The 56,577-nt window shown below is 70.6% G+C and carries 48 protein-coding genes and 5 pseudogenes (2 of these 53 running past the window's edge); 29 read left to right on the forward strand and 24 right to left on the reverse strand.

Features of this window, described 5'->3' with window-relative positions; translation table 11 throughout:
* Both tpg and tap read right to left on the reverse strand, forming a co-directional pair.
* Positions 1–336: the 5' portion of a telomere-protecting terminal protein Tpg gene (gene tpg, locus ACH4U7_RS40425; protein WP_398532767.1), read on the reverse strand. 222 nt of this gene lie to the left of the window's left edge; only the first 336 of its 558 coding nucleotides appear in the window; the start codon lies at positions 334–336; the stop codon falls past the left edge of the window.
* A 13-nt stretch (positions 337–349) separates the two neighbouring features.
* On the reverse strand, positions 350–2,599 hold the full coding sequence (tap, locus tag ACH4U7_RS40430; protein WP_398532768.1) for a telomere-associated protein Tap: 2,250 nt from the start codon (positions 2,597–2,599) through the stop codon (positions 350–352).
* A 185-nt stretch (positions 2,600–2,784) separates the two neighbouring features.
* Here tap and ACH4U7_RS40435 point away from each other — a divergent pair, with 185 nt between their 5' ends.
* Positions 2,785–5,478 carry a Helicase associated domain protein gene (locus tag ACH4U7_RS40435; RefSeq protein ID WP_398532769.1) on the forward strand — a complete coding sequence of 898 codons (2,694 nt, stop codon included), beginning with the start codon at positions 2,785–2,787 and terminating at the stop codon, positions 5,476–5,478.
* 429 nt (positions 5,479–5,907) lie between these two features.
* Positions 5,908–7,827 (forward strand): pentapeptide repeat-containing protein, encoded by a 1,920-nt coding sequence (locus ACH4U7_RS40440; RefSeq protein ID WP_398532770.1) that lies wholly within the window; start codon positions 5,908–5,910, stop codon positions 7,825–7,827.
* A gap of 28 nt (positions 7,828–7,855) precedes the next feature.
* On the opposite strand, the gene ACH4U7_RS40445 is transcribed toward ACH4U7_RS40440, so the two are convergent.
* Complete coding sequence (locus ACH4U7_RS40445) at positions 7,856–8,266, reverse strand: VOC family protein (RefSeq protein ID WP_398532771.1); 411 nt, start codon at positions 8,264–8,266, stop codon at positions 7,856–7,858.
* 75 nt (positions 8,267–8,341) lie between these two features.
* Positions 8,342–8,659 (reverse strand): pyridoxamine 5'-phosphate oxidase family protein, encoded by a 318-nt coding sequence (locus tag ACH4U7_RS40450; protein WP_398532772.1) that lies wholly within the window; start codon positions 8,657–8,659, stop codon positions 8,342–8,344.
* A 108-nt stretch (positions 8,660–8,767) separates the two neighbouring features.
* Here ACH4U7_RS40450 and ACH4U7_RS40455 point away from each other — a divergent pair.
* From ACH4U7_RS40455 to ACH4U7_RS40465, 3 genes and pseudogenes are all read left to right on the forward strand, one after another.
* A pseudogene (locus ACH4U7_RS40455) lies at positions 8,768–8,998 on the forward strand (cupin domain-containing protein); the annotation flags it as partial.
* Positions 8,968–9,420, forward strand: coding sequence for a cupin domain-containing protein (locus tag ACH4U7_RS40460; protein ID WP_398532773.1), 453 nt, complete (start codon positions 8,968–8,970; stop codon positions 9,418–9,420). The pseudogene ACH4U7_RS40455 and the gene ACH4U7_RS40460, both read left to right, overlap by 31 nt.
* Positions 9,338–9,760: pseudogene (locus ACH4U7_RS40465) on the forward strand (helix-turn-helix domain-containing protein); the annotation flags it as partial. The gene ACH4U7_RS40460 and the pseudogene ACH4U7_RS40465, both read left to right, overlap by 83 nt.
* 282 nt (positions 9,761–10,042) lie before the next feature.
* Here ACH4U7_RS40465 and ACH4U7_RS40470 read toward each other — a convergent pair.
* The 3 genes from ACH4U7_RS40470 to ACH4U7_RS40480 all read right to left on the reverse strand — a co-directional run bounded on the left by ACH4U7_RS40470 (position 10,043) and on the right by ACH4U7_RS40480 (position 13,212).
* Entirely contained in the window at positions 10,043–11,689 is a 1,647-nt protein-coding gene (locus ACH4U7_RS40470; RefSeq protein ID WP_398532774.1) for a VWA domain-containing protein, read from the reverse strand.
* A 19-nt stretch (positions 11,690–11,708) separates the two neighbouring features.
* On the reverse strand, positions 11,709–12,917 hold the full coding sequence (locus ACH4U7_RS40475) for an AAA family ATPase (protein WP_398532873.1): 1,209 nt from the start codon (positions 12,915–12,917) through the stop codon (positions 11,709–11,711).
* An 82-nt stretch (positions 12,918–12,999) separates the two neighbouring features.
* Positions 13,000–13,212, reverse strand: coding sequence for a hypothetical protein (locus ACH4U7_RS40480; protein ID WP_398532775.1), 213 nt, complete (start codon positions 13,210–13,212; stop codon positions 13,000–13,002).
* 48 nt (positions 13,213–13,260) lie between these two features.
* Here ACH4U7_RS40480 and ACH4U7_RS40485 point away from each other — a divergent pair, with 48 nt between their 5' ends.
* On the forward strand, positions 13,261–14,679 hold the full coding sequence (locus ACH4U7_RS40485) for a pyridoxal phosphate-dependent decarboxylase family protein (protein ID WP_398532776.1): 1,419 nt from the start codon (positions 13,261–13,263) through the stop codon (positions 14,677–14,679).
* A gap of 60 nt (positions 14,680–14,739) precedes the next feature.
* Here ACH4U7_RS40485 and ACH4U7_RS40490 read toward each other — a convergent pair whose 3' ends face one another.
* The 4 genes from ACH4U7_RS40490 to ACH4U7_RS40505 all read right to left on the reverse strand — a co-directional run bounded on the left by ACH4U7_RS40490 (position 14,740) and on the right by ACH4U7_RS40505 (position 20,342).
* Complete coding sequence (locus ACH4U7_RS40490) at positions 14,740–15,294, reverse strand: copper chaperone PCu(A)C (RefSeq protein ID WP_398532777.1); 555 nt, start codon at positions 15,292–15,294, stop codon at positions 14,740–14,742.
* Positions 15,276–17,732: a heavy metal translocating P-type ATPase gene (locus ACH4U7_RS40495; RefSeq protein ID WP_398532778.1), complete on the reverse strand. Its 2,457-nt coding sequence runs from the start codon at positions 17,730–17,732 to the stop codon at positions 15,276–15,278. Before ACH4U7_RS40495 ends, ACH4U7_RS40490 begins: the two co-directional genes overlap by 19 nt.
* Positions 17,732–18,043: a hypothetical protein gene (locus tag ACH4U7_RS40500; protein ID WP_398532779.1), complete on the reverse strand. Its 312-nt coding sequence runs from the start codon at positions 18,041–18,043 to the stop codon at positions 17,732–17,734. Before ACH4U7_RS40500 ends, ACH4U7_RS40495 begins: the two co-directional genes overlap by 1 nt.
* 337 nt (positions 18,044–18,380) lie before the next feature.
* Positions 18,381–20,342 (reverse strand): beta-N-acetylglucosaminidase domain-containing protein, encoded by a 1,962-nt coding sequence (locus tag ACH4U7_RS40505; protein ID WP_398532780.1) that lies wholly within the window; start codon positions 20,340–20,342, stop codon positions 18,381–18,383.
* A 259-nt stretch (positions 20,343–20,601) separates the two neighbouring features.
* Here ACH4U7_RS40505 and ACH4U7_RS40510 point away from each other — a divergent pair, with 259 nt between their 5' ends.
* Positions 20,602–21,024: a hypothetical protein gene (locus ACH4U7_RS40510; RefSeq protein ID WP_398532781.1), complete on the forward strand. Its 423-nt coding sequence runs from the start codon at positions 20,602–20,604 to the stop codon at positions 21,022–21,024.
* Here ACH4U7_RS40510 and ACH4U7_RS40515 read toward each other — a convergent pair.
* Complete coding sequence (locus tag ACH4U7_RS40515; RefSeq protein ID WP_398532782.1) at positions 21,003–21,782, reverse strand: helix-turn-helix domain-containing protein; 780 nt, start codon at positions 21,780–21,782, stop codon at positions 21,003–21,005. The two genes, ACH4U7_RS40510 and ACH4U7_RS40515, sit on opposite strands and share 22 nt — an antisense overlap.
* 167 nt (positions 21,783–21,949) lie before the next feature.
* Here ACH4U7_RS40515 and ACH4U7_RS40520 point away from each other — a divergent pair, with 167 nt between their 5' ends.
* The 3 genes from ACH4U7_RS40520 (at position 21,950) to ACH4U7_RS40530 (ending at position 25,162) form a co-directional block, all read left to right on the forward strand.
* Positions 21,950–23,032: an ornithine cyclodeaminase family protein gene (locus ACH4U7_RS40520; protein WP_398532783.1), complete on the forward strand. Its 1,083-nt coding sequence runs from the start codon at positions 21,950–21,952 to the stop codon at positions 23,030–23,032.
* 23 nt (positions 23,033–23,055) lie between these two features.
* The gene (locus ACH4U7_RS40525; RefSeq protein ID WP_398532784.1) at positions 23,056–23,310 is read left to right on the forward strand and encodes an alpha-L-rhamnosidase C-terminal domain-containing protein; all 255 of its coding nucleotides are present in this window, start codon (positions 23,056–23,058) and stop codon (positions 23,308–23,310) included.
* Positions 23,311–23,518: 208 nt separating this feature from the next.
* Entirely contained in the window at positions 23,519–25,162 is a 1,644-nt protein-coding gene (locus ACH4U7_RS40530; RefSeq protein WP_398532785.1) for an MFS transporter, read from the forward strand.
* Positions 25,163–25,180: 18 nt separating this feature from the next.
* Here the strand turns inward: ACH4U7_RS40530 and ACH4U7_RS40535 are convergent, their stop codons facing one another.
* Entirely contained in the window at positions 25,181–26,923 is a 1,743-nt protein-coding gene (locus tag ACH4U7_RS40535) for a pyruvate dehydrogenase (protein ID WP_398532786.1), read from the reverse strand.
* Positions 26,924–27,215: 292 nt separating this feature from the next.
* Between ACH4U7_RS40535 and ACH4U7_RS40540 the strand changes: the two genes are divergently transcribed.
* The 5 genes from ACH4U7_RS40540 to ACH4U7_RS40560 are packed head-to-tail and all read left to right on the forward strand — an operon-like array spanning position 27,216 to position 33,916.
* Entirely contained in the window at positions 27,216–27,791 is a 576-nt protein-coding gene (locus tag ACH4U7_RS40540) for a DNA starvation/stationary phase protection protein (RefSeq protein ID WP_358637151.1), read from the forward strand.
* Between the two features lie 48 nt (positions 27,792–27,839).
* Positions 27,840–29,207 (forward strand): cytochrome ubiquinol oxidase subunit I, encoded by a 1,368-nt coding sequence (locus tag ACH4U7_RS40545; protein ID WP_398532787.1) that lies wholly within the window; start codon positions 27,840–27,842, stop codon positions 29,205–29,207.
* Positions 29,200–30,492: a cytochrome d ubiquinol oxidase subunit II gene (locus ACH4U7_RS40550; RefSeq protein ID WP_398532788.1), complete on the forward strand. Its 1,293-nt coding sequence runs from the start codon at positions 29,200–29,202 to the stop codon at positions 30,490–30,492. Before ACH4U7_RS40545 ends, ACH4U7_RS40550 begins: the two co-directional genes overlap by 8 nt.
* A complete protein-coding gene (locus tag ACH4U7_RS40555) occupies positions 30,489–32,237 on the forward strand; it encodes an ABC transporter ATP-binding protein/permease (protein WP_398532789.1) in 1,749 nt (582 codons plus the stop codon). The genes ACH4U7_RS40550 and ACH4U7_RS40555 overlap by 4 nt, the downstream gene beginning before the upstream one ends.
* Positions 32,234–33,916, forward strand: a complete 1,683-nt coding sequence (locus tag ACH4U7_RS40560) for an ATP-binding cassette domain-containing protein (protein WP_398532790.1) — start codon at positions 32,234–32,236, stop codon at positions 33,914–33,916. Before ACH4U7_RS40555 ends, ACH4U7_RS40560 begins: the two co-directional genes overlap by 4 nt.
* Here ACH4U7_RS40560 and ACH4U7_RS40565 read toward each other — a convergent pair.
* The 4 genes from ACH4U7_RS40565 to ACH4U7_RS40580 all read right to left on the reverse strand — a co-directional run bounded on the left by ACH4U7_RS40565 (position 33,873) and on the right by ACH4U7_RS40580 (position 37,085).
* Positions 33,873–34,487, reverse strand: a complete 615-nt coding sequence (locus ACH4U7_RS40565; RefSeq protein ID WP_398532791.1) for an FMN reductase — start codon at positions 34,485–34,487, stop codon at positions 33,873–33,875. The genes ACH4U7_RS40560 and ACH4U7_RS40565 overlap by 44 nt on opposite strands.
* Positions 34,484–35,617, reverse strand: a complete 1,134-nt coding sequence (locus ACH4U7_RS40570; RefSeq protein WP_398532792.1) for an LLM class flavin-dependent oxidoreductase — start codon at positions 35,615–35,617, stop codon at positions 34,484–34,486. Before ACH4U7_RS40570 ends, ACH4U7_RS40565 begins: the two co-directional genes overlap by 4 nt.
* A 93-nt stretch (positions 35,618–35,710) precedes the next feature.
* A complete protein-coding gene (locus ACH4U7_RS40575; protein WP_398532793.1) occupies positions 35,711–35,878 on the reverse strand; it encodes a hypothetical protein in 168 nt (55 codons plus the stop codon).
* 268 nt (positions 35,879–36,146) lie between these two features.
* On the reverse strand, positions 36,147–37,085 hold the full coding sequence (locus ACH4U7_RS40580) for a LysR family transcriptional regulator (RefSeq protein WP_398532794.1): 939 nt from the start codon (positions 37,083–37,085) through the stop codon (positions 36,147–36,149).
* A 73-nt stretch (positions 37,086–37,158) separates the two neighbouring features.
* On the opposite strand from ACH4U7_RS40580, the gene ACH4U7_RS40585 reads away from it, so the two are divergent.
* Positions 37,159–37,362 (forward strand): hypothetical protein, encoded by a 204-nt coding sequence (locus ACH4U7_RS40585; RefSeq protein ID WP_398532795.1) that lies wholly within the window; start codon positions 37,159–37,161, stop codon positions 37,360–37,362.
* A 64-nt stretch (positions 37,363–37,426) separates the two neighbouring features.
* Here ACH4U7_RS40585 and ACH4U7_RS40590 read toward each other — a convergent pair whose 3' ends face one another.
* Positions 37,427–38,728, reverse strand: coding sequence for a WD40 repeat domain-containing protein (locus ACH4U7_RS40590; protein ID WP_398532796.1), 1,302 nt, complete (start codon positions 38,726–38,728; stop codon positions 37,427–37,429).
* A 131-nt stretch (positions 38,729–38,859) separates the two neighbouring features.
* Positions 38,860–39,237 (reverse strand): annotated as a pseudogene (locus tag ACH4U7_RS40595) (3-oxoacyl-[acyl-carrier-protein] synthase III C-terminal domain-containing protein); the annotation flags it as partial.
* A gap of 6 nt (positions 39,238–39,243) precedes the next feature.
* Between ACH4U7_RS40595 and ACH4U7_RS40600 the strand changes: the two are divergent.
* From ACH4U7_RS40600 to ACH4U7_RS40610, 3 genes and pseudogenes are all read left to right on the forward strand, one after another.
* A pseudogene (locus ACH4U7_RS40600) lies at positions 39,244–39,630 on the forward strand (acyl-CoA dehydrogenase family protein); the annotation flags it as partial.
* A gap of 3 nt (positions 39,631–39,633) precedes the next feature.
* Positions 39,634–40,410, forward strand: a complete 777-nt coding sequence (locus ACH4U7_RS40605) for an SDR family NAD(P)-dependent oxidoreductase (protein WP_398532797.1) — start codon at positions 39,634–39,636, stop codon at positions 40,408–40,410.
* A gap of 263 nt (positions 40,411–40,673) precedes the next feature.
* Entirely contained in the window at positions 40,674–41,228 is a 555-nt protein-coding gene (locus tag ACH4U7_RS40610; protein ID WP_398532874.1) for an enoyl-CoA hydratase/isomerase family protein, read from the forward strand.
* Here the strand turns inward: ACH4U7_RS40610 and ACH4U7_RS40615 are convergent.
* Positions 41,211–41,864, reverse strand: a complete 654-nt coding sequence (locus ACH4U7_RS40615) for a TetR/AcrR family transcriptional regulator (RefSeq protein ID WP_398532875.1) — start codon at positions 41,862–41,864, stop codon at positions 41,211–41,213. The genes ACH4U7_RS40610 and ACH4U7_RS40615 overlap by 18 nt on opposite strands.
* Positions 41,865–42,020: 156 nt before the next feature.
* Between ACH4U7_RS40615 and abc-f the strand changes: the two genes are divergently transcribed.
* The 4 genes and pseudogenes from abc-f (at position 42,021) to ACH4U7_RS40635 (ending at position 46,900) form a co-directional block, all read left to right on the forward strand.
* Positions 42,021–43,640: a ribosomal protection-like ABC-F family protein gene (abc-f, locus tag ACH4U7_RS40620; RefSeq protein WP_398532798.1), complete on the forward strand. Its 1,620-nt coding sequence runs from the start codon at positions 42,021–42,023 to the stop codon at positions 43,638–43,640.
* Positions 43,641–43,686: 46 nt separating this feature from the next.
* Positions 43,687–44,358 (forward strand): annotated as a pseudogene (locus tag ACH4U7_RS40625) (CatB-related O-acetyltransferase).
* A 90-nt stretch (positions 44,359–44,448) separates the two neighbouring features.
* Complete coding sequence (locus tag ACH4U7_RS40630) at positions 44,449–45,747, forward strand: erythromycin esterase family protein (RefSeq protein WP_398532799.1); 1,299 nt, start codon at positions 44,449–44,451, stop codon at positions 45,745–45,747.
* Positions 45,748–45,910: 163 nt separating this feature from the next.
* Positions 45,911–46,900, forward strand: a complete 990-nt coding sequence (locus tag ACH4U7_RS40635) for a BtrH N-terminal domain-containing protein (RefSeq protein WP_398532800.1) — start codon at positions 45,911–45,913, stop codon at positions 46,898–46,900.
* 351 nt (positions 46,901–47,251) lie between these two features.
* On the opposite strand, the gene ACH4U7_RS40640 is transcribed toward ACH4U7_RS40635, so the two are convergent.
* Positions 47,252–47,776 carry a CGNR zinc finger domain-containing protein gene (locus tag ACH4U7_RS40640; protein ID WP_398532801.1) on the reverse strand — a complete coding sequence of 175 codons (525 nt, stop codon included), beginning with the start codon at positions 47,774–47,776 and terminating at the stop codon, positions 47,252–47,254.
* A 26-nt stretch (positions 47,777–47,802) separates the two neighbouring features.
* On the opposite strand from ACH4U7_RS40640, the gene ACH4U7_RS40645 reads away from it, so the two are divergent.
* The gene (locus tag ACH4U7_RS40645) at positions 47,803–49,104 is read left to right on the forward strand and encodes an MFS transporter (protein ID WP_398532802.1); all 1,302 of its coding nucleotides are present in this window, start codon (positions 47,803–47,805) and stop codon (positions 49,102–49,104) included.
* A 126-nt stretch (positions 49,105–49,230) separates the two neighbouring features.
* Here the strand turns inward: ACH4U7_RS40645 and ACH4U7_RS40650 are convergent, their stop codons facing one another.
* Entirely contained in the window at positions 49,231–50,097 is an 867-nt protein-coding gene (locus ACH4U7_RS40650; RefSeq protein WP_398532803.1) for an SDR family oxidoreductase, read from the reverse strand.
* Positions 50,098–50,179: 82 nt separating this feature from the next.
* On the opposite strand from ACH4U7_RS40650, the gene ACH4U7_RS40655 reads away from it, so the two are divergent.
* Both ACH4U7_RS40655 and ACH4U7_RS40660 read left to right on the forward strand, forming a co-directional pair.
* On the forward strand, positions 50,180–51,181 hold the full coding sequence (locus ACH4U7_RS40655; RefSeq protein WP_398532804.1) for an AraC family transcriptional regulator: 1,002 nt from the start codon (positions 50,180–50,182) through the stop codon (positions 51,179–51,181).
* Positions 51,182–51,445: 264 nt separating this feature from the next.
* Positions 51,446–52,966, forward strand: a complete 1,521-nt coding sequence (locus ACH4U7_RS40660; RefSeq protein ID WP_398532805.1) for a PQQ-binding-like beta-propeller repeat protein — start codon at positions 51,446–51,448, stop codon at positions 52,964–52,966.
* A gap of 103 nt (positions 52,967–53,069) precedes the next feature.
* On the opposite strand, the gene ACH4U7_RS40665 is transcribed toward ACH4U7_RS40660, so the two are convergent.
* Positions 53,070–54,044 carry a phosphotransferase family protein gene (locus ACH4U7_RS40665; protein ID WP_398532876.1) on the reverse strand — a complete coding sequence of 325 codons (975 nt, stop codon included), beginning with the start codon at positions 54,042–54,044 and terminating at the stop codon, positions 53,070–53,072.
* A 262-nt stretch (positions 54,045–54,306) separates the two neighbouring features.
* On the opposite strand from ACH4U7_RS40665, the gene ACH4U7_RS40670 reads away from it, so the two are divergent.
* A complete protein-coding gene (locus ACH4U7_RS40670) occupies positions 54,307–54,750 on the forward strand; it encodes a hypothetical protein (protein ID WP_398532806.1) in 444 nt (147 codons plus the stop codon).
* An 8-nt stretch (positions 54,751–54,758) separates the two neighbouring features.
* On the forward strand, positions 54,759–55,286 hold the full coding sequence (locus ACH4U7_RS40675; RefSeq protein WP_398532807.1) for a proline dehydrogenase family protein: 528 nt from the start codon (positions 54,759–54,761) through the stop codon (positions 55,284–55,286).
* A gap of 20 nt (positions 55,287–55,306) precedes the next feature.
* On the opposite strand, the gene ACH4U7_RS40680 is transcribed toward ACH4U7_RS40675, so the two are convergent.
* The gene (locus ACH4U7_RS40680; RefSeq protein WP_398532808.1) at positions 55,307–56,044 is read right to left on the reverse strand and encodes an NIPSNAP family protein; all 738 of its coding nucleotides are present in this window, start codon (positions 56,042–56,044) and stop codon (positions 55,307–55,309) included.
* A 140-nt stretch (positions 56,045–56,184) separates the two neighbouring features.
* Here ACH4U7_RS40680 and ACH4U7_RS40685 point away from each other — a divergent pair, with 140 nt between their 5' ends.
* A protein-coding gene (locus ACH4U7_RS40685; protein WP_398532809.1) for a helix-turn-helix transcriptional regulator crosses the window boundary here: on the forward strand, positions 56,185–56,577 show its beginning. Its footprint extends 588 nt past the window's final position; 393 of the gene's 981 nt are visible here — the first part of the coding sequence; the start codon lies at positions 56,185–56,187; its stop codon lies off the right edge, out of view.

Genomic DNA, 56,577 nt, shown 5'->3' on the forward strand with positions numbered 1-56,577 from the left:
ACCGGGGGCGGCGGTGAAGCCGAAGCGGGCGCGGACGTCGATGACGATGCCGGTGGTGGTGGCCGCGGTCTGTTTGGCCTTGGCGCGGATCTGGGGCTGCCAGCGCTTTTTGACCTCGTGCTCTATCCGCTTGGCGAGGTCCTTGCGGGGCTTTTTGATCTGGTCCTTTACATAGCGTTCGACGGTGCGCTGGGTGATCCCGAGCAGCTGGGCGACCGCCCTGGTGCCCTTGAGTTGCTTGACCAGGTAGCGCATCTGGGCGCCGGCGGACTTGGGGATGGGGCGGGTGAACGCGCCCTGGACCGCCTTGTCGAGCCCTTCCCCGACCGTGACCATCGGCTCGCTCTCCCTATTCTCCGTCGTCCTTGGCGGTGACTTCGCCTGTCTTGATGTACCGGGCCAGGTTCAGGTTCGGGCTGTACTGCTCGCGGACTTCCTCGCCCCACAGGGTCGTCTGGGTGCCCTCGTGCTTGACCATTCCCGGCGACACCCCGATCCGGAACGAGCCGGGCACCGTCTTGCCGTCGGCGTCGTACGGGAGGACGTCCAGCGGGGAGGGTCCGTCGGCGGCGTATACGGCGCAGTCCGACAGGATCGCCACTGGATACTGGCCGGTGGCGGCGGCCAGGCTGATCATCTTGCGGTGCATGTTGACCCGGGCTCGGGAGATCACGACGGCGCGGATGTCGGGCCGCCATGTCGGCCGGGACAGGGCCGGCCACGCCTCCCCGGGCTTGCCGCCCCGGGCCCGCTCGCGGAGCTTGCCGATGCCGCCCTTCACGGTGGACTTGATGGCATCCAGGACGATCGCCATGTCCGGGTCGCGCTGCTTGTAGCCGTCCATCGCCGCCAGGAACTCCTGGGGCGGAAGCTTCTCGGCCACACCCAGGTCGCCCATGGTGTGGACGTACGCATCCCGGAGCCGCTTGTACCAGCCGTCCAGGAACTTGCCCTTCTCCCGCCGCACCCAGGCCTCGATCGGCGCGACGTCATAGCCGAGCTCCACCGCGTACGCCACGGTCGGCGTCGCGTACCAGGCCGGGCCCGCCGGGCGCTCGCCGGTCGGCGTGAACGGGCTGGGCAGCAACTCGCCGTCCAGCTGCCGCCACTGCTTGCCCACCAGGACACGAGAGAGGTCGACATGGGAAAGGTCGACCAGCCACGCCCCGGGCAGCGCCGGGTCGAACTCGGGGTTGGTGACATGCTCGGGCGGTGTGGCGAGGCCGACGACCGCGCCGTGGGCGGCGGCGCCGAAGGCGAGGTTGATGTCGATGCCGACCAGGAACCGCTTCATGCACTCGGTATCGGTCAGCTCCCGCGCCCAGTCGTACGCCTCTTCGAACAGCATCTCGGCCGGCCCCCGCTGGTGGAAGCGGGGCAGGTCGGCGAGCAGCGGGTGCCCGTCGGGTGCCTCGCACGGCGCGCAGTCCATCGGCTGCTCGCCCAACGACCCGGGCCGGTGCTCCTTGTGCCGCTGACCATTCTCGTCCGGCGCGCTCGCCCTCGTAGGCGGGTTGAGGGCGGTCATGAGCTCAAGGCCGGTGACGGCGGTGGAGCCGCGCGGCGTCATCACCCGCCGCGCATAGGTGCCCAGCAGGAGGGCGAGCTCCGCCGGCGGCAGCTGGGCGGCGTCGCCCCAGGAACGGGCATCGAGCGCGTTCCACGACGGGATGCACAGCTGTACGCACTGCCGCTGCCGCCCCTGGGCGGGACGGTAGATCCACGCCCACGGACCGAACCCGCGCTTCGTCAGCTGCCAGTTGGCGCGGTCGAGCTGCCCCAGGATCTTGTGTCCTTCCGGCAACCGTCCCTCCAGCCGCTCGGACTCCGACAGCGTCACCGGCAGCCCGTACCGCTCCAGCGCGGCCTCGGTGAGCACGAGCACCGGGTCGGCGTCCCTGCCCGACCCGTTCAGCTTCGGCGCGCCGAGCCGCGCCTCCGCCAGCGTCCACTCCACCAGCGCCGGGAGGGATTTGGCGGGTACGTCCAGGAGCAGGCCGTCGACGCAGTACGCCACAACCTGATGGCCCTCGTCGGCGTCCACGACGGCAAGCGGCCCATGAGCGAACCGCGGATCGGCCGCGGCCGCCGCGGCGGCCTTCCCTGGGACGGCCTTCTTCGCGCCCGGGCGGCGCGACGACGACACCGACCTGGCGGTGGCCGCCGGACGCGGCGGGGCAACGGAGGTGCGACGCTGCGGGGCATTCTCCATGGTCACGGCCGCAGCCTCCGGGGCCGGCCCTGTGGCCGCGGCCCGCCCGTCCGGCGACTCATCCGTCAAGGGGGCGGGACCGGTGAACGCCTCGGGCGCCGCCGCCGTCTCCTGCGAGGGCTCGGCAGCCGGGGCGGGAAAGCGGGCGGCGAGTTTTTCCAGGAGTCGGGCGTACGCAGCGCGCTTCGGCGGCCGCGGTTCGGCCCGGCCGGTCTCCCAATTCCCCACCGACTCACGCCGGGTGTCCAGCGCCTCCGCGATCTGCGCCTGACTCAGCCCTGCCGCCTCTCGCAGGCGCTTGCGCTCGGCGGGCGGTGGCAGAGGGTCGGCGACCTGTTCGAGCAGGGCATCGACCGCACTGAACAGTGCGTCTTGATCGTTGGGCACAGGGGCTCACCTCCACCCTTCAATGGTACATGAAACGCACATCAACATGCAATCAATACGCACGTCGATCGCATGTTGTTCGCTCGTTGATTTCACATATGTGGTAGGTTGCGGGGCCGACGGCTGCCAGCCGCACCGGCCGGAATACGTCCGCTTGGGAAGAAGTCGATGGGAGAGGTCGCACAATGCCTGTGGTTCGGCTTCGCGAACATCAGGTGGACGCGAAATCGCGTATCCGCAGGTGGGTTGGTTTCCCGGCGCGGTCATCCGTACCTGCTCAAGGAGCGCGGGCCACGGTGGTGTCCGCGACCGGGTCCGGGAAGACGATCACGGCTGCTTCCGCCGCGCTGGACTGTTTCCGGGGCGGCCGGATCCTTGTCATGGTGCCCACGCTGGATCTGCTGGTGCAGACCGCGCAGGAGTGGCGCCGGGTCGGCCACGACGGGCCGATGGTCGCGGTGTGCTCGCTGGAGAAGGACGAGGTCCTGGGGCGGCTGGGGGTACGGACGACCACGAACCCGATCCGGCTCGCACTGTGGGCCGGGAAGGGGCCGGTCGTCGTCCTCGCCACCTACGCCTCCCTCGTCGACCGGGAAGACCCGGACGCCCCGGACGCCCCGGACGCCCCGGACGCCCCGGACGCCCCGACGGCGAAGGTACGTGGGCCGCTGGAGGCCGCACTGGCAGGCGGAGAGCGGCTGTACGGCCAGACCATGGAGCCGTTCGACTTCGCGGTCGTGGACGAAGCTCATGGCACCGCCGGAGACATCGGCCGACCCTGGGCCGCCATCCACGACAACACCCGCCTCCCCATCGACTTTCGGCTGTACCTGACCGCGACCCCGCGCATCCTCGCCTCGCCACGCCCGCTGAAGGGCAAGGACGGTCGGGAGCTGGAGATCGCGTCGATGCACAGCGACTCCGCGGGCAGCTACGGCGAGTGGATTTTCGAGCTCGGGCTGTCAGAAGCGATCGAGAAAGGGATCCTTGCCGGCTTTGAGATCGATGTGCTGGAGATCGAGGACCCGGACTTCTTCGTGGGTCTGTCCGACGAGGCGCGGCGGGGCCGGCGCCTGGCTCTGCTCCAGGCCGCGCTCCTGGAGCACGCCGCCGCGCACAACATCAAGACAGTGATGACCTTTCACCAGCGCGTGGAGGAAGCCGAAGCCTTCGCGGCCAAGCTTCCTGAGACCGCGGCCGATCTGCACACATCTGAGGTGTCGGCATCCGCGGTGACGGAGGCGGCCGGGCGTCCGGCTTCCCCGATCGGGGCGAGCGCCGGTGAGCTGGAGCCTTTCCGGCACGTCCCCGTGGATCGGGTGTGGGCGGCGTGGCTGTGCGGCGACCACCTCGTCAGTGAGCGGCGAGAGGTGATCCGGCAGTTCGCCAACGGCATCGACGACAAGGGGCGCCGGGTGCACCGGGCCTTCCTCGCCTCGGTACGGGTCCTCGGCGAGGGTGTCGACATCACCGGCGAGCGCGGCGTGGAAGCGATCTGCTTCGCCGACACCCGCACCTCCCAGGTCGAGATCGTCCAGAACATCGGCAGGGCACTGCGCCCCAACACGGACGGCACCACCAAGGTGGCCCGCATCATCGTGCCGATCTTCCTTCAACCTGGCGAAGACCCGGCTGACATGCTCGCCTCTGCCAGCTACCAGCCTCTCGTCGACATCCTTCAAGGCTTGCGCTCGCACGACGAAAGCCTCGTCGAACAGCTCGCCTCCCGCGCCCTGACCCGGCAGCGTGAATCCGGCCGACGCACGCACGTGAAACGCGATGCCAAGGGCCGGATCATCGATGCCGGCGGCAAGAACGTGGAAGAAGAGGGCGAGGAGGAGCACCACGAGTCCGCGCTCGAGTCAGCGCTGCTGAACTTCGCCGCGCCGCGCGACCCCGCCACGATCGCCGCCTTCGTACGCACCCGCATCATCCGGCCCGACAGCACCGTATGGCTCCAGGGCTACCAGGCCCTCCGCAGCTGGCGGGCAGAGAACAACATCACCGGGCTCCACGCGGTGCCGTACGACACCGAGGTCCAGCTTGGCGTGACCACCTTTCCGCTGGGCCGGTGGGTGCACCAGCAGCGGCGCGCCCACCGCGGCGGCGAACTCGAGGCACACCGCAAGGAGCAGCTGGACGAGGAGGGGATGGTGTGGGAGCCCGGGGAGGAGGCGTGGGAGACCAAGCTGGCCGCACTTCGCTCCTACCGGCGCGCGCACGGCCACCTGGCGCCCCGCCAGGACGCCGTCTGGGGCGAAGGGGAGAGCGGGGAGCCGGTGCCGATCGGGCAGCACATGGCCAACCTGAGGCGGAAAGGCGGCCTGGGCAAGGACTCCGAGCGGGCCGAGCAGCGGGCGAAGCAACTCACGGCGATCGACTCCGACTGGGACTGTACGTGGCCGCTGAACTGGCAGCGGCACTACCGCGTGCTCGCCGACCTGGTCGACGCCGACGGCATCCTGCCCAAGATCGAACCAGGTGTCTTCTTCGAGGGCGATGACATCGGTAAATGGCTGGCCAAGCAGCGCCGTGGCTGGGCGGAGCTGGCAGCGGAACAGCAGCGGCGGCTGTCCGAACTGGGCGTGACGCCCGCTGAGCGGCCCACCCCGGCTCCGGCGGCGAAGGGCAGCGGGAAGGTGTCAGCGGCCTTCCAACGAGGTGTTGAGGCCCTCGCGCAGTACATCGCCCGCGAGGGCCACCACCACGTACCCAGGGCCCACGCCGAGGAGATCACGGTGGAAGGCGAGGCCGCGCCGGTGATCGTGAAGCTGGGGGTGTTCATGAGCAACACCAAGAGCCGCCGCGACAAGCTCACGGACGTGCAGCGTGCCGTGCTCGTGGAGCTGGGAATTGAGTGGGCATACGGGACGTCTTGATGTCGTCGGCCCGCCTGTGAAGGTAACGGTGGCGGCTCGCGCGGCGGTTCGGCGCGCCAGTTGACGATGGCTGTGCGGCCCATCTCGGCCAGCGAGGACGCCGCCCGGACAGCCCGGCTGTCCGTGGACAACGCGTTGTCCACCGCTCACCCCTCCCCTGCCCTGCGATGCGGCAACCGACATCGGCGTGCCCAATCCCTCGGGCGCGCACAGGAGCCTCGCGGGGGCACCGCCGACATGGCCCACACACGCTTGCCCCATGGACGTGTGCCGGACCCGCCGTATCGAAGAGCCACCACCGCCGCGACACCGATGAGAGCCCTTACCCGGGGTACAACCCTTCCACCGCGGGAAGAACTCACCGACCCCACCGCCCGTCCTGCCTGCACGAGACCCGGAACCGGCACATGACAGCGGAGCCGCCACGCCATGAGCACACCCCCGGACCACATAGCGCCGTCTTGGCCGTACTGCGCACACGGCGCAGACGCTGCGGTCGATCCCGTCGGCTGCCGCGGCAGCCGCGTGCCCGGCCACACCGCATGCCTTGCCCACCTGTCCTATACGGACCGCGACGCCTACCTGGTGGGACTCGCCCCCGGCGCCGACACCGACCACCGCGGCACCCCTTTCACCGAAGACCTGCTTCGACAGCTTCTGAGGGCGCTCAGCGACCCCATCACAAGAAAACCCCAGATGGGCACTGCCAAGTTCAGTGAGGCGCGGTTCACCGGCAATGCCGAATTCGATAAGGCACAGTTCTCCGGCAACGCGGAATTCAACGAGGCGCAGTTCACCGGGAACGCCATATTCCATGGTGCGCAGTTCTCCGGAAACGCCCAGTTTCACAGGGCGAAGTTCTCCGTCTACGCCGGTTTCCGCATGGTGCAGTTCACCGGCAACGCCGAATTCGGCAGGGCAGAGTTCTACGACAACGCCGAATTCGATGAGGCGCGGTTCTCCGGCGGCGCCGTATTCGACGGGGCGCAGTTCTCCGGCCACATCCGGTTCGGCTCAGCGCGGTTCTCCGGCAACGCCGGATTCGACGGGGCGCAGTTCTCCGGCGGCGCCGTATTCGGCGGGGCGCAGTTCTCCGGCCGTGCCCGGTTCCGCAGGGCACAGTTCTCCGGCCACGCAGGGTTCGACGAGGCACAGTTCTGCGGCGACACCGAATTCGGCGGGGCGCAGTTCTCCAGCGGCGCCGGGTTCGGCAGGGCGCGGTTCGTGGTGGCTTCGGAGTTAGGGCCATTCGTGTGCGCGGGAGTGGTGGACCTGTCCAGGGCCGTGTTCGAGGACCCGGTGACGCTGGAGGTCGCGGCGCGTGAGGTGCTCTGCAAGCGGACGCGGTGGGAGTCGACGGCGACGGTGCGCCTGCGCTACGCCACGGCAGACTTCGAGGATGCGGTGCTGTCGGCGCCGGTGGCGGTCACGGCGCACCCCACCTGTTTCACTGCCGGGGATGACGCCGTGGAAGAGAGTTTGCTGCCACACGGCGGCGACTGCGACGGGGTGCGGGTGACCTCGGTACAGGGGGTGGATGCCGCCCATCTGGTACTGATCGATACCGACCTGACCGACTGCCTGTTCTTCGGGGCCTTCCACCTCGACCAGATCCATCTGGAAGGCCACACCGTCTTCGCGCCCACGCCCACCGGCTGGCACCGCCGCGGAATCCGCCCGACGCGGTGGACACGCCGACGCACCCTGGCCGAGGAACACCACTGCCGCCCAGCGATCACCGCCCGAGACGACCCCCGCAAGTGGCATCCGCGCCCGCAGCACGCCCGCGGCTCCACCCCCAAGCCCCAGGACGTCGCCGCCCTCTACCGGCAACTCCGCAAAGCCCTCGAAGACGGCAAGAACGAACCCGGCGCCGCCGACTTCTACTACGGCGAATGCGAGATGCGCCGCCACGACGACACCGCCACCCCGAAGGGCGAACGCCGCATTCTGTGGGGTTACTGGCTGCTGTCCGGCTACGGACTGCGCGCCTCCCGCGCCTTCACCTGGCTGTTCGCCGCGATGTCGCTGACCGTACTGCTCCTCATGGGCGTCGGCCTGCCCACCCATGACCCCGACCCCGCCACCACCGGAACCCTCCACGGCAACCGGATCAGCCTCAGCACCAGCACCCCCGACCCCGCCGCGCTGCACGGCACATGGTCACAGCGCATGACCTGGGCCCGCGCGGAGAAAGCCACCCGTGCTGCCGTGAACTCGGTGATCTTCCGCTCCTCCGGACAGAACCTCACCTCCGCCGGCACCTACATCGAGATGGTCTCCCGCCTCCTCGAACCCACCCTCATCGCCCTCGGCGCCCTCGCCGTCCGCGGCCGCATCAAACGCTGACCCGGCCCGCCCAAGCCCGCTCAGGCCGTCACGAGTTGGACCAAGAGCGGGTGGACAGCACCAGCAAGTAGCCATCCGGGTCCTGAATGGTCACGCCCCAGGTGTCCCAGTAGGGGTTGTGCGCCGGTACTCGCTTGCCGCCGTGTCGTTCGAGCCTCTCGACCAGGGAATCCGGCACCGGTTCGCCGAGATAGATCACCAAAAGGTCCTCGGGCGTCGGCCGCGGGGCCACCGGGGCGTGGGGGTCGCGGGTGAGTTCGAGGTGCCAGGCGGCCTGCGGCCAGCCGACCATCAGGAGCGAATGGTCACCGGGGGTGCCATCCGACACATGCCGGTACAGGACGTCGAGGCCGAGGCCGGAGACCCAGAACCTCTCCGCCGCTTGTAGATCATGTGACGGGCGGGCGATGCGCACATGCGCGGTGGCGTTGGCCGACATCCTGTCGTCTCCTGTTGGGGCTGCTCTGTGGTGAGAAGAGTACGGGCAGCGCACCTGAATAAGTCCTCGCGGAGGTCAATACACATAGCGACTCACGGTCTCCGGGTGGATGACAAGACGAACCTGGTCTGCGGCCAGGATCCCGGCGAGGTCGTCGGCTCGGGCCGGGTCGTCGAGGTCCCAGTAGCGGGCGGCCAGGCGGGCGCACAGGTCGTGTGCTCCGTCAGGTTCCACCGTGGTGCGGCCGGCGACCGACAGCCAGCGCTCGCGTTCACCCACTGGGGCGGCGACGACGATCGAGGCGCGGGGGTCGCGGCGCAGGCGACGCACTTTGAGCGAGTCCGGGGCCGTGAACAGTTGGATCGTGCCCTCGGCCGTGGCCTCGAACCACACTGGCCGGGGCTGTGGCGGGAGTGGCCCCAGGCCACGGACAGAAACCCGTGCAGGGGGCGTCGGAGGAACTCGAGATCCTGGGTGGTCAGCGAACTGGCGTCGGTGCTCATGACGCCGATTGAACACGGCCGACTCGGACGAGCCCATAGGCGAGAAGCCGGATCGCCTGCGTATTCGTCTAACCTCACTGAGGTGGACGCGTTCAGTGACCTGATCCGCGGGGTGCGAGCCCACGGCTCGTTGTTCGGCAGCTCGACCCTGTCCCCGCCCAGGGCACTGCACTTCGTGGACGGCGCGCCGCTGACCCTGTGCACCGTCCTCACCGGGGCGGGCTGGATCGTGCCGGAGCACCGTCCGCCCGAGCCGCTTCGCGCCCGCGAGACGGTCGTCGTGCGCGGCCCTGCGACGTTCACCTTCGTCGACGAGGTCGACACCCGGGCCGAACCCATCGCGTGCGGCGAGCACTGCGCGACACCCGAGCAGGGCGGGACCCGGCACCGCGCGGCTGGAACGACCGCGGCGGGGACGCCGACGACGGCCGCGGTGCGACGACCCTGATCGTCGGCGCCTGTCCGGTGCGCGGCGAGATCAGCCGCCGGCTGCTGGACGCGCTGCCCGTCGTGCTGCGCGTGGACACCGGGGGCACGGCTCCGTACTGGACCACCCGCCGCCGAGGTCGCCGTCGACACGCCGGGCCAGCAGGTGGTACTCGACCGGCTGCTGGACTGGATGCTGGTCTGCACGCTGCGCGAGTGGTTTGACCGGCCCGGCGGCGAGCCCCCGGCCTGGTGGGCCGCCCAGTGGGACCCGGTGGTCGGCCATGCGCTGCGCCTGCTGCACGCTGAACCAGCGGCACCATGGACGGTCGCCGCACTGGCCGAGCAGACCGGGGTGTCGCGTTCGACGCTGGCCAAGCGGTTCGCCGACCTGGTCGGCGAACCGCCGCTGACCTACCTCACCCACTGGCGCATGACGCTCGCGGCAGACCTACTGGTCGAGCGGGAGGCCGCAACCGTCGCGGACATTGCCCGCGCCGTGGGTTACTCCGACCCGTTCGGGTTCAGCGCAGCGTTCAAACGGGTCCGAGGCGTCAACCCGAGCGAGTTCCGGCGAACCTCGACCGCCGCCTCCCCGGCGGCCGAGCGGCCCCTTCCAACCCGTACCACCCCGGCTGGCTCGAACGCCGACCAGGCGTCTGGCCAGTGCGGCATCGATCGCGGGGCGCGGGTCCGCGGTTCTCCCGATGGCCAAGAGCGACTCCTGCGATGGGCCCGCTCCATACAGCGGCGGGCAGTCGGAGCCATCACAGCGCCCCGCGGACTCGTCTGTCGACCGGCTTTCTCGACTGGCCGTCCGCCGCGACTCCAACTCCACGCGGTGTCCTCAGATCACGCGGAAGAGGTCGGCGGCGGCGTGGACGTCGGTGAGGTCCTCGATGGAGCGGAGGTTGTCGCACAGGGCCTCCAGGACCGAGCCGGCTTCGGCGGCGCGCGGGGCGCCGATGGCCACGCCGAAGACCCGGAAGCCCAACCGGTGCTTGGCGTCGTTCCAGCCGCGCATCCATTCCTCCGTGACACCGCACTCGTCGTCGGTGATCATCACGATGTCGCCGCGCGTACGGGCGGCGTCGTTGAACTCCTCCTCCAGCAGTGCGCCGGCCGCTGTCAGCGGCGCCTGGTAGCTGGTGCCACCGCCGAGGAAGGTCTCCGCGAAGTCGAGGATCCGGTCGATGCCGGCGGGCCGGCCCGCCGGGAAGCGGAAGACCTGGATCTTGTCGGCGGCGGAGAACAGGATGCCGACGAAGTCACGCCCCGCGTGGCGGGCCTGATCCAGCAGCGCCAGGGCGCACGCCTTGGCCCACGCCTCCCGGGTGACTCCGCCGGGCCCTGCCTCGTACATGGAGTGCGAGGTGTCCACGCACGCGATGATGGCACCCTGGCCGGTGGTCTGCTCCCCCTGGCTGTCGTAGAGCATCAGCTCCCCGGCGGCATAGCGCACGGCGAACACCGCACGCAGTTCAGGCAGGCCGAGGTTGGCCAGCTCGGAGGGGATGACGCGGGAGAGGTCATTACCGAGCGTGACACCGACGAGCTCCCCGGGGGCGCTCTCCACCTTGCGGGCGCGCTCACCGCCGGCCATCTGCCGGAAGCGGCCGATCAGCTCGGCCCACTGTGCGAGACGGCCGGTGCGCAGCCGCTCGGCGAGCCGGGCGCGCTGGTCGAACGGCATCCGCTCCAGCTCGCCGGGGCCGACGCCCCATGCCCGCATCAGCGCGGCCTCCTCCCGTACGGCCTCGGCGGCCTTCGCCGCCGCCTTCCGCGCGGCCGCACGCATACCGGGGGCCGCCGCCGCGAGAGCCTGCGCGACGTCCTGGGCGGCCCGCCGCGCGGCGGACGCAGCAGCCTGGGCGGCCTCGATCGCCTGTTGTACGGCGTCGACGGCCGGGGCGGGCACGGTGCCGGCCCCTTCGGACCGGCCTGCCTCGTCGGGCCGGCCCGCCTCGTCGGCGGGCTGCTGAAGCGCCTCGCTCACGGCGGTCGCCGTGTCATCGGCGTCCTGCTGGGACGCCTTCGCCCGCTCGGCCTGTTCCTGGGCCTGCCGGGAGCGCTCCAGCATTCCGCGCAGCGCGGCGGCCTGGGCGAGTACGGCCATGGCGGCGGCGTAGGGGTCGCCGGCCGTCTCCCGGCGCAGCTCGGCGAACTCCGGTGACTCCATGAGCGCGGTGATGACCTGGTGGTTGACCAGCCTGGAGGGGTCCATCGCCGCGCGCTCGCGCACCCGCGGGCTGACCTTGTAGGCGGCCAGGAACACGTCGGTCAGGAGATCGGTGGCGCAGTCGTATCGCTCGTTCAGCTCCTCGGCCAGTTCGCGCAGGCCCGCCGACTGCTCGTAGGTGTCGCGCCATGTGATCTGGTCGAACCGGTCCGCGACCACGGCCGCGGTGTGCCGCTCGGAAGCGGCGGCGGGCAGGCCCAGCCACTTCCCGGCCCGGCTCGCCGACTCGCCCCGCGTGCTCGGTGTCCTGTCCATGGTCCTGTCCCGCCGGTGTTCAGAGCTGGGCCTGCACCATGCTCGCGTCCATGCCGAGGGCCTCGGTGAGGACGCGGGCGCGGACGGCGCGCTGGCGGCCGGTGACTCGGTCGATGGCGGCGGTGGAGCGTCCGGCGCTCGCCGCCTCCTCGCGCAGCTTCTCCAGCCGCTTCCCCGCCATGGCAAGCTTGTTGTGGGCCTTCTTGATGACCCATTCGCTCAGCGCCTCGCGGGACTGTCCGGCCATGGCGTCGAGTTGGGCCTCCAGTTCCTCGATGGCGTCGGCCAGGTCGAGCGCCTCCCCGGCGTCGGGGTTGACGAGTTGCAGCACCTCGCGCTCGACGGTCGGGCGTTCGGCGGGCGAGTCCCACAGCACGTGAGTCAGCACCGACAGGTCGGTCTCGGCGACCGCCGGGCGGCCGTCGAGGTACGCGGACGCCTGGAGCAGGCCCACCGCCTGCCGCCAGCGGCGGTCGGAAGCGACGAGTTCCTTGCGGCGCAGGGCCGCCCGCAGCGTACACACCGCATCCACGATCGCATCGGGAACGTCCACGGCCGGGACGGCTTCGGTCACGGCGTGCTGCAACGCGGCCAGCTCGACCGTGGTCCGTGTCGGTGCTGCCGGGCGGCTGATTGCGGAGCGGACCAGCGCGGCGAAGTTCGAGGGGTCTTCCAGGTACCCGACCTCGATCCGCACCAGCAGCCGGTCGTAGATCGCGGCCGCGTCCTCTTCGCCGGGCAGTTCGTTGCTCGCCGTGATGGCCCCGATCAGGGGGCAGCGGATCGGCTCGCCGCCGCTCTCGGGGTGGTAGATCCGCTCGTTGAGGTAGCCCAACGTCTCGTTCAGCGCCGCCGTGGAGCATTTGAAGATCTCGTCGATGAACGCGACATGCGCGGTCGTGGCGCGGCCGTCGTAGACCTGGCGGTACTCACCCCGGGCCAGCGCGGCGACGTCGATGGGACCGAACATCCGCGTCGGCGCGGTGAACTTCGACAGAAGGATCTCCCAGTAGGCCGCGCCCTCGACCCTGCCCGTGAGTTCCCGGGCCATCTCGGACTTCGCCGTTCCGGGCGGGCCGAGCACCAGCGAGTGCTGCCCGGCCAACAGCGTCACCACCAGCGTCCGCACCACGTCAGCCCGCTCGTAGAAACGGTCCGACAGCTCGTCGCTGATCGCCCGCAGCCTCTTGGCCGTGTCCTGCGCGTCCTGCGCGTCCTGTGTGCCCACAGTCAACTCCGTTCCTTCCGAAGCCCGTTGGGCTGACGAGACGGCCCTGAGCTGAGGGTGATAGAGGTTACCTGGACTGTTCTCACCGGATGTCCGCGCGAAGTGCCTTGTCGATGCGGTCGATCAGGCGGGTGGTGCCGCTGCTGGTCAAGGTGAGGTCGTCGGCCAGTTGCCGCTGGGAGATCTCCTCGCCGGGCCGACGGCAGAGCCGTCTGATCCCGCACTCCCGCCGTAGCGCGCTGTCGATCCGCTGCTCCAGGCGGGTGGCGCTCTTGATCAGCAGACCGAAATCCAAATTCTAGAGTGGGGTGCAGACCCGCGAGCGAGAGGGAGAGGGAGATCAGTGGATCTGCAGCACTGGCTCGGCCGAGCCACCCACGCGATACAGGACTGGGCCGACACCTTCGGCCCCTACCAGCCCCACCCGTCCCTCCAGGTGGACGACGACCGCTTCGCGTCGGCCTTCGAAGAGTTCACCGGGAGGCTGAAGGACAACTACCCCTTCTTCCATCCGCACTACGCGGGCCAGATGCTCAAGCCCCCGCACCCCGCCGCAGTGGTCGGCTACCTCACCGCCATGCTGATCAACCCCAACAACCACGCCCTGGACGGCGGCCCCGCCACCGCGGCGATGGAGCGCGAAGTCATCGCCCGGCTCGCCGCCATGTTCGGCTATGACACCCTCCTCCGCAGCCCTTCGGGCCCGGGCGGTGCCCCCCTTCGCTCCGACCACGCTCCGCTCGGCCACCTCACCACCAGCGGCACGATCGCCAACCTCGAAGCCCTCTTCGTCGCCCGCGAACTCCACCCCGGCCGGGGCATCGCCCACAGCGCGGATGCCCACTACACCCACGGCCGCATGTGCCACGTCCTGGGCGTGACGAGCCATCCCGTCCGCACCGACAGCCAGGGCCGCATGGACCTCGACGCGCTGGAGGACGTACTCCGCACCGGGGAGGTGGGCACCGTCGTCCTCACGACCGGCACCACCGGACTGGGCGCCGTCGACCCCGTCCACGAGGCCCTGCCCCTGGCCGAGCGCTACGGCGTCCGGATCCACATCGACGCCGCGTACGGCGGCTTCTTCACGCTGCTGGCCGGTGCCGACGGGCCCGAGGGGCTGCCGCCCGAGCCCTGGCGGGCGATCGCGCGGTGCGACTCGGTCGTGGTCGACCCGCACAAGCACGGGCTCCAGCCCTACGGCTGCGGCGCCGTTCTCTTCCGCGATCCCGAGGTGGGCCGCTTCTACCTCCACGACTCGCCCTACACCTACTTCACCTCCGCCGAGCTCCACCTCGGCGAGATCAGCCTGGAATGCTCCCGCGCCGGCGCCTCCGCGGCCGCCCTGTGGCTCACCTTCCAGCTCCTCCCGCCCACCCCCGACGGCCTCGGCCAGGTCCTGGCGGCCGGTCGGCGAGCCGCGCTGACATGGGCGGACCTGATCGAGGCATCCGACCTCCTGGAGCTCTACCAGCCACCCCAGCTGGACATCGTCACCTGCTTCCCCGCCGTCGCCCCCGCGACCCTCACCGGCATCGACGCGGCCTCGGCGCGTATCCTGGCGGAGGGCATGTCCAGCCCCGACCCCGTCTTCCTCAGCACGCTCAGAGCCGGCCGTGAGGCGTTCACCGCCCGCCACCCCAGGATCGCCGCGGACGCCGACGGCGCCCGGATCCTCCGCAGCGTCCTCATGAAGCCGGAGTCCGAACACCACGTCGAGCATCTGCACCACCGGGTCGAGCAGCTGGCCCAGGCCCGCTGACCCCGCCACACCGGACAACGCCACACCGGACGACCCCGGCGCTGTGGCGGTACGCCCCGGTTACCGGCCGGGGCGTACCGCCAGGGCCCGGGTGGTGACCGGGGGGCCGTCGCGGAAGTGGAGCGTGAAGGTGAGCCGGTCGCCCGGAGCGATCCGGGGCGGCGGTTTGATCATCACATCCACGGTGTTCGCGGTCATCCGGAGGGTCCCGCCCGCCGGCACGGTGACGGCGGAGACCATTTGCATACCGTGCATGCCTTCGCTGGTCACGACCCGTCGGCTCAGCATGGCGCGCCCTCCGGCCGCTGCCGTGACGCCGATCAGCCGGTCGTCGCTGCCTCCGCTGTTGACGATGGTGAAGAAGGCCGCCGTGGCCTCGGGGTTCTGCGGTACGAAGACGCGTCCGTCGCGGAAGCTCAGCACGGCGGGGGTGCCCGCACTGCCTGTGATGGTCCACGCGACGAGCGTGCCGAGGGTCAGCAGGCAGGCCAGCAGCGGGACCGCCGCCGCGCGCAGCGGCCACCAAGGGGTACGCCACCAGGGAGTACGGTCCGTGCCGGGCGCGGGGACCCGTATGCCGTCAGCGGGTCGGCCCATCACGGTGTCCTCTCCCATGGGGTCGCGGTACGGGCCCGCCCGGAACGGCGGCCGGGGCGGTGCGGCCGGGCTGGGTTCCAGGTCCGCAGGCGCAGGCTGTTGCCCACGACCAACAGCGAACTGGCCGACATGGCCGCGGCCGCGACCATCGGATTGAGTCGGCCGACCGCGGCCAGTGGCAGGGTGACGAGGTTGTAGCCGAAGGCCCATACGAGGTTGGCGCGGATGGTGGCCAGGGTGTGCCGGGCCAGGCGCACGGCGTCGGGGATGGCCTGGATGTCCTCGCGGACGAGCGTGACGTCGGCGGCGCCGATGGCGGCGTCGGTCCCGTCGGCCATGGCGATGCCCAGGTCGGCGGCGGCCAGCGCGGCGGCGTCGTTGACGCCGTCACCGACGACCGCCACCCGGCTGCCGCGGCCCTGGAGCGTGGCCACGAGCGCGGCCTTGTCCTCGGGCAGCGCTCCCGCGTGGACCTCGGTGATGCCCAACTGTCCGGCGACGGCCCGTACGGTCGCCTCCCGGTCCCCGGAGGCGAGTACGGTGCGCAGCCCCAGCCGGCGCAGGTGCTCGACCGCGCGGTAGGCGTCTGAGCGCAGGGTGTCACCCACGGAGATGACCGCTCGTGGGACATCCCCCACCCGGACCAGTACCGCGGTGTGGCCTGCGGTCTCGGCCGCGCGGACCGCCTCCCGCAGATCACCGGGGATCCCGCTCAGCTCTCCGGGCCGGGTCACGGCCACCTCCTCGCCGTCCACCAGGCCGCTCACCCCCAGGCCGGGGACGGCGGCGAAACGGACCGGCCGGGGCAGCGGGCGTCCGTCCCCCTGGCCACGGGCATGGGTGACGATGGCGCGGGCCAGCGGATGATCGGACCCTTGCTCGACCACGGCCGCCAGGCGCAGCACCTCGGCCGCGGCATCGGTATCGGCACCGGCCTCTTTATCGGCATGGGCATGGGCATCTTTATCGGCATGCGCATCGGCATCGGCATCGGCATCGGCATCGGCGGGCACGGTGACGGCGATGACGCTCATCCGGCCGGTGGTGAGAGTTCCGGTCTTGTCCAGAACCACGGTGTCGATGTTTCTCAGCCGTTCCAGCGCCTGAACCCCGCTGACCAGGACGCCGAGCCGCGCTCCACGTCCCGTGGCGGCCAGCAGCGCGGTGGGGGTGGCCAGGCCCAGGGCGCAGGGGCAGGCGACGACCAGGACGGCGACCGCCGCGGTGATCGCGGCCTGCGGGTCGGCTCCGGCCCCGAGCCAGAAGCCGAGCACCGTCACGGAGACGGACATCACGGCGGGGACGAAGACGGCGGCGACGGAGTCGGCGAGCCGCTGGACGGTCGCCTTGCCGGTCTGCGCGTCCTCCACCAGCCGGGTGATCCGGGCGAGTTGGGTGTCGGACCCCACGGCGTCCGCCCGTACCTCCAGCAGGCCGCCGGAGTTCACCGCGCCGCCGATCACCGGCGAACCGGGCCCGACCTCGACCGGATGGCTCTCCCCGGTGACCAGGGAGAGGTCCAGAGCCGAGCCGCCCTCGACGACCGTACCGTCGGTGGCCACCCGTTCCCCCGGCCGGACCAGGAACACATCGCCGACCGCCAGGTCAGCCACCGGTACGCGCCGCTCCACGCCCCCACGCCGCACGGCCACGTCCTTCGCGGCGAGTTCCGCCAGGGAACGCAGCGCCGACCCCGTACCCCGGCGGGCCCTGGCCTCCAGCCGCCGCCCCGCCAGGACGAACAACGGGACGCCGACGACCACTTCCAGGTACACGTGGGCCACTTCGCCACTCGCGGAAGGCAGCAACGACAGCGGCATGGTCATCCCCGGCACACCCGCTCCGCCAAGGAACAGCGCGTACGAGGACCAGACGAAGGAAACCGCGACACCGAGGGAGACCAGGGTGTCCATCGTCGCCGTGCCGTGACGCAGCCCGCGCAACGCCCGCTGATGGAAGGGCCACGCTCCCCACACGGCGACCGGCGCGGCCAGTACGAAGCACAGCCACTGCCAGTTGCGGAACTGCCACGCGGGCACCATCGACAGCGCCAGCACCGGGACGGCCAGCAGCGTGGTGGTCAGAAGCCGGTCGCGTTCCTGACGCTCATCTGCCTCGCCACTCCCCTGCTGCCCGTCGCCCGGCTCCCGGCTCGGGCCCGACCGCGCGGTGTCCGGCAGCTCGCCGGGACCAGCCGGGAGTTCGGCGGGTCGCGCCCGGTATCCGGCGGCCTCGACCACCCCCACGAGGTCGGCGACGGACACCGAGGCGGGGTGGGAGACCTTGGCCCGGCCGGTGGCGAGGTTCACCGTGGCGCTCACCCCTTCGAGGCGGCCCAGCTTCCTCTCGACCCGGCCCACACACGCGGCACACGTCATGCCTGACACCACCAGGACGGTGGACGCCGGCTCCCCCGGAAGGGAGCGGGAGGCGGTGGGCAACGGCTGACTGGCCATCACCGGCTCCCGCTCTGCCCGGCGCCCGCGCCGGGAGCGCCCATGCCCGGAGCGCCCATGCCGTGCATGCCACCCATGTCACCGGAATCGGCGGGATCACCGGGATCGGAGGGCCCGCTGGTCCCCTGCCCACCACCGCCCGCGGGGCGCATCCCGGGGGCCACCGGGCCAACGAGCCCACCCACCGCGTACGCCAGCGTGAACAGCAGGGCCAACAGCGCGACAAACCCCGCGACCGGCCACGCGGGCCGCGGGCGTTCGCCGACGGGGTGGGGTGAGGGCCGGGCCTGGCCGGCCGAGTGGGAAGTCATCGCCGCTCCACTGTGGGCAGAGTAGGGAAATCGCCGGGAATTCGCGTACGCCTGATCACCTCGGCGTACGAAGCACCCCGGGCGGACCACGATATAGCCACCACGGCGCGCGGAATTCCCGCCCCTCACGGCGGAACTACCCTGCTATTCGAACCGACTTCCTCAGAAGACCCGAGGTCAGAGGCGAGGTGACGGAGTGGGAAATGAGGGCTCCACACCTCATAGGTCGTTCGCGCCAAGGAGATGGTTCCCGATATCCGGTCTGTATTTCCGCCGATGACAAACGGCTTTGACTCCTGAACGGCCCTGACTCATTGCCCGCTTGAGCCCGCCACCGCTACGAGGCGTGCGCTCCCGCTCCGCCGAGTCCGGGTGCCGCCGCCAGGAAGGTGTCGAGCACTCCGTCGGCGACGCGGACCGGGCCCTCGGGGCGGGTCTCGCCCGGGATCGTACGGATCCGCCCGGCCTGCCCGGCCAGCGACGACGCCTCGGCGAACCTCTGCTCGGCCTGCTGGGTGTTGCCGTCGAGCCGGGCGCCCAGCGCGTCCAGGGTGCGTTCGAACGCGCGGCCCCACAACGCCAGCGCATCCAGCCACGGCGCGCAGTCCGCCACGAAGCCGCGGTCGGCCACGCCCGCCCTGATGGTGGCCGGCGCGGTGGCCAGCAGCGCCGCGGTGGGGCGCAGGGCCTCCAGCGCCGCCCGCTGCCGTCCGGCGTCCCAGTCGGTACGGAACCGGGCCAGCCGGGCGGCCAGTCCGGGCGCCTGGGGCTGCCAGGGTTCGGCGCCGAAGGTGGGCGCGAGGTGCTGGGTGTCGAAGAAGGACAGCAGCGCGGGCACGGTGGCCGCGTCCGGATGGTCCCCGGCCAGGTATGCGGCGGCGGCCCGCCAGGTGCGGTCCGGGTCGTACCCGGTGTCGTTCCAGGCGAAGTCCGCCCCGCCGAACAGGGCGACCTTGCTGGCGGCGGCCTGGTTCATCGGGTTGAGGACCAGACCGGAGAGCTGCTGGTGCAGACCGGGCTCACGGGCATCGTACGGGGCGAGCAGCAGCCGGCCCTCGGCCTGGCCGTAGTCGTTGACCGGGTAGTTGTCCCAGACGAACACCTTGCGCCCCCAGACGGCGGCGGCCCGCGCGGCGTCGGCCACCGTGATCCGCGGCGGCACCACCTCGGTGCCGGTCCACATGACCTCGACCCGCGCGTCCAGCCGCTCGCGCAGGGTCCGCTTGTACGCGCTGTCGGTGACATCGCCGTACTCGGTCGGCACCGTCTGGAGCGGCGAGGTGCCCTCACGGGCGTCCAGGAACTCCTTCTGCACCCGGTTCAGCAGATCGGCCTGCGCCTCGGCCGCGGTCCGCTGCGAGGGCTCGCCGTAGGCGGCACGGTCGGCAGCGCAGTTCCACCGGGTGTAGCTGATGTCGTCCAGCGGCACCGAGAAGCTGCGCACCCCGAGGTCGTACATCGCACCCAGCTTGGCATGAAGCGCCGTGAAGTCGGCGGGATCGCTGTAGCACAGGGAGGTGCCAGGGGAGAGCGCGAAGGTGAACCGCACATGGTGGTCGGCGGCCTGCCGGACGAGCTCGCCGAGCTGGGCAAGCTTGTCAGCCGGGTACGGCTCACGCCACTTCTCCCGGTGGTACGGGTCGTCCTTGGGCGCGTAGACATACGTGTTCATCTTGACGTCCCCGTAGAACGCCAGCTGGTCCATGCGCTCGGCGTGGGTCCACGGGCTTCCGTAGAACCCCTCGATCACCCCGCGCAGCGGCATCAGCGGATGATCCACGATCGACACCGAGGCGATCGTCCGGACGCCGGTGACCAGCTGACGCAACGTCTGTGCCGCGTAGTACGTCCCGTCGGCGTCCGCGCCCGCGAGCGCCACCGCGGTACCGCTCGCGGCCAGCGCGTACCCCTCCGCGGGCAGTTCCTCGGGCACTCGGCCCCCGGCGGCCCTCAGCGCCTCCGCGACCCGGGCGTCGGCAAGCCGCCCCACGGTCACCGTGAGCCCCGGCCCGGAGCCGCCGCCCCGCAGGCGCTTTGCCCCCGCCCGGCGCAGTACGGAGGCGACGAGCTCGCGCGTGGGCCGGTCCACTTCGTCGCCGTAGACCACGCGCACCTCGGCGGGCACCGTGACGTCCGGGCCCAGCCGGGCCATCGTCTGCGGACGCGGCACGACGGACGGCAACGGGTCGGCCCCGCCCGCCGGCGCGGCCCCGGCGGCGGTGGCACCGGGGAGCAGCAGCAGCCCGAGGAAGGTGAGGAACGCGATCACGGCGGCCAGAGGGCGGGAGCTACGGCGCATGGACATCTCCTCCGTGGCGTGGCATGGCGTACGGCGGCGGGGCACGACGGTGACACGTGGAGCGGAGTGAGCGACGAGGCAGGCGCGGTGCCTGGTGCGCGGTCTTCCTGAAACACATACCCACGGCCCGGGACCGGCGAATCCCGACGGTTCCCGGCGCGGCTGGAGCGCGAGAGCCCATTCCCTACGGGGAATTGTCGGTCTCCGCCGCGCGCCGCAGGATCTGGTCCGAAGCGATCTGACCGGCAAGGAGATGTACATGATCGAGATCGACCCGCAGCACCTGGCCGACCGCTACATGGCTCAGTGGACAGTGCCGGACGCCGCCGGACGCCGCGCGGCCATCGAGCAGTTGTGGGCCGAGGACGGCACTCACATCCTTCAGCCGCCCGCGGAGATTCGGGAGATCGCCGCGGACCTTGGCTTCGACCAGACGACTCTGGAGGCTCATGGGTACGACGCCATCGAGACCCGAGTGGCGCGAAGCTACGAGCGGTTCGTCGAGAAGAAGGGATTCACCTTCCGGGCACGGGCCGATGCGGTACGCCTCCACGGCGTCGTCAAGTTCGGCTGGGAGGCGGTGTCCGCCGAAACCGACGACGTTGTGGGTGGGGGCTTGGAAATTCTGGTGCTCGACGACGACGGCCGGATCAAGGCCGACTACATGTTCCCGGGGGCCTGACCCGCAGCAGCAGAGGCCATGGGCCTGGCGGCGGCCGAGAGAGCCTCGGCTGTCGCCGGGTCGGCCGGCAGGAACGCCTCCAGTTTGAGCTCGGCAAGTGTCACGTCAACGGCGGTGGCGAAGGTCGTCACGGTCGTCATCAGACGCAGCTCACCGTACGAGGACCGCAGGCGGAGCGGAACCGCGAAACCCAGCAGCCCGGCGGACGGCTCCAACTCGGGAACGTACCCGGCGAGCTCGGAGCGCAACTCCTCCAGGTGACCGAGGCGTGCCAGGATGTGTCGCGCCCATTCGGCGAGGTTGCGGATGCGGGGAGCCAGGCCGTCGGGGTGCAGCGCAAGGCGGTAAATGTTCGTACCCGGGCCCACCAGCTCAGCGGCCGCACCCTCAGTGATCAGGTCGAATGCGGTGTTCGCGGCGATCAGCCCGCCGCACCGGTCCACAACCAGCGCCGGATACGGCAGATGCCCGCGGAGGATGTGGTCGATTGCCGTGCGCACGGGAGCCAGCACCGGATCGTCGAGTGAGCTCTCGGGGTAGGCGGGCGCGTACCCGGCGGCCAGCAGCAGTTCGTTGCGCTCCCGCAACGGCAGTTCCAGCGACTCGGCCAGGCGCACGACCATGTTCCGGCCGGGGACGGACCTGCCGGATTCGATGAAGCTGAGGTACCGCTGGGTGGTGCCTGCCCGCAGCGCCAGGTCGAGCTGGCTGAGGTGACGGCGGGTACGACGTTCGCGAAGCGCACGAGGGAAGTCCACAAGCCTGTTGTAACGGCGGCGGAGGGCCCCAGGCCATTCCCCGGAGGGAATTGTCACCCACCGGCGGGACCTCAGAGGCGTCTGCCCTTCCCTCACCGAACGGTGTCCGGGAGCGGTCCCGGACACCGCGTCCCACTCCGGCTGTCGTTGTCCTGACCCTGGTCGGCGTGGCACTGTTCGCCCGAGCCGTCGGCCGGATCCACCGCTTCGTACGGCTCGGGCAGGCCATACCCACGGGCTCTTACCGAGGCTTCGGCCTGCTCGATGTGTATGTGGAGATCCTTGACGGACGGAGTTCCATGAAGACCATCAGCCTCAGCGAGCACGAGGTCCGGGAAGCCGTGTCGATGCGCGAGGCGATCGACGCCGTGCGCCGCGGCTTCGTCGGTCTGGCGGGCGGGGAGTTCGAGATGCCCACGCGCACCGCGCTGCGGGACGGCCAGTTCCTCGTGATGTCGGCCCACCACCGGCCGACCGAGTCCGCCATGGTCAAGACCCTGAGCCTGAACTTCGACCGCGTGCCCGCCATCACCGGCACCGTCGTATGGAGCGCCCTGGACCGGCTCGACCACCTGATCGCCGACGCCGGTGCCGTCACCACCCTGCGCACGGGCGCGGCGGTCGGAGTCGCCACCGACCTCCTCGCCGCCCCCGACGCCGACCGGCTCACCCTGATCGGTGCCGGTGGCCAGGCCACCGATCAGGTCCGCGCCGTGCACACCGTCCGCCCGTTGCGCCACCTCACCATCGTCGCCACTACGGCCGAACGCGCCGAGGCACTGGCCGACGCCCTGCGGGCCGAACTGGACGGCACCGAGATCCGCACCGCCACCGATCCGGCCTCCGCCGTCAGCGACGCCCATGTCGTGTGCTGCGCCACCACCGCGACCACCCCGCTCTTCCCCGCGTCCGCCCTGCCCGCCCAGGTGCACATCAACGCCATCGGCTCCTTCCGCCCCACCATGCGCGAACTGCCGGACGAACTGCTGGCCGACAGCACCGTGATCATCGACGAACTCGACGCCATCCTCGAGGAGTCCGGCGAGATCATCCACGCCCTACGGACTGGTGCCATCACCCGGAACGACCTCACCGAACTGGGCACCGCCCTGACCTCTGCCTCTGCCTCTGCCTCTGCCTCTGCCTCTGCCTCTGCCAGTCGAGGCGAGCGCACGGTGTTCAAAAGTGTGGGCGTCGCCATGCAGGACTGGGCCATCGCAAGCCTTCTGGCCGACAAGTTCCTCGACTGATCGCGCGCGCAGGACATGCCCGTATGGACCCGATCGGTGCCACAGGCTCCGTCGGTACGTCATGCGGCCCTTTCCACTTCTCCATCGCGCCCGTCCCCGGTGGCACCCTCACGCACGCGCAGGCGGCCTACACGAGCCTCTACGACACCGTGGCCAGCGGCTGGACGCGCTCGGAGGAGGCCGTCCACCTGACGGTCACCGTGCCGCCGAACACCACGGCCGACATCCGTCTTCCGGACGGCACGGCGCACGCCGTGGGCCCGGGAACCCATGAATAAAAAAATACGTGGTCTGAAATACGTGGTCTGACCACAGCCCATCAGCAGGCCGAGCCGGGCCTCTGCGCTACCGGGCCACGTCCCATGCGCTCTCGGTCAAGAACCTGGCGGCGGGGCCCCTACTGTCACAAGGGACTACACCCATGGGGCGGGCGGCCCCGGCCCACCCGGCCCCGTCGCCACGCCTGAGCGCCCGGTCTGGACGAGTATGAGCACAGCACCGTCATCATCACCAGCACCCGCAGAATCCGACTCGCCGTGGGCGCCACTCGCGGCGCGCGTCTTCCGGGCGCTGTGGATCGCCCAGTTGGTCTCGAACATCGGCAGCTGGATGCAGACCGTCGGCGGCCAGTGGCTGCTGGTCGGGGACGGTGCCGCGTTGGTGACGCTCATGCAGACCGCCTCCAGCCTTCCCGTCGTGCTGCTGGCCCTGCCCTCCGGTGTGATCGCCGACCGGCTCGACCGGCGCTCGGTGCTGCTGGCCGCGCAGTTCGCGATGCTCGCGGTGTCGGGTGCGCTGACCGTGCTGGCGTTCACGGACGCCCTGACGCCGACGGCACTGCTCGTCCTGACCTTCCTCCTGGGGTGCGGCACCGCGCTGATGGGCCCGGCCTGGCAGGCGATCCAGCCAGAGCTCGTGGAGCGCCGGCAGCTCGGTCAGGCGGCGGCGCTGGGCGCGGTGAACATGAACCTGGCCCGCGCGGTCGGTCCGGCACTGGGCGGGGCGGTCGTCGCGGCGGCTGGTGCGGGGTGGGTCTTCGCCTTCAACACGGCCTCTTACCTGGGCATCGCGGCCGTCCTCATGGTGTGGCGGCGCCCCAGTACGGCCGCCCCCGCGGCAGGGAACGAAGGGCTGCTGGCCGCCCTGCACGCCGGTCGGCGCTATGTGTGGAACGCGCCCGGTGTGCGCCGGGTCCTCTTGCGTACGCTCCTGTTCATCCCTGGGGGCGCCGCCCTGTGGGCACTGCTGCCCCTGACCGCGAACCGCTCCCTCGGCCTGGGCTCGGGCGGATACGGGCTACTGCTGGCGGCGGTGGGCGTGGGGGCGGTTGCGGGCGCCTTCGCACTGCCGTGGGTGCGTCGCGTGCTGGGTGCGAACGGCACGCTCGCCGCCGGCGCCGTGGTGTTCGCCGGGGTGCTCGCGGTGCTGGCCACGGTGCGCGCCCCGTGGCTTGTGGCACTCGCTCTGCTGCCCGCAGGACTCGCCTGGATCGCGGCGCTGTCCACGCTCAACGCGGCCGTGCAGGCGCGGCTCCCCGGCTGGGTCCGGGCTCGTGGACTCGCCGTCTACCTCTTGGTCTTCCAGGGCGGGCAGGCGCTGGCGGCACCTGTATGGGGTGCGGTCGCCGAGTGGCTCGGGCTCAGCGCCTCTCTGCTGATCGCCGGCGCCGTGATGCTGCTCAGCGCCGCGAGCGTGCGTTGGTGGCCGCTGCACGACGCCGAGTGGATCAACCCCTCGACGTCCGACCACTGGCCCACTCCTCCCCTGGTATTCGAGCCAGGAGAGGCCGACGGCCCGGTCCTGGTCAACATCGTCTACCGGGTCCCGGCGGACAACCACGCCGAGTTCACCGACCGTATGCGCCATGTCGCCCGGTCCAGGCGCCGTACGGGGGCCCTCACCTGGGGCCTCTACCAGGACGGCAACGACCCGGAACGCTTTGTCGAGACGTTCCTGGTCTCCTCCTGGGCGGAACACCTCGCCCAGCACCACGTCCGTCTGACGGCCACCGACCGCCGCCGCGAGGAGCGGGCTCGTGAACTGCTCGCCCCCGGGACCCTGCCCGAAGTGACCCATGCCTTCGACACAGCGTCGGGGTCTTTGGTATCGGATCGAGTGACGTCCGGGTAACGCGCCGGGTCAGCCGGGTCAGGGGCGGGGAATGTTGCGGAGGTTGGCCCGGGCCAGGTGGACCATGCGGCCGACACCTCCGCTCAGCACCGTCCGGCTCGCGGACAGGGCGAAGCCGCTGATCTGCTCGGTGGTGATCTTCGGCGGGACGGCCAGCGCGGCGGGGTCGGTGACGACGTCGACCAGTACGGGTCCGTCATGGGCGAAGGCCTCGCGCAGCGCGTCGCGTACGCCGGCGGGCTTCTCCACCCGGATGCCGAGCGCCCCGGCCGCCGTGGCGATGGCCGCGAAGTCGGTGTGCGGGTAGGACGTGCCGTACGGGGGCAGACCGTCGACCATCATCTCCAGGTCGACCATGCCGAGGGAGGAGTTGTTGAAGACGACCACCTTGACCGGCAGGCCGTACTGGACGAGCGTGAGGAAGTCGCCCATGAGCATGGAGAAGCCGCCGTCGCCGGAGAGGGAGACGACCTGCCGGCCGCGGTCGAGGAACTGGGCGCCGATGGCCTGGGGCAGCGCGTTGGCCATCGAGCCGTGGACGAACGAGCCGAGGATGCGGCGGCGGCCGTTGGGCGTCAGGTAGCGCGCCGCCCACACACAGCACATGCCGGTGTCCACAGTGAACACGGCGTCGTCGGCGGCCTCTTCGTCGAGCACCGAGGCCACGTACTCGGGGTGGATCGGGGTGTGCTTCTCGACATTGCGGGTGTAGGCGTTCACGGCGCTCTTGAGTGCGTGCTCGTGCCGCTCCAGCATGCGGTCGAGGAAGTGGCGCGACGGCTTCTCCCGCACGGCGGGCGTGAGGCAGCGCAGGGTCTCGCGTACGTCTCCCCACACGGCGAAGTCGAGTTGCGTGCGCCGCCCCAGCCGCTCGGGCTGCACGTCGACCTGCACGGTCCGCACATGGCGGGGCAGGAAGTCGGTGTACGGGAAGTCCGTGCCCAGGAGCAGCAGCAGGTCGCACTCGTGCATGGCGTCGTACGCGGCTCCGTAGCCGAGCAGGCCGGACATGCCGACGTCGTACGGGTTGTCGTACTGGATGTGCTCCTTGCCGCGCAGGGCGTGCCCGACCGGCGCCTTCACCTTCTCGGCGAAGGCCATGACCTCGGCGTGGGCGCCCGCGACGCCCCGGCCGCAGAACACCATGACGCGTTCGGCGGCGTCCACCAGGTCCGTGAGCCGGGCGAGTTCCTGGTCGCTCGGGCGGATGGCGGGCAGGTCCAGGGGCATGGCGAGTTCGGGCGCGGCGTCCGGGGTGTTCTCGGCGGCGGTGTCGCCGGACAGGGCCACGACCGAGACACCGCGCCGGCCCACGGCGTGCTGGATCGCCGTCTGCACCACGCGCGGCATCTGGCGGGGTGAGGAGATCAGCTCGGAGTAGTGGCTGCACTCGGCGAACAGCCGGTCGGGGTGGGTCTCCTGGAAGTAGCCGGTGCCGATCTCGCCACTGGGTATGTGGGCGGCCAGCGCGAGGACGGGCGCCATCGAGCGGTGGGCGTCGTACAGGCCGTTGATCAGATGGAGGTTGCCCGGTCCGCAGGAGCCCGCACAGGCTGCCAGCCGGCCGGTGAGCTGGGCCTCGGCGCCGGCGGCGAACGCCGCGACCTCCTCGTGGCGGACCTGGACCCATTCCACCGCGTCGTGCCGTCTGACCGCGTCGACGACCGGATTCAGGCTGTCCCCGACCACGCCGTAGAGGCGGCGCACACCGGCGCGCGCCATCAGGTCGACGTACTGTTCCGCGATGGTCTGCTTGGCCATGCCACTCCTCGGATTTCGGCATTGTGGCGGACACCGCCGCGTGAGAGCACAGCGGGTCCGCCTCGCGCCTCGATCACGTTAGTGAGCAGGGAAGAGCCGCGCTTGACCGTCCGTGCACGAGATCGGTTCCCGCAGCGCACCGGCCCTGGCCGCGCTGATGCGATTTCTTCGACGGGCAGGACGCTCGGTGCGCTGATGGACACCTGCGCGTGCGCTCCCGGGCAAAGCGACCCCGGATTCGGCTCCTAGGGTCGACCGCGCATATTCAGCACAGCATCGCAGGAGGCACCTCATGACCACCGGCTCCAAACCCACGAGCAGTCAGCCGTGGCTGCACCAAAAGGGCTCGGTCATCCAGGAGTTCGGGACCGTCAAGCAGTTCCCCATCGCTCTGTCCTACGAGGCGCGCATGTATTCGTCCCAGCGCCTGAACAAGGTGCTGGCTGACACCCAGATCCTTTACGGCCTCTACAAGAAGCACCACTGGATCATGCGGGGCGCGACCTTCTACCAGCTGCACCTGCTCCTGGACAAGCACGCGGGAGAACAGCTGGAACTCGTCGACACCCTCGCCGAGCGGGTCCAGACCCTGGGCGGCGTCGCCGTGGGCGATTCCCGGCACGTCGCCGAGATCACGTCGATTCCGCGCCCGCCGGACGGTGTGGAGGAGGTCCCGGCCATGCTCTCGCGGCTGCTCGAGGCGCATGAGCTCATCCTGACGGAAGCCCATGACGCGGCCGCCCGCACCGCCGAGCTGGGCGACGACGGCACCAACGACCTGCTGGTGTCGCAGATCATCCGCACCGGCGAACTGCAGTCCTGGTTCCTGGCGGAACACCTGGTCGACACCCCGCTGGTCCGCGTCTGATCCGCGGCTGATCCGTCCGTACGGGACCGCCAATCCCCGGGAGTACTCATGGCTTCGCCAGACGTCGTAGAACTGTCCCGATGGCAGTTCGCGATCACCGCGATCTTCCATATGACCTTCCCCGCGCTGACCGTCGGGCTCTCCGTGCTCCTCGCCGTCGTGTACACGGCCTACGTACGCACGGGGAATCCGCTGTACCTGCAGATCTTCCGGTTCTGGAAGAAGATCTTCGCCGTCGGCTTCGGCCTGGGCGTCGTCGCGGGGACGGTGATGACCTTCGAGTTCGGCCTCAACTGGGGCACGTACGCCCACGCGGTCGGGCCGGTCATCGGGGTCACCATCGGCATGGAAGTGATCACCGCCTTCTTCCTGGAAGCCGGTTTCATCGGCCTGATGCTCTACGGGGACGGGCGGATCCGCCCGCGCACCATGGTCCTCGCCAGCTGGATGGTCGCCTTCGGAACCCTGCTGTCCACCACCTGGATCCTGTCTGCCAACAGCTGGATGCAGGACCCGGTCGGCTACCGGAAGGTCGACGGCCAGTTCCACGCCGAGGACTGGATCGACATCCTGCTCAACCCCGCCTTCGCCCACCGCTTCCCGCACATGCTGCTGGCCGTGCTGATCAGCGCCGCCTGGTTCGTCGGCGGGATCTCCGCCTGGTACCTGGTGAAGAACCGGGTCCACGCCCAGCCCATGGCCCGCCGCTGCCTGTCCATCGCTCTCGGGGTGCTCGGTGTGCTGATGCCGATCCAGCTGTACGTGGGAGACGGCACGGCGGTCTTCATGGGACAGCACCAGCTGCCCAAGCTGGAGGCGTTCGAGGGCAACTGGAAGAGCGACAACAACGGCTACAACCTGCTCGTCGTCCCCGACACGGACAAGGGCGAGAACCGGTTCCACGTCGAGATCCCCTACCTCGGCTCGGTCATCGCCCAGGACCTCAGCGGCAAGACGACGACGCCCGGACTGCTCCAGACCCCGCCCGACGAACGCCCCAACATGTGGACCACGTTCTACGGCTTCCGCGCCATGTACTTCACCGCGCTGCTCATGTTCGCAACGGCCTTCGCGGGCGTGGTCCTGCGCATGCGACGGCGTCTGTTCGACTCGCCGCGATTCCTCAGATGGATGGTGTGGATGACCCCCGCCGGGATCATCGCCATCACCGGCGGCTGGATCGTCGCCGAGACCGGCCGCCAGCCCTGGGTGGTGTACGGCCAGTTGCGCACCGCCGACGCGGTCTCCCACCTCAGCACCCCCGAGGTCGCCGCCACGCTCACGGGCTTCGTCCTGCTCTACGTCGCTCTGCTGGCCATCTGGGCCCGCTACATCGTCCGTACGGTCAAGGCCGGCCCTGAGGCGCTGCCCGCCGGACCCGCCTCGCCCGATGTATCGGAGGCCCTCGTTGCTTGAGTACGCCGCTTACGCCCTGGTCCTCTTCTCGCTCGGCATGTACGTCGTCCTCGACGGTTACGACCTCGGGGTGGGCATGCTCAGTCTGGCTGCCGAGCCCGAGCGCCGACGCGAGTACGGCGAGATCGTCGCCACCGCCTGGGACGCCAACGAGAGCTGGATCATCCTGGCCGGGGTCGTCCTGTGGGCCGGTCTGCCGGGCGTCTACTCCGTGCTGCTGCCGGCCGTCTACCTGCCGCTGATCGGCATGCTGATCGCCATCATCCTGCGCGGGCTCGGCCTGGAGATGCACAGCGCGGCCGGCGGCTACCGGCGCGGCTGGGCCCTGCTGTTCGGCGGGGCATCGCTCGCGGCGGCCGTCTGCCAGGGTCTTGTGCTCGGCGCTCTGCTCTCCGGCCCACGGCAGCGGGGCGGAGTCTTCACGGGCGGGGCCTTCGACTGGCTCAGCCCGTACAGCGTGCTGTGCGCGCTCGGTCTGGTCGTCCTCTACCTGCTGGCCGGGGCCGCCTGGCTGCAGGACAAGACCGAGGGCTGGTCGCGGTCGCGGACGCGCCGCACCGGGCGGTCGCTGCTGGCGGCCACCGCGGTGATGGCGGTCGTCCTCGGCCTGCTGCTGCCCGGCGCCGACCCGCAGGAGCTACAGCTGGGCGAGCCCGTGCGGGCCGTACTGTTCTGGCTCGCGGTCGTCGCCGCTGTCGGGGCCGGTACTGTCGCGTGGTTCGGCTTCGGCCGCGGTCCCGACTGGCGGCCGTTCGCCGCCGTGGCCACCATGACGGCCGTGGGGCTGCTGGGCCTGGCGGTGATCACCGCCCCGGTCGTCGTACCGCCCGGACTCACGGTCCACCAGGCGGCGAGCCCGCACTCCTCCCAGCTCTTCCTGGTGCTGGGCGTGGGGCTGTGCATGCCGTTCGTCCTGGCCTACAACGTCTACGCCTGGCGGAGCTTCCGCGGCAAGTACACGGATCCGGTGGAGCCCGCCCTCCCGCGGCCCCGTGCCGTGCCGCTCACCCCGGCCGCCCCTCCCCCGCCCTCCGGCACCGTGCGAACCGTGCTGCGCCGAACCCTGCTGGTGGTGCTCGGCATCGTGGCGACGGCCCTGTCGCAGGACGTGTTCGGCGGGGTGGCCGAGTGGATCGGCCCGATCGGCGTCACCGTGCTCGCCGGCACGGCGCTGGCCGCGTGGATCGCCGGGGACCGCCGTGACCGGCGGGCCGGATACTTCGACGTGGACACGGGCGCGGACGCGGTGGCGGGGGCGGGCGCGGGGGCGGAGCGCACCCCGTGAGCACCGCTCCGACCGTGCTGCTGGACGAGCTGGCCGCGAACCGCACCGCGGACCCGGTGCCCGAGCGGCTACGAGAGTGGGCGGCCGTGGGCCGCCCCGAACTGCGCCGCGCGGGACTTCTGCGCGGCGCTGCCCAGTTGGGCACGGTCGTCTGGGCCGGCGGGCTGGCGTGGACGGCCCAACGCGGCTTGGGCGCGCTCCACGGCGCCCCCGTGTCCGCCGTACTGGTGCCCGCCCTGGTCACGGCGGCCGGCGTCGCCCTGCGGGCCGTACTGCTGTACGCGGGTGAGGCAGCCGCCGCCCGCGGTGCCCGCGCCGTGCGCGAGGCCCTGCGCGCCCGGCTCGTCGAGTCGGCGCTGCCGGACCACGGCCCGGCCCCGTCCGGCGTGGACGACGCGGCGCTGGCCCAGGCGGTCGACGGCGAGGTCGACGAGCTGAGCGACTGGCTCACCGAGTATCTGCCGGCGCGGACCACCATGCTGCTCGGCAGCGGCCTCACCCTGGCCGCGATCGCCTGGCGCAGCTGGTTCGTCGCCCTGCTCGTCCTGGCCGCGACCCCGCTGCTGCCGGCCAACCTGAAGGTCATCGGCCTGGGCACGCAGACCGCCGTACGCGCCCAGCTGTCGGCCATCCGCACCCACCGGGCGCGGCTGCTGGACCATCTGCGCGGCCTCCCCACGCTGGTCGGGCTCGGCGCGCACGACGAGGCGGCCGGCGCACTGGCCCGCTACGACCGGGAGGTCGCCGGTCGCACCGAGAAGGTGCTGCGGATCGCCTTCCTGTCCACCGCGTGGGTCGAACTGCTCATCACCGGCACACTCGCCGTCGTCGCGACCTACTGCGGGCTGGTCCTCCTCGACTACCTGCGGCTGCCCCTCGTGCCGGACCGTATGAGCCTGTCCGACGCGCTGTTCGTCCTCGTCCTGGTGCCCGCCTACTTCGCGCCGGCCCGGGACCTGGCCGGCGGCTACCACGCCCGCGCCCGGGCGACCGCCGCCGCCGGCCTGCTGGCCCCGGTCCTGGACGGGGCCCCGGGCCTGGACGCCCATCGCCAGGCCGCGGCGGCGGCCGCCCCACCGCCGCGGCCGTCCGCGACGCCACCGGGGGTGCGCCTGGAAGCCGTAACGGTCCATCACCCCGGGGGCAGCGTACCCGCGTTGAACGGTGTCGACGTGGACCTCGCTCCGGGGCGATGCCTGGCCGTCACCGGCCCCAGCGGGGCCGGCAAGTCCACCCTGCTCGCCGTGGCGGCCGGGCTGTGCACACCGCACATCGGTCAGGTGCGGCACATGCTCGACGGCCGACCCGTGCCCGCCGATCCCGGCCGGGTCGCCTGGGTGGGCCAGCCGGCGCATCTGCTGCCCGGCACCCTGCGCGAGAACCTGCTCCTGGCCCGGCCCACCGCGAGCGACCACGACCTGCGGGGCGCCATCGCCTCGCTCGGCTTCACCGACCTCCTTGCCGCGCTGCCCCAGGGGCTGGACACACCACTGGGCGAGCGCGGCACCGGCCTGTCCTCCGGGCAGTCGCAGCAGCTCGCCCTCGTCCGTGCGCTGCTGCGGGACGCGCCTGTGCTGTGCCTGGACGAGCCCACCGCTCATCTCGACCCGGAGGCGGAGCAGCGGGTCATGTCCGCGCTGCGCACCCTGACCCGCGACCGAACGGTCCTGCTCGCCACGCACAGCCCCGCGCTGGCGGCCCTTGCGGACCAGGTCGTCACGCTGGACCACGGGAGAGCCCGATGAAACCGAACAGCGCCTGGCGGCTGCTGCGTACGGCGGCGCCGCGCCGCGCCCTGTCGGCCGGCCTGCTGCTGGCCACCGCGGCCGAACTCTCCGGGGCCGCGCTCCTGGGCGTGTCCGGGTGGTTCCTGACGACCTGCGCCGTGGTGACGCTCCAGGCCAACACCACCTGGTCCTGGATGTATCCCTCCGGTGCGGTGCGGGGGCTGGCCCTGAGCCGCACCGGTCTGCGGTACCTGGAGCGCCTGGTCAACCACCGGACGATGTTGTCCGTCCAGGTGTCCCTGCGCAGCCGACTGGCCCGAGGTGCCGCCCGGCTCACTCCGCGCGCGTTGCGCGGACAGCGCGACGGAACGCTGCTCACCCGGCTCACCGTCGATGTGGAGACCGTCGCGGGGCTGCCCGCGAACGCCTTCGCACCGTTGGTCGCGGCGATCACCACCGCGTGCCTGGTGGAGATCCTGCTGTGGTGGGCGATGCCGCTGCTGGGGGCGGCGGAGCTGATCGTCTGGGCGGCCGGCCTCGGCTGGGCCCGGCGAGCCCATCGCCGGGCGCGATCCCATCTGGCCGATGCCGCCGAGGCCCGGGCCGCACTCCGTACCGTGCTGCTCGGCAGCCGGGCCGCCTTCAACGAACTGCGGTGCCTGGACGCGGTGCCACAGGCGCGTCGGACGGTGGCGACCGCCATGGCGGCTGCCGAGTCCGCCGAGTGGGCCGCTGCCCGAGCCGAACGGCTGGGCCGCCTTGTGCTGCGCCTTCTTGCCGCCCTGGGCCAGGCGTCGGTGCTGGTGATCGCCCTGCGCGCGGTCCCGGCCCAGCCTGTCGCCGTCGTGGTGGGCGAGGTGCTGCTGCTGGCCGCCGGATGGGAGCTGCTGGAGCGGCTGCCCCGGCTGCTGCAGCACTTGGCCCAGGCCGACGACGCGGCGGACCGCCTCGCACCCCTCGCCGCCGAGGAGCAGTGCCTGGGTCGGTACGGGCCGGCCGCCCGCTCCGTGAAGGCGACCGGCCTCCCGCTGCTCGGCTCGTCGGCGACGCTCACCACGACTCTGCAAGGCCCTGGCCTGGTGCTGGTCACCGGCCCCAACGGCAGTGGGAAGTCGACACTGCTGGGTCAGCTCGCCGGGCGTCTGCCGGCTCCCGCCGGCACGGTGCTCCTCGACGGGACACCGGTGCAGGAGCTGCCGGCCCGGGCCGTCGCCGAGACGGTCACCCTTGTGGAGGCCGACGACTGGCTCGCCGACGACACGGTGGCGGCCAATCTGCGTCAGGCGGCGCCCTCGGCCGACCCCGCCGCGCTACGGGCCGTACTGGGCGTGGTCGGCCTCTCGGCCCTGCCGCTCGATGCCTCGGTGGGCCCCGGCGGGCGACAGCTGTCCCAGGGGCAGCGCAGGCGCCTCGCCACCGCGCGCGCCCTGCTCAGGCGCCCTCCGGTGCTGCTGCTCGACGAACCCACCGCCGGTCTGGACCGCCCCACCGCCGAGGCGCTGCTGGCCGCGCTGGACCGAGCGCTGCCCGGGACAGCGCTGGTGATCGCGTTGCAGGAGCAGGACGTCGATCTGCTGGACCGGGCGCCGACGGCGGTCGTCCGCCTCGGTCATACCGCTGACGGCTCGCCGTGCGCCCGGTCGACGCATGGGCTCAGTCGAATCGCAGGTCGGACAGTTGCCGTTCGAGTGCGGTGACGTCGTCCTCGGGTGCCGCCTCGGCCGGACGAGCGGCCATCAAGGCGGCCAGGTCACCCCCCGCCCGCCGGATACGCACGGGCAGTCCCTCCGTGTACTCGTCGCCGCCGGAACCCCAGTCCTCGGACGCCGCGTACACCGCGGTGGGGACGACGGCGGCGCGCAGATAGGAGAACAGCGGGCGCAGAGCGTGCTCCAGGACCAGGGAGTGGCGGGCCGTCCCGCCCGTCGCCGCGATCAGGACCGGCTTGCCGGTGAGGGCGTCCGGATCGATCAGGTCGAAGAAGGACTTGAACAGTCCGCTGTAGGAAGCGGTGAACACGGGCGTCACCACGATCAGGCCGCCGGCGCCCGTCACCGAGTCGATCGCGGCGGCCAGAGGGGGCGGCGGAAACCCGGTCACGAGGTGGTTGGCGACGGCGACGGCCAGTTCGCGCAGCTCGATGGCTTCGGTCTCCACGTCGTGGCCCTGAGCGGCGAGTTCGTCGCGGGCCGACTCGGTGAGACGGTCCGCGAGCAGACGGGTGGAGGACGGGGTGCTCAACCCCGCGGACACGGCGACGAGCTTCATGCGGCGGTCTCCCCCTCGGCGGACACGGCGCCCTTGGCGGAGACAGCACCCTTGGCGGACTCAGCGGCGGCGACCCGCGCCGGGTGCGTCGGCGCGTCCGGCACATCGGCGGGGCGGCCGTTCGCGAACTCCTTGCGCAGGACGGGCACGACCTCCTCACCGAGTATGTCGAGCTGTTCCAGCACGGTCTTCAGCGGCAGGCCCGCGTGGTCCATCAGGAACAGCTGCCGCTGGTAGTCACCGACGGTCTCGCGGAAGGACAGCGTCCGCTCGATGACCTGCTGCGGGGAACCCACCGTCAGCGGGGTCTGCTCGGTGAACTCCTCCAACGACGGCCCGTGGCCGTAGACGGGCGCGTTGTCGAAGTAGGGGCGGAACTCCCGCACGGCGTCCTGCGAGTTCTTCCGCATGAACACCTGCCCGCCCAGACCGACGATGGCCTCCTCGGGCCGGCCGTGGCCGTGGTGGGCGTACCGCCGCCGGTACAGCTGGACCATCCGCCTCGTGTGCTCGGCGGGCCAGAAGATGTTGTTGTGGAAGAAGCCGTCCCCGTAGAACGCGGCCTGCTCGGCGATCTCCGGCGAGCGGATCGAGCCGTGCCAGACGAACGGCGGTACGCCGTCCAGCGGACGGGGAGTGGAAGTGAAGCCCTGCAGAGGCGTACGGAACTTCCCCTCCCAGTCCACGACGTCCTCACGCCACAGCCGGCGCAGCAGCGCGTAGTTCTCCTTGGCGAGGTTGATGCCCTGCCGGATGTCCTGCCCGAACCAGGGATAGACGGGGCCGGTGTTGCCACGGCCCAGCATCAGGTCGACCCGGCCGTCCGCGACGTGCTGGAGCATCGCGTAGTCCTCGGCGATCTTCACCGGGTCGTTGGTGGTGATCAGCGTGGTGGCGGTGGACAGGACCAACTTCTCGGTACGGGCGGCTATGTAGCCGAGCATCGTCGTCGGGGACGACGGTACGAACGGGGGGTTGTGGTGCTCGCCGGTCGCGAAGACGTCCAGGCCCACCTCCTCCGCCTTGAGGGCGATGGCGACCATCGCCTTGATCCGTTCGTGCTCCGACGGAGTGCGGTTGTCGGTCGGGTCGGTCGTCACGTCTCCGACCGAGAAAATGCCGAACTGCATGGGTCACTCATTCTTTCGTTAATGGTGTGAGGTGCGAACATCCCCCAGTGCGGACACCTCTGCCAGGAGGAACGTCCCGACGCCGCCGACGGTCTAACGTGGCTCCACCCCGAGATCCGCATCGACGTCATACCCGGATTCCGCCCGGCCGGGGGTGGGATGTGCGATGTCGGCCGCCAGGTCGAATGCTGCCTCTCCGACCGCGTCCTCCAGGGCGGACTCCGCGCGTTCGGCTTGAGCACGGCGGTGGTGCTCGGTCATTCGCTCCATGATGTGCCGGATATGGGGGTGACCGTTGTCCGAATTCGACTCATTCGCGTTCACTCGGCAATCCTCCGTATCGGGCAACAACAAGCATCAGCGATGCGGCACCAAGCTATGCGGGTGTCCCCGTCCCGGGTTTACCGACGGCGCACGGACTCTTGTCCGTCGGTGTACGGGACGGCCGTACAGCCCGGGCGGCGCGCCGGGCCGGCCCAGTCGTAGAAGCGATCGCCCTTCGCGCCGCGTCCGGCGGACAGTTGAGCCGTCAGGCGGATCGGGGCCAGTCGTCCATGGTCCGGTGGTCGCTCACCACCTCTTCCAGCACACGTATCCCGAGGTCGACGAGCGGGTGCCGCCGACTGCCCCGGCGCACGCAGGTGAGAATCCGCCGCATCGGCATGTTCTCGTTCGACACCGGCACCCGCACCACCGACTGGCCCGCCGCGCCCTCGGCCAGCCGCGGGACCAGCGAGACGCCCAGCCCGTTCCCGACCAGCGACCAGACCGCCGCCCACTGGGTGGCGGCATGCACGATCCGCGGCGAGAACCCGGCCGCCGCGCACAGCATCCGCACCCGCTGGGCGTGGTCGCAGGTGCCCGGGTCGGCGACGACCCAGTCCTCGGCCGCCGCGTCCTCCAACCGCACTGATTCCGCTCGCGCAAGCCGGTGGTCGGCGGGCACCAGCATGATGTGCGGCTCCTCCAGCAGGTGGCTCTGCTCGAACCGTGCGTCATCCAGCGGCGGCCCGCCCTCGGTGGGCTCCACGACCGCGAGATCCACCTTGCCCGCCACCAGCAGGTCCATGCTCGCTATGGTGTCGCACTCGCGCACCTGCACCAGGAGGCCGGGATGGCTGTGCCGCAGCCGCCCGGCCGCGGGGGCGATCAGGCCGCTGACCGCGGTGGTGAAACCCGCCATGCGCAGTGGTCCGGCCATGCCCACCCGATAGGACTCCAACTCCGACTGTGCCTCCTCCCACCGGGCCAGCAGCGCGTCGGCGTGGTCGATGAGCAGGTGCCCGGCCGGGGTCAGCCGGACGCGGCGGCCCTGTGGCTCCAGGAGCGGGACCTTGAGTTGCCGCGCGAGCTCGCGCATGTGGTGGGAGACCGCCGACGGGGTGAGGTGCAGGGCCTCCGCGGCCGCGGTGACCGTGCCCTGCTGGTGCACCACGCGGAGCATATGAAGCCGACGTAGGTCAATCATGAAATTATTTTGCACATATGACCAGCAAAACTTGCAATAGACCGCAACGGTTGTCCGGGGTCATCCTGCTGTCATGAACACCAACACGAACACCATCGTTTCCCGGCACACCACCAGCAAGGGTGTCGTGGTCTGGAGCCGGTGCGCCTGCGGACGGCTTCAGATGGCCCTGATTCCATACGGCACCGACGGCAAGGGACTCGCCGCGGGCGGACACGACATCCAGTGCCCCCACCTCGGCCGTCAGCGCTGCTCGGCGTCAGGAGGACAGGCGTAGCGCCGGCGTCCCGTCCGTGGCTTCCCCTCGATCCGGTCGGGCCGGATCCGGCCTGGCCCCTCGATCAGCGGCGGCTGAACGCGGCGGCTTCGTTGCCGAATCCGACGATGAGCCAGCCGTTGGCGGCAACCGTCACCGTGTGGACGGGCATCGGGAACAGCAGCTCTCGTCCGGCCTGTCGAAAGGTGGCCACGTCCCGAACGCGCACCGTCCCCCGCAGCTCCGGGTGGCGCCTTCCCCTCTGTCCGCCGGTGACCGCGTGAGGCCGGCCGTCGATCAGCGCCGTGGCCATCGCCTGCACCTTGTCGGTGTCCCCTTCCAGGTCGGCGACCTGCCGACCCGTAGTCAGGTCCCACAGGGACAAGCGGTCATCGTCGCCAGGATCCACCACGTCGCGGTAGCTGGTGGTGATGGCATGCGGCTGCCCGTCGATCGCCGTGGTCGCCACCGCCATCACATTGGTTCCGGCGCCGGTGTTCAGTTCGCGTGCCGTTTCCCCCGTACGCAGGTCCCAGACCACCACTCCCCCACCGAAGGTACCGGTGACCATGTGCGGATGCCCGTCGATCGTTGCGGTCGCCATCGCCAGCACACCGGCTTCGTGGTCGATGAGAGGCTCGCCCACCGGTTCTCCCGTGGCCAGGTCCCACATCCATGTGGTCTCGTCCTCGCCGACCGTCACCACGTGCGGGCGTCCGTCGATCAAGGCTGTGGCTACGCAGTTCACCTCGTCATCGTGGCCGATGAGAGGCTCGCCCACGGGTTCGCCCGTGGTCAGATCCCAGACCCGTACCGCCCCGTCCATGTCCCCGGTCACCGCGTGCGGACATCCGTCGACCACCGTGGTCGCCACCGCCAGCACCGTGGCTTCGTGGCCGGTGAGAGGCTCGCCCACCGGTTCGCCCGTGGCCAGATCCCAGATCCGCACCAACTCATCGGGGCCGCCGACGACCGTGTGCAAACGCCCGTCGATCGCCGCGGTCGCCACCGCGAACTCCACGTCCTCGGGGCGCGCCGTGTGGCCGAGGCGGGAGGGGCCGGTGGCCCATTCCACTCGCCACTCGGCGTCGGGTTCTCCCTCCACCGGGCTCGAGATGAGACGGTCGGAAAGCTCAGGCGCTCCGTGACGTGCCGCGTCCAGGGCGAGCAGTTGTCGGCGGATCACGGGATCGGTGTCACGGTGGAGATGAGCCGAGGCCTGATATATCGCTGCGGCCTGCCGGGCCTGCGGGCTCGAGACGCTGCCGAGCATCCTGCTCACCTGGTCCGGGTGGGCATTGACGAGAATATCCGGATCGGTCAACTCTGCGCCATGCAGGTTGAGTTCGTTCCCTGGAGCGGCGCCGAGGGGTGCGCGGTGAGTCATGTCCGGCACAGTATCCGCCCTGGCCGACCGCCGCTCCGCCGTGTTCAGGTGAGCTGGGGAGCGAGCCAGTCGGTCAGGTTCAGGTGCCGGTTGACCTCCCGGTGAGAAGTCGACTCAGAACCGGGAACGACTCAGAAACGGACAAGTGCGCTTTCGATGGTCAATCCTGGCCCCATCGTCATCAGAACTCCGTACTCTCCTGAGTTCACTATGCCCTCACTCAGAAGGCGTTCACAGGAGAACAGAAACGAACCGCTGGAGAGATTTCCGTAGTCACGGAGAACGCCTATGGTGTGGCGCACGTCATGGCGGGTGAGACCCAGATTCGCTCGGACGGAATCGACGATTTTCTTTCCGCCGGAGTGGATCACCCAGTGCGCCACATCACCGCGCCCCAGTCCCGCGCCGTCCAGGAGTCGGTCGACAACGGTTTCGACATCCGCGCCGAGTACGGAGGGGACGTCCCGGTCCAGAAAGAAACGGAACTTTCCGGCTGTGTCGTCCCAGTCGAGGTGGCGCAGGCCCGGGCGGCGCTCGATGCCACGATCGCGTATGTCAGGGAGCGCAAGGTGTTCGGGACGCAGGTCGCGTCCTTCCAGAACACCAAGTTCGAACTCGCCGCCGTGGCCGCCGAGGTCGAGGCCGCGCAAACCATGCTCGACGGTGCCGTGCTCGACCTGGTCGACGGTCGGCTCCACGGCGCCGACGCCGCGAAGGTCAAGCTGTTCTGCACGGAAATGCAGGCCCGTGCCGTCGACCGATGTCTTCAACTCTTCGGCGGATAAGGCTACATGCTGGAGTACCCGATCGCGCGGCTGTACGCGGACGCGCGCATCACCCGTATCTACGCCGGGATCAGTGAGGTCATGAAGGTCATCATCGCCAAGTCCCTGGGGTTGTGAGACATGTCCGTGCACGACTTCGCCGACCGGCCGGGCGTCGCCCTCGTCGCGGGCGGCACCGGTGGCATCGGAGCGGCCGTCGCCCGGCTCCTCGCGGAGCGCGGCAGCGACGTCGCCTTCACCTACCGGTCCAACAAGGAAGCGGCGGACGCCCTCGTCGGCGAGGTGACGGCGTACGGCCGCCACGTCGGCTCCGTGCGCGTGGATCTGACCGATGAGGAGGCCACCGCGCGGGCCGTCACCGAAACCGCCGCGGCGGGCGGCGGCCTGCACACGCTGGTGTACGCGGCCGGGCCGCACGTCCCGATGAGGCATCTGAGCAGGGTCACTCCCGCTCAGTACCGTGCCCAACTGGAAGCCGACGCGGTGGCGTTGTTCAACCTCGTCCACCCCGCGCTGCCGCTGCTGCGGGAGAGCCGGGGCAGCGTCGTCGCCGTGACGACGGTCCCCACCCGCCGCTTCCCGGTCCGCGACGGGCTGTCGTCGGGTGCCAAGGGAGCGGTCGAGGCGGTGGCGCGCGCCCTCGCCGCCGAGGAGGGACGGTACGGCGTCCGCGTCAACTGCGTCGCCCCCGGCATGCTCACGGACGGCATCGCGGCCCGGCTGATCGACTCCGGCGAACTCGACGAGGACGCCCTCGCCGTCACCCGGCGCAATATCCCGCTGCACAGGTTCGGCCGGGCGGAGGACATCGCGGAGGCGGTCGCGTTCCTCGCCTCGGAGCGCGCCGGGTTCATCACCGGGCAGGCGCTGGGCGTGGACGGCGGGTACAGCGTCTGAGGCGACGGCTCATGGGGTGACCTCTTGACCGCCGATGTACGCGGCCCGTACGACATCGGCGGACAGCGCGTCCAGCGCCTCGCGCAGGGGTACGCGGAGCAGGCACAGGTCGGCCGCCCCGCTCACCCTCAACTGCCGTACGCGAGCGGGGTATTGCGCGCGACCGAGGAAGAGTCGCAGCGCTGTTTGAGGCTCGATGCCCTCCCCGTCCCGCCGCCGAGCCGGTCCGACTCCGGCGGGACGGCGACCGTCTGACCGTCGTACTGGACCGCCCCTGGGTACGCAACGCCGTCGACGCGGCCACGCGTGACGCCCTGTGCGAGGCCCTGGAGGTCGCGGTGGCCGACCCGTCGATCACCGTGGTCGACCTGCATGGCCACGGGCCCGCGTTCTGCAGCGGGGGCGACCTCGCCGAGTTCGGCACCGCACGGGATCCCGCCGAGGCACACCGGGTGCGCGTACACCGCAGCCCGGCGGCTCTGCTCCAGCGGTGCGGGCCCAAGGTGACCGCCCATCTGCACGGCGCGTGCGTGGGAGCGGGCATCGAGCTGGCGGCGTTCGCGGGGCGTGTCCTGGCGGCGCCGGACACCGTGATCCGCCTCCCCGAAACGGAAATGGGCCTGATCCCGGGCGCCGGGGGAACAGCGAGCCTCCCGCCCCGCATCGGCCGGGAACGCACCGCCTCGACGAGGCCATCGACACCTCTCCGACACTTCCTCGGCAGTTCGGCGCGCCGCTCGCCGCCGAGCGGTGAAAGCAACCGACACACCACCGTCCCGGACCGTCACGGACTGCGAGCCTCAGGTGTCGTCCGCTGACGGAGGCTCGGTCTCGGCGAAGGCGCCCGCGGCTGCGGCGAGGACGGCGGTTCTCGCCGCGTGGCCGGGCAGTTGCGGGTCGTGTGGTGTGCGGAGGAGCACCAGCTGGTGGTAGAGCGGCGCGGTGGCGGCGATGAGCAGTCGCCGGGCGTCGGTTCGCGGTGGGATGTCGCCGCGCCGGACGGCACGGCTGACGACGATCTCGCAGCGGGCGTACCGGTCTTCCCAGAGCCGCTGTTGGGCCTCGGCGGCCTTCTCCGAGCGGAACGAGGCGGCGATCAGCGCCGCCATGATCGGCGGCTGTGCGGCCATGGCTGTCTGGATCTCCTGGTTCAGCGCTGCCAGATCGCCTTCCAGTGACCCGGTGTCCGGTGGCTGCCAGTCGTCGTCGCTCGCCGCGTCGAGGACGTCGGCGAGCAGGCCGCCGACATCCCCCCAGCGCCGGTACACCGTGGTGCGGTGCACGCCGGAGCGGGCGGCGACGGCGTCCATGGTGAGCCCGTCATAACCGTGTTCGCCGAGCTCCGCGCGGACCGCGTCGAGTACCTGCGTACGAGTACGGGCGGTGCGGCCCCCGGGACGGCGTCGGGTGGGCGGCGGCCGGGTGTCTTCTGGCTCTGGGTCTGTGGGAGTGATCACTGGAAGTCCGTTTGCTCAGGGGGACGGCGTTGTGGCAACATCTTAATGCATCAGTTGTCGCACTAGTGGAGTGATCAATGCTCTTCCAAAGCGTTCGCCCGGCCGCGCGGCCCTCGACAGCCGCCTCGTTCTCGAATGCTTTGGAGTCTCCGCATGCCTACACAGATCACCGCGCTCGCCGTCAGCAAGTCCTTCAACGGCAGGCTCGTTCTTGACTCGGTGACCTGCTCGCTCGCCGCGGGCGAGCGCACCGGGATCATCGGTGAGAACGGATCCGGCAAGACCACCTTGCTGCGCCTGCTCGCCGGGCGTGAACGGCCCGATCAGGGCGAAGTCGTCGTCCAGGCCACTGGCGGCGTCGGCTGTCTCGCCCAGAACGAGCGGATGGAGCCGCAGGCCACCGTCCAGCAGATCATCGACCGGGCCCTGACCGAGCTACGCACCATCGAGCAGCGAATGCGCCGTCTGGAGGCCGCGATGGCCGACGGCGACGAGTCGGGCATGGCCGAGTACGGCGAGCTGATGACGGTCTTCGAACTGCGCGGCGGCTACGACGCCGACGCCCGGGTGGAACGCGCTCTGCACGGTCTCGGCCTGGGGCTGGTGGGCCGTGACCGTACCGTGGGCAGCCTGTCCGGCGGAGAGCGGGTCAGATTGCGGCTGGCCGCCGTGCTGGCAGCCGCGCCGGAGGTGCTGCTGCTGGACGAGCCGACCAACCATCTCGACGACGCCGCCCTGAGCTGGCTGGAAGAACACCTGCGCACCCGGCGGGGCACCACGGTGGCGGTCTCCCACGACCGGGTCTTCCTCGAACGTGTCGCCACCAGCCTGCTGGAGGTGGACGCCGACCGGCGCCGCGTCGTCCGATACGGCAACGGCTACACCGGCTACCTCGCCGAGAAGGCCGCCGCCCGGCAGCGCTGGGCCCAGGCGTACGACCAGTGGCGGGCCGACATCGACCGGCTCCGCGAGGCCGCCGCGACCACCGCCCGCCAGGTGGCCCCCGGCCGACCGATGAAGGACGGCAACAAGATGGCCTACGACCGGGCGGGCGGCCGGGTGCAGCAGTCGCTGGCCGGCCGGGTGCGCAACGCCGAGGAACGGCTGCGCCGCCTCCTCGCCGACCCGGTCCCGCCCCCGCCGGAGCCGCTGCGCTTCACCCCCGTACTGCGGGCCCGCCGCTTGCAGGGCGCCGTACTCGACGCCGCCGACATCGCCGTCACGGCCCGGCTCGACCGCACGAGCGTCACCGTCAAGGCGGGCGAGCGCCTGCTGATCACGGGACCGAACGGAGCGGGCAAGAGCACCCTGCTCCGCGTGCTGGCCGGGGACGTCACCCCCGACAGCGGGAGCGTCACCCGCCGCGCCAGAGTGGGCTACCTCCCCCAAGAGCCGCAGCCCGGGAAACCGGACGAGACCGTGCTGGCCGCCTTCGCCCGTGGACGGGCGGGCGAGGCCGCCGGACACGCCGAACGGCTGCTGTCCCTCGGCCTGTTCGACCGCGAACAGCTCACGGTGCCGGTCGGCCGGCTGTCCACCGGGCAGCTGCAGCGTCTCGCCCTGGCGCGACTGCTCAGCGAGCCGTCAGACGTCCTGTTGCTCGACGAACCCACCAACCATTTGTCGCCCGCCCTCGTCGAAGAGCTGGAAACCGCTCTGACCGGGTACGACGGCACCCTCGTCATCGTCAGCCACGATCGCCGGCTGCGCCGGCGCTGGCAGGGCACCCGCCTGGCCATGCGGCCGACTCCGACGTCCGCCGCCAGGGCCTGAGGTCCACCGGAGCCGCGGACACCCCTCGGAAAGGAAGCGATTCCTCATGCCACCTGTCCCCGCCGACCCGACCGTCGTACATCCGATGCCCGAGCAGCCGCGGGTGGTGCTGCTGAAGCCGCTGATCACCTCGCCGCTGATCGAGGTCGGAGAGTTCTCCTACTAAGACGATCCCGATGACCCGACCGCCTTCGAGACCCGCAATGTGCTGTACCACTACGGGCCGGAAAAGCTGGTCATCGGGAAGTTCTGCGCGCTGGGCGAGGGCGTGCGGTTCATCATGAACGGCGCCAACCACCGCATGGACGGCCCCTCGACGTTCCCCTTCCCCATCATGGGCGGCTCCTGGGCCGAGCACTTCGACCTCATCGCCGGCCTGCCCGGACGGGGTGACACCGTGGTGGGCCATGACGTCTGGTTCGGATACCGGGCCATGGTGATGCCCGGCGTCCGTATCGGCCACGGAGCGATCATCGCTTCCGGCTCCGTCGTCGTCGACGACGTCCCCGACTACGGGATTGTCGGCGGCAACCCCGCCCGTCTCATCCGCCGCCGCCACAGCGACGAGGACATCAACCGCCTCCTGGCCGTGGCCTGGTGGGACTGGCCGCTCCAGCACATCACCGAACACATCCGCACGATCATGTCCGGCAGCATCGACGACCTGGAGAACGCGGCGCCCGGGCACACACCGCCCCACAGGTCGACGGACCGCTGAACCGTCGGACGACCGGCTCTGCGGACGTCGGCATCGGCATCGGCATCGGCAATCCATCCACACTCCTGCGCCAAGAATCGAGCTGTCAGCATGTCTGCTTCGCCCCACCACAACCCGTTCGCCGACTGGCTTCGCGCCCATGCCGTCCCCCTCACCCACCTCGACCCCGATGCGCCGCTCGACGACCTGGAGCCGCTGCGCGCCATCATCGGCGAAGCCCGTGTCGTCGCGATCGGCGAAAACTCCCACTTCATCGACGAGTTCGCCATCCTGCGCGAGCGCATCCTGCGGTTCCTGGCCGAACGCTGCGGCTTCACCGTCCTGGCCTTCGAATACGGCTTCAGCGAAGGGTTCCCCCTCGACGCATGGGCCCGGGGCGAGGGGACGGACGACGGCCTGTCGGCCCACCTTGCCGCAGCGATCCCGGTGGGACTCGAGGAGCCGCTGCGCTGGATGCGCCGGCACAACCGCACAACCTCACCACCGGTGCGTTTCGCCGGCATCGACATCCCGGCGGCCGGTGGGTCCTTGCTCCCCGCCCTGACCCCGGTCGCCGACTACCTGCGCCACATCGATCCCGAAGCCCTGCCGATGGTCCAGACGGCGATGCGGATCGCCGAATCGTTCGCCGGTGGCTCCGCGGCCGACGCCGCGCCCGCGTGGGCCCGCCTCGCCACCGCCGAACAGGACGCCCTCAGCGCGACCCTGACGCGCCTGCTCATCCGGTTCCGCTCCGTCGAACCGCTGTACGTCTCCCGTGGCGACCAGCAGAGCTACGACATCGCCCTGCGACGCCTCGAAGGCGCCTGCCGCGGCGACTACACCTTCCGCGCCATGGCCGACCTCTTCGCCGGCAAGGGGCTGACCGCCGACACCTCGGCCCGGGAGGTCTACATGGCCGAATCGGTCCTCTGGCACCTGGAGCGCTTCGAGCCCGGCACCCGCATCGTGCTGGCGGCCCACAACGCCCATATCCAGAAGACATCGGTCTCCTTCGACGGCCACCTCACCACGCTCCCGATGGGACAGCATCTGCACCGAGCGCTCGGCGATGAGTACGTCGCCCTCGGCCTGACGAGCACCACCGGAGACACCGCGGACATGCGCCGCGACGAGAACGCACGCTTCGGTTTCGCCATCGACACCACGGCGCTGGAGCCGCCCGAGCCGGGAAGCATCGAGGCCGCCTTCGCCGATGCCGAACTCGGGCTCAGCATCGCCGACCTCCGCCAGGCACGCCCGGAGGCCCGTGGCAACGCCGCCGTTGCCCAGGGCCCCGACCGCATCCGGATGCAGAGCGCCTACCTGCACACCCCCATCCTCGAGGCGTTCGACGCCATCCTCAACACCCCGATCTCCACCGTGGCCGGCAACCTCGAAAACACCTGACACAGGCCGACAAGGGGTGGTCGTTGGACTCTCCCACCGTGGGAGAGTCCACCATGGTGGCGTACCAAACTGCCGTACTTGAGGCGTGTCTCATCGATCTGGCAGAGGCCCCGTAAGAAGAACGCATGACCCGGCTGATCATCCCCACCCAGGAAAGCATGGCATGACCACGGTGATAGACATTGATGCCCGCCGTACGCAGCACTGTGAGACAACGGCTCTCGGGGTGCTGTTGCGGCACCAGGGACTCGATCTGTCCGAGCCCATGCTCTTCGGCCTCGGTTCCGGTCTGTCCTTCATCTACTGGGACAGCAAGAACATGGGCTTCCCCTTCCTCGGAGGACGGGTCAGGCCCTTCGACCTCACCACAAACCTGGCCACCCGACTCGGGCTGGAACTCCTGGTCCAGGAGACCACCTCCCCCCGCAAGGCATGGCAGAACGTGGTGTCCTCCATCGACGCCGGCCACCCCGTCGGACTTCAGCTCGACAGCTACCACCTGGACTATTTCGCCTCGAAGGTGCACTTCGGCGGTCATGTCGTCGCCATGTACGGCTACGACGACCACGACGCCTATCTGATGGACACCGACCAGCAAGGCGGAACGGTATCCACCAGCCTGACCAGCCTCGCCCAGGCCAGGGCCGCGCGCGGCCCGATGACCGCCAGACACCGGTCCTTCACCCTCACCGTCCCGAGCGACCTGCCCTCCCCGCAGAGCCAGATCATTCCCGCCATCACCGCCTGCGCCGACGCCTTCCTCCACCCGCCCATCGCCAACCTCGGCCACCGAGGCATCGAAAAGACCGGCAAGCTGGTAAGCACATGGCTCCAGCGGACCGACACCCCACAGCGGGACCTGCCCCAGGCTGCCCTCTTGATGGAGAAGGCGGGCACGGGCGGCGCCCTGTTCCGTAACCTCTACCGCGACTTCCTCGCCGAATGCGCCCAACACCTCGACAGCAGCCACCTGCGCACCGGCCACGAGCTGTACGTCGAGGCAGCGACCCTGTGGACGGAAGTCGCAGCACTGATCACAAAAGCCGGTGAATCAGGCGATGCGCAGTGCCTCGTACAGGCAGGCACCGTCCTCCGCGATCTTTCACGCATCGAGCGCGAGGCCATGCATACGCTGAGCCGCCTGGGGCAGTAAGAGCCCAAACCCGGCGCATGCGGGCATGGGGAGAGGCTGTGTGGACGGGACCCCGGTTGGAGATTTTCCTGCGGGGCGTGATTCGGCGGGCGGAGGCGGGAGATGAGCCGCAGCCGTGGTGGATGCCGCGGCGTGTGCTGACCGTGGTGTCGGCCGATGTCGACACCACTGCCGGTGTCGGGGCGATCTGGACCGCAACGGCGGAGGCGTCCTCAGCCTCACCCGCAGCATCGACCCTCCGCGCTCCATCACCACGGCCCCATGGATCGGTTGCGTCAAAGTGCGCCTCGGGCGGGACGTGGGTCAGTATCCGCCCGAGCAGGACCGTCGTCGCCGACTCCCAAAGGCTGGTCAGGGGACCGTGGCTCGTGCCCGGTGCCTGCGGACGGCATCGCGGTTGGCGCAGCGCTGTGAGCAGTAGCGCTGTCGTCCGGTGCGCGAGGTGTCGGCGAAGGCCGTATCGCACTCGGTCACCTCGCAGCGCCGCAGCCGCTGCATGCCCCGGCCCGCCAGATGCAGTGCGGTGCCGACCGCGAACAGCGTGAACAGTACGGAGCCGAGCGGCTGTTCCGCATCCCGGTAGTGCAGATGCCAGCCCGTACCGGCGTGGGAGGTCAGCCGGGGGTAGGCGGCGGCCTCGGCCAGCATCCGGTTCAGCAGATCGGCGCGCTCCTGCTCCCCGGCGGCGTCGACGACCCGCTCCCAGGCGTTCAGTGCGGCCTGGGCGCGGTCGAGGTCGTCCGCTGTCACCGGGCACTCCAGTGTGAGCCCGGCGGCGCGGCAGCGGTCCGCCAGTTCATCCGCGCTCTCGGGCCGGCGGTTGGCGAGGGCCGCGGCCAGGTTCACCGCGTCCTCGCCGTAAGGGTTGAGCTGCATAAGGCCATTACAGCAGTGTGGCCGGCATGACACAACAAACCGCCGGACGCGCCAGATCCCAGGCCCCCGCCCCGTGGCGTTATCGCTGGATCGTGCTGGGCATTGCCACTTTCACCCAGGCCGCGTCCGGCTTCTTCGTGGGCGGCATCGGAGCGCTCGGCGTCCACCTTCAGCGCGCCCTGGACCTGAGCACGGCGCAGCTGGGTCTGCTGGTCTCGGCGGCCCAACTCGTGCCGCTGGCCGGCCTGCTGGTGGCCGGCGAACTGCTGGACCGCTACAGCGAGCGCTGGGTGGTCGGGATCGGGGCCGGCGTGGTCGCGCTGGCTCTGGGCGCGGGGAGCCTGGCGCCGGGATACGCGGCCCTGCTGGGTGCTCTGCTGGTGGTCGGCGCGGGATACAGCACCGTCCAGCCGGGTGGGAGCAAGTCGGTGGCGTCCTGGTTCGACGCGTCACAGCGGGGCTTCGCGATGGGCATCCGGCAGGCCGGGCTGCCGCTTGGTGCGGCGCTCGCCTCGGCCGTACTCCCGCTCGTCGCCGAGGAGTTCGGCTGGCGGGCGACGCTGCTGACCGGTGGCTTCGTCGCGCTGTTCGGAGCCGCGCTCTTCATGGGCTGCTACCGTCGGCCGCCCGTACTGCCCGCACCGCCCGCCGCGCCCGCACCGCAGCAGGGCAAGGAGCCGTCGGACCCGCTCGCGGCACAGCTCCGTGCCCGGCTGCGCATGCTCCGTGAACCGTCCACGGTGAAGATCATGCTGTCGGGGACCAGTCTGATCTCGGTGCAGTGCGGCGTGGGCATCCTGACGGTGCTCCACCTCCACCAGGCGTCATCGGTCGGCGCCGGGCAGGCGGCCCTGATCCTGGTGGCGTCCCAGGGTGCGGGCGTTGCAGGTCGGATCTGCCTGGCGGCCTGGAGCGACCGGAGCAGGACCGGGCGCTATGCCATCGTGCTGGTCTGCATGGTCGCCGTGATCGCCGGGCTGGCCGTGCTGATGACACCGGCCGGACGGACACCGGTCGTCGCTTCCGTCGTCTTCGTCTGGCTGGGCTTCTTCGGCTTCGGCTGGTACGGCCCATGGGTCGCCTACGTCACCGAGGCGGCCCCACCGGGCAAGACCGGCTTCGCCCTGGGCCTGGCCATGTCCGTCAACCAGATCGCCATCGTCACGGTGCCGCCCACGCTCGGCCTGCTGGTCGACCTCACCGGCAGCTTCACCCCGGCCTGGGCACTGCTGTCCCTGCTGACCACTGTCGCCCTGGCGGTCACGGCCAACGCGGAACGCCGCAGCCGCAGTGGCGAAGGTGGCCACCGGGCTGGCACACCCCGATGAAGGCATCGCTGGTGTCCAGTGTCCGAAACAGAAGCCTCCGAATGGTGAACGACAAGACTGGTACCTGTTTCCGAGCCTCGAAACCGCAGCGCCTCCCCGGCAACTACCGGGGAGGCGCTGCGCGGTTCAGGAACCGGCACCCACAGCCGAGGCGGGGGAACTTTCGTTCCAGCGCCCCGCGACCGCGGTCTCGGTGACGAAGTTCTCGAAACTCCTGGGCCGCCGGCCGAGGGCTCGCTCCACGTCGTCGGAGAGCGCGGCGCCCGAGCCGTTGCCGATGGCTGTGAGGAGTTCGGTGAGCAGTCGCGCGACGTCGGGTGAGGCGCCCGCGTTGATCTGGCGCTCGATGAAGGCATCTGGGGCGATGTCGACGTGTCGGATCGTGCGCCCGGTGGCCTTGGCGATGAGGTTGGCCGCTTCGCCGAAACTGATCGCCCGTGGGCCGGTCAACTCGTAGATCTGGGTGTTGTGGCGGTCTTCGGTCAGCGCCGACGTGGCGACCTCGGCGATGTCCTCGGCGTCGATGAAGGGCGTGCGCCCGTCGCCGGTGGGCAGGGCCAGGGTTCCGTCGAGGATGCCGGGCAACCAGGGGCCCTCGCTGAAGTTCTGCGAGAACCAGTTGGGACGCAGGATGGTCCAGTCGACACCGGAGCCGCGCACGGCCTGCTCGGCGGCATGCAGGGGGTGGCCGTCCTCGCCGGCGCGCGGGGCGGACAGCAGCACCAACCGCCGCACACCCGCGGCCACCGCCTCGGTCACGAACCGGGGGATGCGCGCCTGGCGGTCCGCGCTCATCTGCAAGTTGGGCTCCACGAGGTAGGCGGCGGTGACGCCGTCGAGCGCGGGCGCCCAGCTCGTCGGGTTGTCCAGGTCGAAGGGGATATCGCCGCTGGTGCGGGACGCAGTACGGACCGGCCGGCCGGCGGCCTTCAGGCGCCGGGCGATGCGGCTGCCGGTCTTGCCGGTGCCGCCGAGGACGAGGATGTTGTTCATACCGTCCAGAGAACTCCATGACGTCGTAGACGTTCCATGGGAGAACGTCGTCACCACCTTTGTGATCGTCTAATCTCACGTCATGGACGTCCTCAGCGATCTGCTACACCGGGCCCGTGCCAGGAATGCGCTGGTCAGGCAGCTGATCCAGCGTCCTCCATGGTCGCTGACCTTCGCCGACGCCCCACCGCTCACGGTTGTGACCACGCTCGCCGGCCACGCCTCGGTACGGCTCGATGACGCGGGCACCGCACCGGTACGCCTCGCCGCCGGCGACATCGCCCTCATCACCGCACCCGGCCGGTACACAATCGCCGACGCTCCTTCCACCCCACCTCAGGTCGTGATCCAGGGGGGAAAGAAACACGTCATCGACGGGGACAGAGAAGCGCCGGGCGCTCACTGGAGCCTGGCACCCCGTACGTACGGCGACGGCCTGTCCGGGGCCACGATCATGCTCCGGGGCGCCTACGAACTCCGCGGCGACGTGGGCGACCGCCTGCTGGACATGCTCCCACCGCTGGCAGTCGTGCCCTCCGGGCCGCGGACCCGGGCGGCGCTGGACCTACTGGCCGCCGAGGTCGCCCACGACGAACCCGGTCAGGACGCCGTCCTCGACCGGCTGCTGGATCTCGTGCTCGTGCTGGCGTTGCGGGCATGGTGTGCCGGCTCAGAGCGGGCGCCCGCCTGGTACCAGGCGCTGGCCGATCCCGCGATCGGCGACGCGCTGCGCCTGCTGCATGAGGATCCCGCCCATCGGTGGACGGTTGCCGAGTTGGCCGCCAAGGTCGGCATGTCCCGCGCCGCTTTCGCCGCTCGCTTCAGAGCCCTGGCCGGCGAACCCCCGCTCACCTATCTCACCGGCTGGCGCATGACTTTGGGAGCGGACTTGCTCCGCGACACCGAGGCGACCGTCTCCGCAGTGGCCCACGAGGTGGGGTACGAGGACGCGTTCGCCTTCAGCGTGGCATTCAAGCGCGCCCGAGGCGTCAGCCCCTCGCTCTGGCGCCGCCAGATCCGCGACCAAGGCGACCTGGACGCCATGACCGACGAGGTCATCGGCTCCCCACCGCCGCCACCGTAAGGCCGAGTTCAGATCCGTCGTGGCCATACTCGGCCAGGCAGATACCCGCTGCCCTCCGCCCTTCAGACGCGATTGATCCTGGACACGCCGACCAACAGCCAGTGGCTCGTGGGCAATTCACACCGCCACCTGCACTTTCCCCGGTCCGCGGCGGGATGGGGCGGGGCGGACCCTCCCGCCTCCGTTGAGACGTTCACGCCTGGGAGCATGATTGGCGTGACCATGCAAGACCCGCACACCTCATACGAAGGAGAGCAGCTTTTCATGTCGCAACCGCCCGTGCCGCCCCCGGCACAAGGCTGGCCGCCGCATCAGCCTGGGCCGTACCAGGCCCAGACCCCTTACCCCCAGCCGCCCTCGTACGCCCCGGCACCGACCGGCCCCGGTGGTCCCGGCGGTCCCGGTGGCCCTGGTGGCGGGCGGCGCCGGCTCGCGGTCATCGTCGGCTGCGTCCTCGCCGCGTTAGTGGTCATCGGTGCCGGCACCGCTGTCCTGCTGCGCGACTCGGGCGACTCCGGCGACCCCGGCCCCGAGCGAGCCGGCGGGAAGCCAGGCGGCACATCCGCGTCGGCCACGCCGAAGCCCACCAGCGTCAAGGGCCGGGAGCTTTTTCAGGTGGCCGCGCCCGAGGTGAACGGTGCCGAGTACGTCGCGACGCCCGGCACCTGGGTCACATCCCGCTATTACGCCTCCGGTGCGAAGAACTCCGTCACCGGCTACGACCTGACGACCGGCAAGCTCGCCTGGACCGTCAATCTCTCCGGCGGCCTGTGCCAGGTCTCCCGTGACGTCACTCGCAACGGCCTGATCGCCGTCGTGATCCGCGAGTCAACGAGCGAGCGGAGCAGCGACTGCACACGGTTCGCGGTGATCGACGTGAACAAGGGCACCAAGGTGTGGGAGAAACCGCTCACGGACGACGGCATCGGCCGCGGCGCGGACCTGACCGTCGCCATCAGCGACACCGTCGCTGCCGCGGGCTGGCCCAGCGGATCCGCCGCGTTCGACGCTTCCAGCGGCTCCCCGCTGTGGGACGCCCCGGCGAAGGGATGCTTCCAGGAGGAACACCTCGGCGGAAGCGAGCAGTTGCTCACCCTCGCCTATTGCCGAACCGCCGACGGCATGCGGTTCCGGGTCGGAGAGCGTGACCCGCGGTCCGGGAAGGCGACCTGGAAGTACGAGATCCCGAAGGCCAAGGGCGGCGCCTGGCTGATCTCCAGCATGCCGCTCGTGGTCGGCCTGATCCAAAGCGACAACGGCCTCGACGCCGAGCAGTTGGTGACCGTCTCCGAGCAGGGCAAGGTGCAGTCCACCATCGAACTCGGCGATGACTACATCGCCGGCTGCGGCGACGCCGGCACCTGCGCCGCCACCGTCGTGGCAGGAGACACCGCCTACCTCGCCAGCGACCCGCACGCTTACGGCAAGGCCAACCAGATCACGGCGTTCGACCTGCGCACCGGCACACGGATCCAGACGTTCAAGGCGCCGGGGAAGTCAACCTTGATCCCGGTGCGTGCCGACGGCAAGGCGCTGATCGCACTCCAGAAGGGCGATGTCTCGACGGCCGGTCGCGTCCTGCGGCTGGACCCCGACACCGGGAAGGCCACCACGCTGCTACAGCTTCCGGACGAGGCGCGTCTCGGCTTGCAGACCCTGGCCGACAAGGACGTCAAGCACCCCGCGCTCTACGCGGACGGCCGGCTCTTCCTGCACCGTGGGAGCGGCTACTCCGAGGGCGACACCAACCGCATCCCCATGACGCTGGCGTACACGAACCACTAGCCGGCGGTCCGTTGCCCAGGTCCGGGGAATGTCGTACTCACGGCCACAGGACCAGAAGAAGGCCGTGAGTACGACACCCGGAATGAGACGCCAGGGGCGGCGTTCAGCCGCGGACCAGTTCCAGCGTCTTCTTCAGGTTGTACTCGGCGATGCCGGCCATGAACGCCCGGTCGGGGAAGTCCCCGTCGAGCAGCCGCAGTGGCCCCGCCGTCAGCGAGAGCCGCTGTGCCAGCATGTAGAGTTTCAGCCGGTCCTCGTCCAGTCCGTCCACCGCCAGCGGTCGATAGGCGTCGTGCAGGCGGATCTGCAGAAAGACGTGCTCCCACTCGACGTCGAAGTACATCGAGCCCTCGATATCGATTGCCACGGGGTTCCCGTCCGCGTCCACCAGCACATGGTCGGGCCCCAGTTCGCCGTGCACGACCGCGTACAGCGCGCGCGGCCGCACCGCGGCCGCCAGGCTCAGCAGTCGCTCCTCCAGCCGATCGCGAGCTGCCACGATCCGGGGATCACGCGACGCCGCCTCGGCAAGGTCCCGCAGCGCACGGTCCAGGACGACTCCCTCGCACGACGTCCCGCGCGACGTTCCTCCTCCGTCTACCACGGCCACCTTGCCGTACGTGGGGACCCGATGACGCCGCATGGCCTCCAGTGCTTCCCCGAGCCGGGCCATGACCGGGGCAGCCGCGCGTGGGTCGCGCGCGAGTAGTTCCTCCAGGTTCTCGCCCGGGATGTCCTCGACGATCGCGAGGTCGGCCGGACAGTGGGCGCCGTCGCGGTCGACGAGACGGATTGCCGGGACGCGGATGCCGAGTGCATCCAGCCGCGCGTGCGCGGCCTCGAACAGGCCGAGCCCGAGACCGGGCGAGAACGGGTCGGTGAGGTCGTCGTCGCCCTCGGCCGTCGGCCAGTAGTTCTCGGCGTCGTCCCACAGGTAGGCGATCGCCGTCGTCGCGTCGTCCATCACCAGGCGGTAGACGCCCTTCTTACTGCCGCCCGCCACCCGCGGGGCCGCCACCAGCCGCCGCCCGCCGCCCAGCGCGGCCCGCGCTGCACTCGCCACCTGCTCCCTCGTCACTGACCTGGGTGCCACGTTCCGAACTGCCTCTCCTCCACCACAACCCGCCACCACAACCCGCGTACCCTACGGGAGCATCGGCACGGGAGCGATGGGTTTTCCGCATCCGAGGCGCCGAGCCAGACCTCGGCCCAGACCTCGGCCGTATGTGGCCGCGTTCGTGACAACCTGATGGCGATCCGGGACTCACCGCCGATCCTGCGTACCGACCGAACGTTCGGTTAGTGTCGCCTCGTGTCTGTTCTCAGTAGTGAGGTGGCATATGGCCCAGCAGGATGCAGCCAGTACGGTCGGCGATGACGTCTCTTCAACCCAAGTCGCCGACGTGATCCGCCGGTTGGCGCTCGATGAGAAGCTCAAGGAGCAAGTGCCGTCCGATCCGATGCCAGGACCCCTGGCGCGGCGCATCGCCCGCCGGTACGTGGCCGGCGAGACGGTGGCCGAAGCGCTGGCGCAGGTTGCCGAGAGCAACCAGCGCGGACATCGCGCCACCGTGGACTACATGCGTGAGAGCTGCCGAGACGCCGACCGCGCCAATGCCGCGACAGACGTTTTCGTGGACGTGAGTGAGCGTCTGGCCGCGGCCGGGCACGACTGCTCCGTCTCGCTTGACCTGTCCCACATCGGCCTTGCCGTGGATGCCGGGTTGGCGCTGCGCAACGGCCGGCGGATCGCCGAGGCGACCGAGCCGCGGGCCAGGAGATGATCCTCTCCATGGAGGGATCGGACCGCACCGATGCGGTCCTCGACGTTCACGGCGCACTGTGTGAGCAGTTCGACCGCGTGGGGATCACCATTCAGGCGCGGCTGCACAGGACTGTCGACGACCTGCCCGCCTTGCTGCGCCGCCCGGGGCGGATCCGATTGGCCAAGGGATCATTCTTCGAACCGGAGACGATCGCCTGTCCACGTGGCAGCCGCGAGCTGCACGAGGCGTATCTGAACTGTGCCCAAGCCCTGGTCGACAATGGCCACCTGTGCTCCTTCGCCACCCACGACTGGAACATGCTCGATGCGCTGGAGCCGATGCTGGCCGGCCGTGCGCACGACCAGGCCGCGCCGTGGGAGGTCGAGACCCTGCTCGGACTGGGTCCCGATCGGGTTGCCGCCATGCGGGACAAGGGTCACCCCACCCGGGAGTACGTCGTCTACGGCACTGAGTGGTGGCTGTATGTGTGCAACCGGATCGCGGAAGAACCGCAACGGTTCTTCCGCGCCGTCACCGACGCCGCCGGCTGGTAGGGGCCGGTTCAGCTGAGGAGTCAGGAGATGAGCGAGCGGCCTGTGGGCGCCAGGCGCAGTGTCCGGGGGGCTGCTGTCTGTTCGCTCTCGATGCCCGGCAGAAACTCCCGGGTGAGGGGGTGGTCCCGCACTTCGGCGAGGTGCCGGCGATACGCACTTTCGTCGGGGTACGAGGTGAAGACCGCGGCGACGTTCTCTCCGGTGCGGACCGGCAGCCTGGCGAACGTGTTGTGCGCCGTCTCGGTGGTCAGGACGGCGAGTGGCGCGGGTCCCGTCTTGTGGAGCACGGGGAGGAGGCCGTCCCGGATGAGTGCGATGCCGTCGGGCCGTCCGGGAGGGAAGGACCACACGGTGGCGGACACGAACCGGTCCGGTGCCGGAGCACCGGCCTGGGGCCGCTCGGGCGGGCAGACGGCGAAGCCGCTCCCGTCCGACAGGGGCCGCAGCAACAGGACATCGTCGGAGTCAACCATGGTGTCGTTGGCCTGGGGACCGTGCTCGGCCCAGACAGGTCCGCTGTAGAAGGCCGTCAGCGCACGGTGCCGTACCGCCATGTCCCGGAACCCGCGCAGCCAGACGAAGCGGTTCGGATCGTCAAGGTCCCGGAACTGGCCGAGCACGACCATCCCGGTCTCTTCCTGCGTTTCGACGAACTCCCGGTCGAACAGCTCGATGAGCTCATCACGTCGGCCGGGACGCAGCGTGTACTGGCGAAGCTCGATCACAGCTGGGCGGCCGACGGGGTCGGTGGGTGACACGGCGGAACTCCTGTTCGGTGCTCTTCTTCGGGTGTTCGGGGGTGGCTTTCCGGCTGGTCCTTCGGCCGGAGCCGGATGTGCATTGACGCTAGAGGAGCCGTGTGCCAGGGGCTGTCAGGGTTTCCGGGGAGAATGCGCCCATGTCTGCAGGTCGATTGCTGTCGCTGCTGTTGTTGCTGCAATCCCGTGGCCGCATGTCCGCGCGCGGGGTCGCCGATGAGCTGGGGGTATCCATCCGGACCGCCTACCGTGATCTGGCACGGCTACAGGCTGCCGGGGTCCCGGTCTACGCGGAGCCGGGCCGCGGGGGCGGCTATCAGCTGCTCGACGGCTATCGCACCCGCCTGACCGGGATGAGTGAGGGCGAGGCACGTGCGCTGTTCTTCGCCGGACTGCCCGGGCCCGCCGCCGACCTGGGCCTCGCGGCGGAGGTGACGGCGGCACGGCTGAAGCTGCTGGCCGCGCTGCCGACGGGACTGCGCGAGGAGGCGGCGCGGACCGCCGCGGTGTTCCACCTGGACGCTCCCGGCTGG

The organism is Streptomyces sp. NPDC020845, assembly GCF_044334165.1.
GTDB lineage: Bacteria > Actinomycetota > Actinomycetes > Streptomycetales > Streptomycetaceae > Streptomyces.

Excerpts from the sequence above, each read along its gene's own strand:
- ACH4U7_RS40440 (WP_398532770.1), top strand. The coding sequence starts at position 5,908 with ATGAGCACACCCCCGGACCACATAGCGCCGTCTTGGCCGTACTGCGCA.
- ACH4U7_RS40505 (WP_398532780.1), bottom strand. The coding sequence starts at position 20,342 with ATGCGCCGTAGCTCCCGCCCTCTGGCCGCCGTGATCGCGTTCCTCACC.
- ACH4U7_RS40565 (WP_398532791.1), bottom strand. The coding sequence starts at position 34,487 with ATGAAGCTCGTCGCCGTGTCCGCGGGGTTGAGCACCCCGTCCTCCACC.
- ACH4U7_RS40570 (WP_398532792.1), bottom strand. The coding sequence starts at position 35,617 with ATGCAGTTCGGCATTTTCTCGGTCGGAGACGTGACGACCGACCCGACC.
- ACH4U7_RS40655 (WP_398532804.1), top strand. The coding sequence starts at position 50,180 with ATGGACGTCCTCAGCGATCTGCTACACCGGGCCCGTGCCAGGAATGCG.
- ACH4U7_RS40650 (WP_398532803.1), bottom strand. The coding sequence starts at position 50,097 with ATGAACAACATCCTCGTCCTCGGCGGCACCGGCAAGACCGGCAGCCGC.
- ACH4U7_RS40535 (WP_398532786.1), bottom strand. The coding sequence starts at position 26,923 with ATGGCCAAGCAGACCATCGCGGAACAGTACGTCGACCTGATGGCGCGC.
- ACH4U7_RS40540 (WP_358637151.1), top strand. The coding sequence starts at position 27,216 with ATGACCACCGGCTCCAAACCCACGAGCAGTCAGCCGTGGCTGCACCAA.
- ACH4U7_RS40635 (WP_398532800.1), top strand. The coding sequence starts at position 45,911 with ATGACCACGGTGATAGACATTGATGCCCGCCGTACGCAGCACTGTGAG.
- ACH4U7_RS40640 (WP_398532801.1), bottom strand. The coding sequence starts at position 47,776 with ATGCAGCTCAACCCTTACGGCGAGGACGCGGTGAACCTGGCCGCGGCC.
- abc-f (WP_398532798.1), top strand. The coding sequence starts at position 42,021 with ATGCCTACACAGATCACCGCGCTCGCCGTCAGCAAGTCCTTCAACGGC.
- ACH4U7_RS40675 (WP_398532807.1), top strand. The coding sequence starts at position 54,759 with ATGGAGGGATCGGACCGCACCGATGCGGTCCTCGACGTTCACGGCGCA.
- ACH4U7_RS40645 (WP_398532802.1), top strand. The coding sequence starts at position 47,803 with ATGACACAACAAACCGCCGGACGCGCCAGATCCCAGGCCCCCGCCCCG.
- ACH4U7_RS40575 (WP_398532793.1), bottom strand. The coding sequence starts at position 35,878 with ATGACCGAGCACCACCGCCGTGCTCAAGCCGAACGCGCGGAGTCCGCC.
- ACH4U7_RS40580 (WP_398532794.1), bottom strand. The coding sequence starts at position 37,085 with ATGATTGACCTACGTCGGCTTCATATGCTCCGCGTGGTGCACCAGCAG.
- ACH4U7_RS40585 (WP_398532795.1), top strand. The coding sequence starts at position 37,159 with ATGAACACCAACACGAACACCATCGTTTCCCGGCACACCACCAGCAAG.
- ACH4U7_RS40660 (WP_398532805.1), top strand. The coding sequence starts at position 51,446 with ATGTCGCAACCGCCCGTGCCGCCCCCGGCACAAGGCTGGCCGCCGCAT.
- ACH4U7_RS40630 (WP_398532799.1), top strand. The coding sequence starts at position 44,449 with ATGTCTGCTTCGCCCCACCACAACCCGTTCGCCGACTGGCTTCGCGCC.
- ACH4U7_RS40670 (WP_398532806.1), top strand. The coding sequence starts at position 54,307 with ATGGCCCAGCAGGATGCAGCCAGTACGGTCGGCGATGACGTCTCTTCA.
- ACH4U7_RS40445 (WP_398532771.1), bottom strand. The coding sequence starts at position 8,266 with ATGTCGGCCAACGCCACCGCGCATGTGCGCATCGCCCGCCCGTCACAT.
- ACH4U7_RS40525 (WP_398532784.1), top strand. The coding sequence starts at position 23,056 with ATGGACCCGATCGGTGCCACAGGCTCCGTCGGTACGTCATGCGGCCCT.
- ACH4U7_RS40530 (WP_398532785.1), top strand. The coding sequence starts at position 23,519 with ATGAGCACAGCACCGTCATCATCACCAGCACCCGCAGAATCCGACTCG.
- ACH4U7_RS40545 (WP_398532787.1), top strand. The coding sequence starts at position 27,840 with ATGGCTTCGCCAGACGTCGTAGAACTGTCCCGATGGCAGTTCGCGATC.
- ACH4U7_RS40605 (WP_398532797.1), top strand. The coding sequence starts at position 39,634 with ATGTCCGTGCACGACTTCGCCGACCGGCCGGGCGTCGCCCTCGTCGCG.
- ACH4U7_RS40560 (WP_398532790.1), top strand. The coding sequence starts at position 32,234 with ATGAAACCGAACAGCGCCTGGCGGCTGCTGCGTACGGCGGCGCCGCGC.
- ACH4U7_RS40495 (WP_398532778.1), bottom strand. The coding sequence starts at position 17,732 with ATGGCCAGTCAGCCGTTGCCCACCGCCTCCCGCTCCCTTCCGGGGGAG.
- ACH4U7_RS40590 (WP_398532796.1), bottom strand. The coding sequence starts at position 38,728 with ATGACTCACCGCGCACCCCTCGGCGCCGCTCCAGGGAACGAACTCAAC.
- ACH4U7_RS40510 (WP_398532781.1), top strand. The coding sequence starts at position 20,602 with ATGATCGAGATCGACCCGCAGCACCTGGCCGACCGCTACATGGCTCAG.
- ACH4U7_RS40470 (WP_398532774.1), bottom strand. The coding sequence starts at position 11,689 with ATGGACAGGACACCGAGCACGCGGGGCGAGTCGGCGAGCCGGGCCGGG.
- ACH4U7_RS40500 (WP_398532779.1), bottom strand. The coding sequence starts at position 18,043 with ATGACTTCCCACTCGGCCGGCCAGGCCCGGCCCTCACCCCACCCCGTC.
- ACH4U7_RS40490 (WP_398532777.1), bottom strand. The coding sequence starts at position 15,294 with ATGGGAGAGGACACCGTGATGGGCCGACCCGCTGACGGCATACGGGTC.
- ACH4U7_RS40435 (WP_398532769.1), top strand. The coding sequence starts at position 2,785 with ATGCCTGTGGTTCGGCTTCGCGAACATCAGGTGGACGCGAAATCGCGT.